Annotated in this window: 36 protein-coding genes and 1 pseudogene (1 of these 37 running past the window's edge); 25 read left to right on the top strand and 12 right to left on the bottom strand. The window is 70.8% G+C overall.

The window, feature by feature from the left end; genetic code table 11:
* Positions 1-767 carry the 5' portion of a hypothetical protein gene (locus tag FFT10_RS25250; RefSeq protein WP_137735656.1) on the bottom strand. 616 nt of this gene lie to the left of the window's left edge, so the window shows 767 of its 1383 coding nt (coding positions 1-767); it begins with the start codon at positions 765-767; the stop codon falls past the left edge of the window.
* Positions 768-865: 98 nt separating this feature from the next.
* Positions 866-1525, bottom strand: a complete 660-nt coding sequence (locus tag FFT10_RS28675; protein WP_137735655.1) for a response regulator — start codon at positions 1523-1525, stop codon at positions 866-868.
* 318 nt (positions 1526-1843) lie between these two features.
* Here FFT10_RS28675 and flhD point away from each other — a divergent pair, with 318 nt between their 5' ends.
* From flhD to FFT10_RS25145, 21 genes are all read left to right on the top strand, one after another.
* The gene (gene flhD, locus FFT10_RS25240) at positions 1844-2167 is read left to right on the top strand and encodes a flagellar transcriptional regulator FlhD (protein WP_137735654.1); all 324 of its coding nucleotides are present in this window, start codon (positions 1844-1846) and stop codon (positions 2165-2167) included.
* Between the two features lie 51 nt (positions 2168-2218).
* Complete coding sequence (flhC, locus tag FFT10_RS25235) at positions 2219-2782, top strand: flagellar transcriptional regulator FlhC (protein WP_137735653.1); 564 nt, start codon at positions 2219-2221, stop codon at positions 2780-2782.
* Between the two features lie 254 nt (positions 2783-3036).
* Entirely contained in the window at positions 3037-3855 is an 819-nt protein-coding gene (locus FFT10_RS25230) for a class I SAM-dependent methyltransferase (RefSeq protein ID WP_228027306.1), read from the top strand.
* Positions 3856-3918: 63 nt separating this feature from the next.
* On the top strand, positions 3919-4776 hold the full coding sequence (gene motA, locus FFT10_RS25225) for a flagellar motor stator protein MotA (protein ID WP_137735652.1): 858 nt from the start codon (positions 3919-3921) through the stop codon (positions 4774-4776).
* A 30-nt stretch (positions 4777-4806) separates the two neighbouring features.
* On the top strand, positions 4807-5775 hold the full coding sequence (motB, locus tag FFT10_RS25220; RefSeq protein ID WP_137735651.1) for a flagellar motor protein MotB: 969 nt from the start codon (positions 4807-4809) through the stop codon (positions 5773-5775).
* 64 nt (positions 5776-5839) lie between these two features.
* Positions 5840-6238 carry a chemotaxis response regulator CheY gene (gene cheY / locus FFT10_RS25215; protein ID WP_137735650.1) on the top strand — a complete coding sequence of 133 codons (399 nt, stop codon included), beginning with the start codon at positions 5840-5842 and terminating at the stop codon, positions 6236-6238.
* Positions 6239-6263: 25 nt separating this feature from the next.
* Positions 6264-6896 carry a protein phosphatase CheZ gene (locus tag FFT10_RS25210; RefSeq protein WP_137735649.1) on the top strand — a complete coding sequence of 211 codons (633 nt, stop codon included), beginning with the start codon at positions 6264-6266 and terminating at the stop codon, positions 6894-6896.
* Between the two features lie 184 nt (positions 6897-7080).
* The gene (locus tag FFT10_RS25205; RefSeq protein WP_137735648.1) at positions 7081-8634 is read left to right on the top strand and encodes a methyl-accepting chemotaxis protein; all 1554 of its coding nucleotides are present in this window, start codon (positions 7081-7083) and stop codon (positions 8632-8634) included.
* Between the two features lie 156 nt (positions 8635-8790).
* A complete protein-coding gene (locus tag FFT10_RS25200) occupies positions 8791-10581 on the top strand; it encodes an O-linked N-acetylglucosamine transferase, SPINDLY family protein (protein ID WP_137735647.1) in 1791 nt (596 codons plus the stop codon).
* Positions 10582-10634: 53 nt separating this feature from the next.
* Positions 10635-12950, top strand: a complete 2316-nt coding sequence (locus tag FFT10_RS25195) for a type I secretion system permease/ATPase (RefSeq protein ID WP_162520919.1) — start codon at positions 10635-10637, stop codon at positions 12948-12950.
* A gap of 9 nt (positions 12951-12959) precedes the next feature.
* Complete coding sequence (locus FFT10_RS25190; protein ID WP_137735645.1) at positions 12960-14177, top strand: HlyD family type I secretion periplasmic adaptor subunit; 1218 nt, start codon at positions 12960-12962, stop codon at positions 14175-14177.
* 194 nt (positions 14178-14371) lie between these two features.
* Positions 14372-15757: a TolC family protein gene (locus FFT10_RS25185; protein ID WP_137735644.1), complete on the top strand. Its 1386-nt coding sequence runs from the start codon at positions 14372-14374 to the stop codon at positions 15755-15757.
* 10 nt (positions 15758-15767) lie between these two features.
* Positions 15768-16958 (top strand): glycosyltransferase family 4 protein, encoded by a 1191-nt coding sequence (locus FFT10_RS25180; protein ID WP_137735643.1) that lies wholly within the window; start codon positions 15768-15770, stop codon positions 16956-16958.
* Positions 16959-16960: 2 nt separating this feature from the next.
* Entirely contained in the window at positions 16961-18025 is a 1065-nt protein-coding gene (locus FFT10_RS25175; RefSeq protein WP_137735642.1) for a glycosyltransferase family 2 protein, read from the top strand.
* A 10-nt stretch (positions 18026-18035) separates the two neighbouring features.
* Positions 18036-18725: a hypothetical protein gene (locus FFT10_RS25170; protein ID WP_137735641.1), complete on the top strand. Its 690-nt coding sequence runs from the start codon at positions 18036-18038 to the stop codon at positions 18723-18725.
* 190 nt (positions 18726-18915) lie between these two features.
* Complete coding sequence (locus FFT10_RS25165) at positions 18916-20268, top strand: class I adenylate-forming enzyme family protein (protein WP_137735640.1); 1353 nt, start codon at positions 18916-18918, stop codon at positions 20266-20268.
* A complete protein-coding gene (locus FFT10_RS25160) occupies positions 20265-21050 on the top strand; it encodes an AAC(3) family N-acetyltransferase (RefSeq protein WP_137735639.1) in 786 nt (261 codons plus the stop codon). Before FFT10_RS25165 ends, FFT10_RS25160 begins: the two co-directional genes overlap by 4 nt.
* Before the next feature lie 4 nt (positions 21051-21054).
* Positions 21055-21348 carry a hypothetical protein gene (locus FFT10_RS27865; protein ID WP_162520918.1) on the top strand — a complete coding sequence of 98 codons (294 nt, stop codon included), beginning with the start codon at positions 21055-21057 and terminating at the stop codon, positions 21346-21348.
* A gap of 4 nt (positions 21349-21352) precedes the next feature.
* A complete protein-coding gene (locus FFT10_RS25155) occupies positions 21353-22054 on the top strand; it encodes an SDR family NAD(P)-dependent oxidoreductase (protein ID WP_162520917.1) in 702 nt (233 codons plus the stop codon).
* A 2-nt stretch (positions 22055-22056) separates the two neighbouring features.
* Positions 22057-22728, top strand: coding sequence for an MBL fold metallo-hydrolase (locus tag FFT10_RS25150; protein WP_137735637.1), 672 nt, complete (start codon positions 22057-22059; stop codon positions 22726-22728).
* 23 nt (positions 22729-22751) lie between these two features.
* Complete coding sequence (locus FFT10_RS25145; protein ID WP_137735636.1) at positions 22752-24113, top strand: DUF4910 domain-containing protein; 1362 nt, start codon at positions 22752-22754, stop codon at positions 24111-24113.
* 16 nt (positions 24114-24129) lie between these two features.
* On the opposite strand, the gene FFT10_RS25140 is transcribed toward FFT10_RS25145, so the two are convergent.
* From FFT10_RS25140 to FFT10_RS25120, 5 genes are read right to left on the bottom strand one after another with little or no spacing between them, the layout of a single operon-like run.
* Positions 24130-24375 carry an acyl carrier protein gene (locus tag FFT10_RS25140; RefSeq protein WP_137735635.1) on the bottom strand — a complete coding sequence of 82 codons (246 nt, stop codon included), beginning with the start codon at positions 24373-24375 and terminating at the stop codon, positions 24130-24132.
* Positions 24372-26213 (bottom strand): HAD-IIIC family phosphatase, encoded by a 1842-nt coding sequence (locus FFT10_RS25135; RefSeq protein WP_137735634.1) that lies wholly within the window; start codon positions 26211-26213, stop codon positions 24372-24374. Before FFT10_RS25135 ends, FFT10_RS25140 begins: the two co-directional genes overlap by 4 nt.
* On the bottom strand, positions 26210-27403 hold the full coding sequence (locus FFT10_RS25130) for an SDR family oxidoreductase (protein ID WP_137735633.1): 1194 nt from the start codon (positions 27401-27403) through the stop codon (positions 26210-26212). Before FFT10_RS25130 ends, FFT10_RS25135 begins: the two co-directional genes overlap by 4 nt.
* Positions 27400-28425, bottom strand: coding sequence for a 3-oxoacyl-ACP synthase III family protein (locus FFT10_RS25125; RefSeq protein WP_137735632.1), 1026 nt, complete (start codon positions 28423-28425; stop codon positions 27400-27402). Before FFT10_RS25125 ends, FFT10_RS25130 begins: the two co-directional genes overlap by 4 nt.
* Entirely contained in the window at positions 28422-29354 is a 933-nt protein-coding gene (locus tag FFT10_RS25120; RefSeq protein WP_137735631.1) for a class I SAM-dependent methyltransferase, read from the bottom strand. The genes FFT10_RS25125 and FFT10_RS25120 overlap by 4 nt, the downstream gene beginning before the upstream one ends.
* 223 nt (positions 29355-29577) lie before the next feature.
* On the opposite strand from FFT10_RS25120, the gene FFT10_RS25115 reads away from it, so the two are divergent.
* Positions 29578-31287, top strand: a complete 1710-nt coding sequence (locus FFT10_RS25115; RefSeq protein ID WP_137735630.1) for a hypothetical protein — start codon at positions 29578-29580, stop codon at positions 31285-31287.
* A gap of 27 nt (positions 31288-31314) precedes the next feature.
* Here the strand turns inward: FFT10_RS25115 and hisF are convergent, their stop codons facing one another.
* The 5 genes from hisF to FFT10_RS25090 all read right to left on the bottom strand — a co-directional run bounded on the left by hisF (position 31315) and on the right by FFT10_RS25090 (position 53468).
* Positions 31315-32112 carry an imidazole glycerol phosphate synthase subunit HisF gene (gene hisF, locus FFT10_RS25110; RefSeq protein ID WP_137735629.1) on the bottom strand — a complete coding sequence of 266 codons (798 nt, stop codon included), beginning with the start codon at positions 32110-32112 and terminating at the stop codon, positions 31315-31317.
* Complete coding sequence (hisH, locus tag FFT10_RS25105; RefSeq protein WP_137735628.1) at positions 32106-32753, bottom strand: imidazole glycerol phosphate synthase subunit HisH; 648 nt, start codon at positions 32751-32753, stop codon at positions 32106-32108. The genes hisF and hisH overlap by 7 nt, the downstream gene beginning before the upstream one ends.
* A gap of 3 nt (positions 32754-32756) precedes the next feature.
* A complete protein-coding gene (locus FFT10_RS25100; protein WP_137735627.1) occupies positions 32757-33941 on the bottom strand; it encodes an N-acetyl sugar amidotransferase in 1185 nt (394 codons plus the stop codon).
* Between the two features lie 29 nt (positions 33942-33970).
* On the bottom strand, positions 33971-34981 hold the full coding sequence (pseB, locus tag FFT10_RS25095) for a UDP-N-acetylglucosamine 4,6-dehydratase (inverting) (RefSeq protein WP_137735670.1): 1011 nt from the start codon (positions 34979-34981) through the stop codon (positions 33971-33973).
* A gap of 172 nt (positions 34982-35153) precedes the next feature.
* Entirely contained in the window at positions 35154-53468 is an 18315-nt protein-coding gene (locus FFT10_RS25090; protein WP_137735626.1) for a beta strand repeat-containing protein, read from the bottom strand.
* Positions 53469-53801: 333 nt separating this feature from the next.
* Between FFT10_RS25090 and FFT10_RS25085 the strand changes: the two genes are divergently transcribed.
* From FFT10_RS25085 to FFT10_RS27720, 3 genes and pseudogenes are all read left to right on the top strand, one after another.
* Positions 53802-54947, top strand: coding sequence for an EscU/YscU/HrcU family type III secretion system export apparatus switch protein (locus FFT10_RS25085; RefSeq protein WP_137735625.1), 1146 nt, complete (start codon positions 53802-53804; stop codon positions 54945-54947).
* Between the two features lie 3 nt (positions 54948-54950).
* A complete protein-coding gene (flhA, locus tag FFT10_RS25080) occupies positions 54951-57086 on the top strand; it encodes a flagellar biosynthesis protein FlhA (RefSeq protein WP_137735624.1) in 2136 nt (711 codons plus the stop codon).
* Positions 57083-57671, top strand: a pseudogene (locus tag FFT10_RS27720) (flagellar biosynthesis protein FlhF); the annotation flags it as partial. The gene flhA and the pseudogene FFT10_RS27720, both read left to right, overlap by 4 nt.

Here is a 57671-nt window from a genome sequence, read left to right as displayed (position 1 = left end):
TGCATGCCTTGCGGATGCAGCAGGTCGCCGTCGAACAGCACGCCGGTGCTGCGGTTCAGGGTCTGCGCCAGCCGGTCGGTGCGGGTGTGGGGGGCGCCCAGCAGCAGGGCGGCGCGCTCGGGCAGCTCGGCCGGCACCATCTCCTCGGCGCTGTAGAGGCTGCAGAACGGGTCGACCAGCTCGGGATCGAGCAGGCTCAGGCGGGTGTAGGTGCAGCGCAGCTCCTGCAGCACGCAGGGCTGGCCGTCGGCGGTGCGCTCGCCCAGGTACAGGCGCAGGCCGTTGCGGTCGCCGCACAGCATGAAGCGGGCGCTGGCCTGGCCGCTGGCATCGCTCAGCTCCAGGTTGCCGTCGCGCAGCTGCCAGCGCTCGGCGCCGGCCGGCACGGTCAGGCCGATGCGGCCGTTGTCGCGCAGCCGGATCACGCCCTGGGCGTTGCCGTCGGCGCCGCGCACCAGGTACAGGCGGCGTTCCTCGGGCGGCACCATCAGCGCCGGCTGGGCTTGCGCCAGGGCCTGCAGCATGGCGGCGTGCGGCGAGTGCGGCTGTGCCAGCGTCAGGGCGATGCGGGCAGCGGCGCTCGCATCTTCCAGCTGGCCGCGGCGGCAGGCCAGGCGCAGCAGTTCGGCCGTCTGCTCGACGCAGGTGTCGGCCAGCAGGTTGAACCCGGCCACCGGTGCCATGGGCACCGCCATGGCCGGTGCGGGCTGGGCCGGCAGTGCGGCAGCGGGCAGGGGGGTGGGCATGGCCAGGGCAATGGCGTTCATCACGCAACTCCGTCAATCGGGGAAGCCCAGTCTAGGGAGCCCCGGTGGACGGTCAAACCTGGAAAAGCGCGGTGTTTGCCGGCCAGAGCGGGCCGGCGTCAGTCGTCGGCGGCGTGCGCCGGCACCATCGACGGCTGCACCAGGGCCTGCACATGGCCCAGCAGGTCGTCGTCGATCCAGGGCTTGCGGTAGATGCCGGCCACGGCCTGCAGCTGGTTCAGCTGGGCCTGGAGATCGTCGTGCCCGGTGATGGCCAGGATGGGCATCGCCGCCAGGCCGGGTTGCAGCTGCACCGCACGCACCAGGCCCACACCGTCGAGCCTGGGCATCTCCAGGTCGGTGACCAGCAGCGCATAGCGGCCCGCCTGCAGCAGGGCCAGGGCCTCTTCGCCATCGCGTGCCAGTGCCACCTGGTAGCCGGCGGGCTCGAACAGGCGGCGCAGCTTGGCCCGCACCACGGCCGAGTCGTCGACCAGCAGCAGGTCGGCCTGCAGGGCGGGCGGGGGGCTGGCCGCTGGCGCCGGCGCCGGGGTGGGTGCAGCTGGGGTCGGCGGGTGCGCGGCCGGCGGCGGGGCAGGGCGGGGCGCCGGGGCGGCGGCGATCGTGGGGGCGGGCTCTGGTTCGGGCTCGGGGGCCGCGGGCCGCCGCCGCGCCGGCCTGCGGCCGAGCAGCACGACGACCACAGCGCCCACCACCACGGCGCCCAGCACCCAGGGCAGCAGCAGGTGGAACAGCGTGTTCAGCAGGTCGATCAGCATGGGTGGGCCTTGCAGTGGGTGGCGCGCGGTGCCGCGTGCGGCCTTGCTGCAGTGTCGGCAGCGCCGGGCTGCACTTCAATGCGCCGGGCCCGGCTTCCGTGCGCTATGTGGCCCCGGTGCGGCGCGGTTTCCGCCCCGACACCGACCGCCTTGTAGGAATTTGCCTGACACGCCCCCCGGAAGAACGGGGACTCAAGATCACGAATTGGGCTGATGTTGCGGCCCTGTTGCGATCCCTACAGTTCGTTTCACGCCGGGTTCACACACCGGCAACACGCAGACAAGCCGCCCACACCCCACCACCACCGGATGCCCACCATGAACTCTGACCAGATCCTCGCCGAGATCCGCGAAGCCAACCTGTCGTACCTGATGCTGGCGCAGACCCTGATCCGCACCGACCGCGACCAGGCGCTGTTCCGTCTGGGCCTGAGCGAGGACTCGGCGGCGATGATCGCCGCGCTGACCCCGGCGCAGATGATGAAGATCGCCTCGGGCAGCACCCTGCTGTGCCGCATGCGCTGCGACGACGACCTGGTCTGGGGCCTGCTGACCAGCCACGGCAAGAGCGCGGCCAACGAGAGCGTCAGCCGCCTGCATGCGTCCATCCTGATGGCCGGCCGCCATCAAGAGGCCGCCTGACGCACGGCGCTGCCCAGCCAGAACAGACCAACAGAAGACGGAGAGAGCACCATGTCGCGCACCAAGAGCATCCTGACCGAAGCCAAGCAGATCGACACCGCCGTGGAGCTGATCAAGCTCGGCGCCCGCCTGCAGGTGCTGGAGAGCGAGACCGACCTCAGCTACGAGCGCCTGCTGCGCCTGTACAAGGAGGTCGCCGGCAAGAGCCCCAGCAAGGGCCAGCTGCCGTTCTCCACCGACTGGTTCATGACCTGGCAGCCCAACATCCATGCCAGCCTCTTCCTCAACATCCACGAGTACCTGAACAAGGTGGCCGAGCTCGACGAGATCGACACCGTGATCAAGGCCTACAAGCTCTACATGGAGCAGGTGTCGGCCCAGGGCCTGGAGCCGCAGCTGTCGGTCACCCGCGCCTGGCGCCTGGTGAAGTTCGTCGACAACGGCATGCTGACGATGACCAAGTGCAGCAAGTGCGGCGGCCACTACGTGACCCACCCCCATGAGATCGCCCGCCACTATGTGTGCGGCCTGTGCAACCCGCCGGCGCGCGCCGGCAAGGGCCGCAATGCCGGCGCCATCCGCCTGCCGAGTGCGCAGGATTGCATGGTCGACTGAGGTGCGCTTGTCGCAGACCTGCAGACCGCGCCCCGGCGGCCGATTTCTGCCAGGTCTGATTTGAATTGTTCCTGGCTGGCGTCAATGCCAGCCGCTTGATCCGGTTTCTTGCTTGTCTCCTCCTGGCACAGCTTCTGTGCTTTCCGGGCGGGATCCTTCGGGATCTCGCCCGTTTTTCTTGGCGGGCGCAACAGGCCGGAACTGTCCGCCTGTTCGGCCGACCGGCCGCCGCGCCGGCTGGCGACACTGCGCCCATGCCGGCCCGTCCCCTGACCGCTGCCCTGCCACGCCTGCGCCTGCCCTGGCCACTGCCGGCGCTGTGCACCTGGCTGATGGCCTGGGCGCTGCTGTGGCCGCTGGCGCCGCTGGCCGCCGCCCGAGCCTGGCCGCCGGCACTGCCCTGGCTGCTGGCCGCCCTGGCCGGCAGCGGGCTGGCGCTGTTGCCGCGGCAGGCCAGCGCCTGGCGGCGGCTGTTCATGGCCGCAGGATTTCCGGTCTCGGCCGCGCTCAGCGGTGCGGCGGCGCTGCCGGCCTGGGCCTGGCTGCTGCCGATGGGCCTGCTGCTGGCCGCCTATCCGCTGCGGGCCTGGCGCGATGCACCGCTGTTCCCCACGCCCGTCGATGCCCTGGACGGCCTGCCGGCCGCACTGCCGCTGGCGCCCGGCGCCCGTGTGCTGGATGCCGGCTGCGGCCTGGGCGACGGGCTGCGCGCGCTGCACCGCGCCTGGCCGCAGGCCCGCATCGAAGGGGTGGAGTGGAGCTGGCTGCTGCGCCTGGCCTGCGCGCTGCGCTGCCCCTGGGCCCACGTGCGGCGGGGCGACATGTGGGCGCTGCCCTGGCAGGGCTGCCAGGTGGTCTACCTGTTCCAGCGGCCCGAGAGCATGGCGCGCGCCTGGGACAAGGCCTGCGCCGAACTGGCGCCCGGTGCCTGGCTGGTGAGCCTGGACTTCGCCGTGCCCGGCCGCGAGGCCGATCTGGCACTGGGCCAGCCGGGCGCGCGCCGGGTGTGGGCCTACCGCGTGGGTGGAAGCGCGGCCGAAGCCGGCTCAACTCGGCCCCACCCCTGCCGATAAAACGCTGAGGCCTTGTCAGCTGCCGCACTCCGCGGCGCGGGCCGTCCTGCACAGCGAAACACCATGTTCGTCATCATCGGTTGGGTCGTGGTCCTGGGCTGCGTGTTCGGCGTGTTCGTCGCGCACGGCGGCAACATGGGGCCGATCCTGAAGGCGCTGCCCTGGGAAATGGCCATGATCGGCGGCGCCACCCTGGGCGCCTTCATCGTCAACAACCAGATGGTGGTGATCAAGTCCACCATGGCCGGCGTGGGCATGTGCTTCAAGGGCAGCAAGTACACCAAGGACCGGTACATGGAGCTGCTGGCCCTGATGTTCGACATCCTGCAGAAGGCCCGCAAGGAGGGCCTGATGTCGATCGAGAAGGACGTGGAAGACCCCCACAGCAGCCCGCTGTTCCAGAAGTATCCGACGGTGGGCAACGACCACCATGTCACCGAGTTCATCACCGACTACCTGCGCATGATGGTCTCGGGCAACCTCAATGCCCATGAGATCGAGTCGCTGATGGACAGCGAGATCGAGACCCACCACCAGGAAGCCCATGCCCCGGTGGGCGCCATCCAGCGCATCGCCGGCGGCCTGCCCGCCTTCGGCATCGTGGCCGCGGTGCTGGGCGTGGTGAAGACCATGGGCTCGGTGGGCCAGCCGCCGGCGGTGCTGGGCGCGATGATCGGCTCGGCCCTGGTCGGCACCTTCCTGGGGATTCTGCTGGCCTATGCCTTCGCCGAGCCGCTGGCCGGCCTGCTGGAGCAAAAGCTGGAAGAGAGTGCGAAGGAGCTGCAGTGCATCAAGACCACGCTGCTGGCCAGCATGCAGGGCTATGCCCCGCAGGTGGCCATCGAGTTCGGCCGCAAGGTGCTGCTGTCCACGGTGCGCCCGACCTTCGGCGAGCTCGAAGCCCACGTGAAGAAGAAGTGATGACACCCGCCACCCCGACCGGAGCGCGTGATGGCTGGTGACGCGAAGAAACTTCAGCCGATCATCGTCAAGAAGGTCAAGAAGGGCGGCCATGCGGCGCATGGCGGTGCCTGGAAGATCGCCTATGCCGACTTCGTGACCGCGATGATGGCCTTCTTCCTGCTGATGTGGCTGCTGGGCAGCACGTCCGAGGGCGACAAGAAGGGCATCGCCGACTATTTCCAGAGCCCGCTGAAGGTGGCGCTGCTCAATGGCGGCTCGGGCTCGGGCGATTCGTCGTCGATCCTCAAGGGCGGCGGCACCGATCTCACCCGCAGCCACGGCCAGGTCAAGCGCGGCGATGTCGAGGCGCCGCGCAACACCATCAACCTGCAGGCGCTGCGCCATGAACAGCGGGTGGCCGAGGCCACCCGGCTGCAGGAACTGAGCGAGCAGGTCGAGAGCGAGCTCAAGAACAACCCCAAGCTGGCGCAGTACGCCTCGCAGATCAAGCTGGACCTCACCCGGGACGGCTTGCGCATCCAGATCGTGGACGAGCTGAGCCGGCCGATGTTCGACAGCGGCAGCGCGGTGGTCAAACCCTACATGCGAGAACTGCTGCGCGCCATCGGCAGCGTGCTGCTGGAGGTGCCCAACCGGCTGACGCTGGAAGGCCACACCGATGCCCAGCCCTTCGGCGCCGGCGGCGCCGGCTACAGCAACTGGGAGCTCTCCGCCGACCGGGCCAATGCCTCGCGGCGGGAGCTGGTGGCGGGCGGCCTGACCGAGGAACGGGTGCTGCGGGTGCAGGGCCTGGCCAGCAGCCAGCCATTCAACCGGGACGACCCGCTCGACCCGCAGAACCGCCGCATCAGCATCATCGTGATGAACCGCGATGCCGAGGACCGCTTCTACCGGCCCACCGCCGACCGGGTGGAGCCGCAGCAACCCGAGACCGAGCCCAGCATCCGGCCGCAAAAGCCCACATTGGTGTCAAGTCCCGCGGAACCCGGCCGATAAGCCTCCATCGGCCGGCCCGACAACTCCCCCTCCACATCTCACAAGCCCCAGCCCGAGGACAGACATGAGCAATCCCTCCGACCTCAAGTTCCTGGTCGTCGACGACTTCTCCACCATGCGCCGCATCGTGCGCGGCCTGCTCAAGGAAATGGGCTGCAACAACGTGGAAGAGGCCGAGGACGGCGCCATCGCCCTGCAGATGCTGAAGACCAACCGCTACGACTTCGTCGTCAGCGACATCAACATGCCCAACATGAACGGCTTCGACCTGCTCAAGGCAGTGAAGGCCGAGGAGAGCCTGAAGCACATTCCGGTGCTGATGGTGACCGCCGAGGCCCGCAAGGAAGACATCCTGCTGGCCGCCCAGAGTGGTGCCGCCGGCTATGTGGTGAAGCCTTTCACCAAGGCCACGCTGGAGGAGAAGGTCACCAAGATCATGCAGAAGCTGGCCACCACCGCCTGACGGCGTCACTCCCAGGAGTACCCCCATGAAGATGGAAGACATCGCGGCCATGGTGCCCGAACAAGGTGTGGTGGCCTCGCCCGAGGTGTTCCAGCAGATCGGCACCATCACCCGCCTGCTGCACGACACGATGCAGCAGCTGGGTGTGATGCCCAAGCTGCAGGTGGCGGCCGACGGCATCCCCGACGCCCGCAGCCGGCTCAGCTACATCGCCACCAAGACGGCCGCCGCGGCCGAGAAGGTGCTGAACTCGGTCGACCAGGCCAAGGCGGAGCACGCCGCCATCGCCGACCAGACCCGCAGCCTGGCCGCCGCGCTGCAGGCCGATCCGGTCAAGGCCGTGGCCTCGGGCGCGGTGTTCAACTTCGTCAACGATGTCGAGGCCCGCACCAAGGTGATCGACAGCCACCTGACCGACATCATGATGGCGCAGGACTTCCACGACCTGACCGGCCAGGTGGTGGCCAAGGTGGTGGGCCTGGCCAACGAGCTGGAAGACAGCCTGGTCAAGCTGCTGGTGCAGGTGGTGCCGCCCGAGCAGCGCGAGAAGGTCGACCCCAATGTGCTGGCCGGCCCCGTGGTCAACCCCGAGGGCCGCACCGACGTCGTCACCAACCAAGGCGAGGTCGACGACCTGCTGGCCAGCCTGGGCTTCTAGCCCGGCCCCCGCCCCACCGATCCGATCCAGGCGGCCCGCGGGCCGCCTGGCTGCGTTTCGGCGGCGCGGAGCTGGCGCCCTCAAGAAATCCCCTCGGCGGCCGAAGAACCGGGAAGAAGCGCGTCACAGCGCCGCCCCGCTGGTCCTGTTCCGTTGTCCCGCCCGCCGCCAAGAGGTAGTCGCCATGCAATTTGGAAATCTCACGCTCGCCCGCCGTCTGGGCCTGAGCTTCGCAGCCCTGGTGCTGCTGTCCCTGCTGGGCAGCGGGCTCAGCCTCTACCAGATGACCCGCATCCATGCCGCGCTGGAAGAGGTGGTGCTGGTCAACGGCAAGAAGGTGGAACTGCTCAACGACATGTCGGGCGCGGTGCATGTGGTCTCGCGCGTGTCGCGCACGCTGGCGCTGCTGACCGACGATGCCGAGCAGCAGGCCGAGATGACGAAGATCGCCGCGGCCCGCGACCGTTACAACAAGGCCGAGGCGGAGCTCTACAAGTTCCCGGCGACGCCCGAGGCCCAGGTCCAGCGCGATGCCATCACCGCCGCCCGCGACAAGGCGCGCCTCCTCAATGACCAGGCCATCAAGGCCGGCGTGGAGAACGAGTTCGAACTCGCCACCAAGCTGCTGCTGACCAGCGCCGGCCCGGCGGTGGGCGCCTGGCAGGCCGCCCTGGAGCAGAACATCAACTACCAGGAAGAGAGCAACCGCAAGGCCTTCGACGTGGCCCAGGCCAGTTACGCCACCGCCCGCAACCTGCTGGTCGGCCTGGCCCTGGTGTCCCTGGTGGGTGCGGCGCTGCTGGCCACGGTGGTGGTGCGGTCGGTGGTGACCGACCTCGGCGGCGAGCCCGCCGACGCCCGCCGGGTGGCGGTGGCGATTGCCGAGGGCAACCTGGGCGTGGCCGTGCCGGTGAGCTCCGGTGACACCCGCAGCGTGATGGCGGCCATGCACAGCATGCGCGACCGCCTGGCTGCGATGGTGGGCGAGGTGCGCCGCAGCAGCGACAGCATCGCCACCGGCTCGTCGCAGATCGCCACCGGCAATGCCGACCTGAGCCAGCGCACCGAGGAGCAGGCCAGCAACCTGCAGCAGACCGCCGCGTCGATGGAAGAGCTGACCGGCACGGTGAAGAACAACGCCGAGACGGCCCAGCAGGCCAACCAGCTGGCCACCGGCGCCGCCGCGGCCGCCGCCCGCGGTGGCGAGGTGGTGGGCCAGGTGGTGGCCACGATGCAGGACATCGCCACCGCCTCGCGCAAGATCTCCGACATCATCGGCGTGATCGACGGCATCGCCTTCCAGACCAACATCCTGGCGCTGAACGCGGCGGTGGAAGCCGCCCGCGCCGGCGAACAGGGGCGCGGCTTCGCCGTGGTCGCCAGCGAGGTGCGCAGCCTGGCCCAGCGCAGCGCCCAGGCCGCCAAGGAGATCAAGAGCCTGATCGGCAGCAGCGGCGAGAAGGTGGAGCTGGGCGCCCGCCAGGTCAACGACGCCGGCACCTCGATGGCCGAGATCGTGCGCCAGGTGCAGCAGGTCAGCCAGCTGATCGGCGAGATCTCCCACGCCACGGCCGAGCAGTCGCGCGGCATCAGCCAGGTGGGCGACGCGGTGGGCCAGCTCGACCAGGTGACGCAGCAGAACGCCGCCCTGGTGGAAGAGAGTGCCGCCGCCGCCGAGAGCCTGCGCCAGCAGGCTGGCCGGCTGGTGGAGGTGGTGGGTGGCTTCCGCCTGGCCTGACGCCGGCCCGCTTCCCGCTGTCGACAAGCCGGGCCCTGCCCGGCTTTTGCCATTCCGGGCCGGGATAAGGCGGGCCGCGGCCGGCCTTTTCCAGGCGATCGCGCGGGGCCCCCGCTCCTACGATGAAGGCCACCTGTGCCGTGCCCTGGAGCCCGCATGCCTGATGCTGTCCTGAATGTTTCCAAGCCCACCCTGACGCTGGCCGAACTGGTCAACGAGGCCCAGCGCCTGCAGTCCCAGGGCCGCGCCGATGCCGCCGTGGCGCTGTACCAGCAGTGGCTGGTCGACGGACCGCCGGCCATGCGCCATGTGGCCTGGTTCAACCTGGGCACGCTGCTGAGCCCGCTGCAGCGGGCCGCCGAGGCCGAGGCGGCCTACCGCGCCGCCACCGCGCTGCAGCCCGACTTCCCGCATGCCCGGTTGAACCTGGGCCACCTGCTGGAGCGCAGCGGCCAGCACGATGCGGCGATGGCCGAGTGGCAGGCGGTGGTGGACGCCAAGCCGGCGGCCGACCTGCAGGTGCATGCCTGGAACAACATCGGCCGCCTGCTGGAACAGCTGCGCCGCTACCCCGAGGCCGAGGCGGCGCTGCGCGAGAGCCTGCAGCTCGACCCCAACCAGCCCAGCGTGGTGCAGCACTATGTGCACCTGCGCCAGAAGCAGTGCGCCTGGCCGGTCTACCAGCCGGTGGGCGAGGTGGGGCCCAACCGCCTGCTGCAGGGCACCTCGCTGCTGGCGATGATGGGCCTCTCCGACGACCCGGCGCTGCAGCTGCTGTCGGCCACCCGCTTCGCGCTGGAGCGGGTACCGAAGCCGGCGCCGGTGCCGCTGTACAAGAGCATGCCGCCGCGCACCGGCAAGATCCGCATCGGCTACCTGTCGGGCGACCTGCACATGCATGCGGTGGGCCTGCTGTCGCCCGAGCTGTTCGAGCTGCACGACCGCAGCAAGTTCGAGGTCTGGGCCTTCTGCTGGACGCCCGAGAGCGACCAGCCGCAGCGCCAGCGGATCCTCAAGGCCATGGACCACCATGTGCGCCTGGGCGGGGTGGACGACAACACCGCCGCACGGCTGATCGCCGAGGCCGGCATCGACGTGCTGGTGGACCTGCAGGCGCTGACCAACGGCGCCCGCCCGGCCATCCTGGGCCACCGCGCCGCGCCGGTGCAGGTCAGCTACCTGGGCCTGCCGGGCACCAGCGGCCTGCCGGGCGTGGACTGGCTGCTGGCGGACGACTATGTGCTGCCGCCCGAGGCCGAGCCCTATTACACCGAGCGGCCGCTGCGCCTGCCGAACTGCTACCAGGTCAGCGACCGCCAGCGCGCCGTGGCGCCGCGGCCGGCGCGCAGCACCTACGGCCTGCCCGAGGACCAGGTGGTGTACTGCTCGTTCAACAACAACCACAAGTTCACCGCCGAGGTGTTCGGCGCCTGGATGCGCATCCTGCAGCAGGTGCCGGGCAGCGTGCTGTGGCTGCTGGCCGACAACGACACCGCCCGCGAGAACATGCTGCGCGAGGCCGAGCGCCAGGGCGTGGCCCGCGAACGGCTGATCTTCGCGCCCCGGGTGGCGCCGCCGGAGTACCTGGCCCGCTTCCAGTGTGCCGACCTGGTGCTCGACACCTTCCCGTTCAACGCCGGCACCACCGCCAGCGACGCGCTGTGGATGGGCACGCCCATCGTCACCCTCAGCGGGCGCAGCTACATCTCGCGCATGGCCGGCAGCCTGCTCACCGCGGTGGGCCTGCCCGAGCTGGCCACCACCAGCCTGGCCGACTACGAGACACTGGCCGTTTTGCTGGGCCGCCAGCCGGCGCGCATCGCCTCCTACAAGCGCTACCTGGCCGAGCATGGCCGCAGCTCGCCGCTGTTCGACCTGCCGCAGATCGTGCGCGACATCGAGGCCCACTTCGAGCGCCTGGCGCTGCAGCACCGCGCACAGGCTTGAGGCCAGTTCCCGCCGCATCCCGCCACTGAGCCTGCTCCCCGCACCTGCGCCCCGTGTCCGCCCGCGACGATCCCTCCCTGGATGCGGCTGCCGAGCCCGCGCCGCCGCATCCCGGCCTGGCGCAGGACCCGCTGGCCCAGGCCCTGGAGTGGCTGACGCGCCACCACGGCCATGCGCGCTCGATCGCCTCGCTGCTGGAAGGCCAGCAGATCGATGGCCAGCTGGGCCCGGACCAGGCGGTGCGTGCGCTGCGCGAGGCCGGCTGGAACGCCGCCCTGGTGCAGCGGCCGATCAGCGAATTCAGCGACCTGCTGCTGCCGGTGGTGCTGCTGCTGAAGACCGGCGACGCGGTGGTGCTGCTGGCCCGCCGCCAGCAGGCGGCCGGCCCGCCGTTGTGCACCGTGCTGATGCCCGGCGACGACGGCCTGCACAGCGCCCAGGAGCTGGCTGCCACCGAGCCCGAGCTGGCCGCCGAGTACGCCGGCATCGCCCTGGTGGCCACGCCGCGGGCGTCGCAGGGCCCGCGCACCGGCATCGCCAGCGCCGATGTGGAGGCCGCCCTGCGCGACCCCGACAGCCACTGGCTGTGGGGCACGGTGCGGCGCTTCGTGCCGCTGTACCGCTCGGCCCTGCTGGCCGCGCTGCTGAGCAACACCCTGATGCTGGTGATCGGCACCGTCACCTCGGTCATCTACGACAAGGTGATCCCGCACAAGGCCTTCGTCACGCTGTGGGCGCTGGCCGCTGCCGGCGGCATCGCGCTGCTGTTCGACCTGGCGGCGCGCCAGCTGCGCGCCTACCTGATCGACCTGGCCGGCAAGAAGACCGACCTGCTGGTCGGCACCCAGCTGTTCCGCCAGAGCCTGGGGGTGCGCATGGAGCACCGCCCCGAATCGGCCGGCGCCTACAGCCACATCGTCGGCCAGATCGAGCTGGTGCGCGAGTTCTTCTCGTCGGCCACGCTGTCGGCGATCAGCGATCTGCCGTTCATCTTCATCTTCATCGCCATGGCCTTCGTCATCGGCGGGCCGCTGGGCTTCGTGCTGGTGATCGGCGTGCCGCTGATCCTGCTGGCCACGGCGCTGATCCAGGGCGCGATGCGCCGCGCCAGCACCGCCAACATGCAGCAGCAGGCCGACCTGCACGGCCTGCTGGTGGAGGCGGTGGAAGGGCTGGAGGACATCAAGGCCACCGGCGCCCAGGGCCGCTTCCTGCACCAGTACGAGCAGTCGTCGGCGGCGGCGGTGAACAGCCAGATCCGCTCGCGCCGGCTGACCAGCCTGACCACCAACCTGTCGATGATCAGCCAGCAGGCGATCACCCTGGTGATGCTGGTGTGGGGCGTGTACCTGATCGACGCCAAGATCATCACCGGCGGCGCGCTCATGGGCGCGGTGATGTTCGGCACCCGGGCGGTGGCGCCGCTGTCGTCCATCGTGATGCTGGCCACCCGCTGGCAGGGCGCCCGTGCGGCCATGCTGGCGCTGAACAAGGTGATGGCCCAGCCCACCGAGCGCGAGCCGGGGCGCGACTACATCCCGGTGCGGGAGATGAGCGGCCGCATCGCCCTCAACGATGTCAGCTTCGCCTACCCGGCCAAGGACGGCCAGGAGGCGCCCAAGGTGCTCAAGGGCGTCACGCTGCGTTTCGAGCCGGGGGAGCGGGTGGCCATCCTGGGCCGCATCGGCAGCGGCAAGAGCACCATCCTGCGGGTCATCGGCGGGCTGTACCGGCCGGGCGACGGCCTGGTGGACGTGGACGGCGTCGACCTGCGCCAGCTCGACCCTGGCGATTTCCGCCTGAAGGTGGGCTATGTGCCGCAGGATTCACGCCTGTTCAACGGCACGCTGCGCGACAACGTGCTGCTGGGCCGGCCCGGTGCCGACGCGGTGCGCCTGGCCTCGGTGGCCAAGCTCACCGGCCTGTCCCGCGTGGCCGAGAGCCACCCGCTGGGCTGGGACCTGCCGGTGGGCGAATCCGGCTCGCTGCTGTCGGGCGGCCAGCGCCAGCTGGTGGCGCTGACCCGCAGCCTGATCACCGAGCCGAAGATCCTGCTGATGGACGAGCCCACCAGCTCGATGGATGCGCAGAGCGAGCTGGCCTTCCTGCGCCAGCTGCATGAATCGGCCCGCGGCTGCACCCTGATCATGGTGACCCACCGCCCGGCGGTGCTGGAGCTGGTGCAGCGCATCATCGTCGTCGATGCCGGCAAGGTGGTGATGGACGGGCCGAAGGCCCAGGTGCTGGCGGCGCTGTCGGGCGCCCGCCCGGTGCCGCAAGGCACGCCGGGGCAGGGCGCCGCGCCGCTGCCCAACAACGTGCACCGGCACCCCAGCACCCAGCCGGCGGAGTCCAAGGCCGCGGTATGACGGGCTGCCATGGCTGAAACCAAGCCGCTGCGCCGCGGCGACATGGAGTTCCTGAGCCCGCTGCAGGCGGCGCAGCAGGACGAGCCCGCCCATGTGGCCACCTGGTCGGTCTACCTGATGCTGGTGGCCCTGGTGGTGGCGGTGGCCTGGGCGGCGCTGGCCAAGGTGGACATGGTCACCCGGGCCGAGAGCCGGGTGATCCCGGTGGGGCGCGAGCAGGTCATCGCCAGCCTGGAAGGCGGCATCCTGCGCGAGCTGAAGGTGCGCGAGGGCGAGGCGGTGACCGCCGGCCAGCCGCTGGCCCTGCTCGACCCGACGCGGGTGGAGGCCCAGCAGAACGAAGGCCGGCTCAAGCGCCTGGCCCTGCAGGCCACCGTGGTGCGCCTGCAGGCCGAGGCCGGTGGCCGGCCGCTGGCCTTCCCGAAGCACTTGCAGGAAGTGCCCGAGGTGGTGCAGGGCGAGACCGCCTCCTACGAGGCCCGCCGCCGGGCGCTGAACGAGGCCGTGGCCTCCAACCAGCGCAACCAGGCGCTGCTGGAGCGCGAGGTGGCCATGGCGCAGACCATGTCGGCCAAGGGCCTGATGAGCGAGGTGGAGGTGATGCGCCTGCGCCGCCAGGCCAACGACCTGGCCCTGGTCACCCAGGAGCGCATCAACCGCTTCCGCCAGGACGCCAGCGCCGAGCTGGTGAAGGCCCAGACCGAGCTGACCATGCTGGGCGAGCAGCAGGTGGTGCGCGACGACATCCTCAAGCGCACCACGCTGACCTCGCCGGTGCGCGGCCTGGTGAAGAACATCCGCATGAACACCGTGGGCGGCGTGGTCAGCGCCGGCGCGCCGGTGATGGAGATCGTGCCGGTGGACGAGCAGGTGCTGGTGGAGCTGCGCATCAAGCCCAGCGACATCGGCTGGGTGCGGGTGGGCCATCCGGTCGAGATCAAGCTGTCGGCCTATGACTTCACCATCTACGGCAGCCTGCACGGCACGGTGGACACCGTCAGCCCCGATGCGCTGAGCGACAGCGGCGGGCCGGCGGCCAATGCCGAGGCCACCTGGTACCGCGCCCTGGTGCGCGCCGACGCCAGCAAGCTCAAGGCCGGCGGCAAGCCGCTGACGGTGCTGCCCGGCATGGTGGGCACGGCCGAGATCCGCACCGGCCAGCGCTCGGTGCTGAGCTTCCTGCTGCGGCCGATGATGAAGGCCACCGAGGCATTCACCGAACGGTAGACGGGGCACCCCGCTGCGGGATACCGCAGCGACCCGCCGGGCGGGTGGGCCGGCCGGCTTGGGAGCGGCCCGGCGCTCGGCCGGCTGCAGGCTGACTGCCTGAATAGCCGGCAAAACCGGCCGACTTTCCAGGGATCGCGGTTGGGGGCGTCAGCGTCTACTTGGTGCTGCACTGCCTGCCCCACCGCCGACCCGTGACTGCTCCCACCATCCCGTTCGTCCGCACGCTGTCCCTGCTGGGCCTGGCCTTGCTGACCTGCGCCGGCACCGCCCGCGCCAACTGCCTGGACGAGGAGAAGCTGGAGGCGCTGCCGGCGATGTCTGCGCCAGGCACTGCGCCAGCCGCGGCGTCGCCCACGCCACCGCGCGCCACGCTGCAGCGGATGGTGCAGGACGCACTGGCCCGCAGCCATGGCATCGGCGCCGCCCGCCTGCTGGCCGAGGCGGCCGAGCAGGATGTGGGCGAGGCCGAGGCCAGCCGCAAGCCGCAGGCCTTCCTCACCGGCAGCGTCGGCCCGTCGATCGATCAGGACCGCCTGGGCAACACCTCCGGCCTGCAGGCCCGCGCCGGCGTCACCTGGAACCAGGTGCTGTACGACGGTGGCCGCAGCGCCCGGCTGATCGACTGGCGCCGCCAGCAGGCCGAGGCGGCCCGGCTGGGCATGTTGTCCACCCAGGAGCAGATCACCCTGGCCACCACCTCGATGGCGCTGGAGCGCAGCCGCTTCCGCATGCAGGCGGTGATCTATGGCCAGAACGTGCGCAAGATGGGCTGCCTGGTGCAGGCGCTGGAGTCCATCGTGGCAGCCGACAAGGGCCGCACCAGCGAGCTGGTGCAGGCCCGCAAGCAGCTGCAGCAGGCCGAGCTGCAGCAGGTGCAGGCGCAGAGCCAGGCCCGCCAGGTCGAGGCCAAGCTGCGCCGCATGGTCGGCGACGGTCTGCCGGGCACCGAGGGCATGTCCACGCTGATGCTGGCCGTGCCCGAGCTGCCGGCCGTGCTGAGCGCGGCCGAGCGCTCGGTCGACATCCACCAGCTGGCCGCCAATGCCCGCGCGCTGACCGAGATCGCCCGCGTGGTGGAGGCCGGCAACAAGCCGCAGCTGAGCTGGAACCTGGGCGGCAATGCGCTGCTGTCGGCCAGCAGCGGCGCGGCCAGCGTGGCCGGTGGCCAGCGCAACCTGGCATTGACCGGCGGCGTGACGCTGAGCGTGCCCATCCTGAACCCGGCCATCGAATACAGCAGCCAGGCCGCCCGCAAGCGTGCCGAGGCCGCCAACCTGCAGCGCGCCGAGGCGCTGGAGCAACGCCGCCAGCGCATCGTCGATGTGCACGAGCAGGCCCAGTCGGCCTTCGACCGGCTGCAGCGCGTGGGCCTGGTGCTGCGCGACAGCGACCGGCTGCGCAACTTCACCCTGCAGCAGTGGCAGCAGATGGGCCGCCGCTCGCTGTTCGACGTGATCGGCGCCGAGACCGACCACTACAACCTGCGCGTGCAGTACATCAACGCGCTGCACGACGGGCAGCAGATGAACGCCACGCTCACCTCGCTGGGCACCGGCCTCAGCGCCTGGCTCCAATGAAGGGCACCGCATGAATTCCCTGTGCATCGAAGGCTGGCGTGGCGTCAGCCACTCCATCGCGCTGGTCAACCAGTACCAGATGCTGGTGCTGCTGAACGATCCGGCCTGGCGTGCCGACTGGCAGCTCTACCACCGCGACCTGCCGTTCTTCCTGAAGCACTGGAACACGCGGCAGATGCCCGCCGGCTTCAGCGCCGCCGAGCAGGCCGCCATCGACGCCGTGCCGGCGCCACCCGAGGGCCTGCGCCCCGACTGCCTGCTGCGCATCAGCTCGCCGTTCAAGTCAGTCATCGACCCGGCGGTGCGCACGCTGACCTTCATGGTCACCGAATGCGGCCTGGTCGACGACTGCTTCGACGCGCCGCCCACCGATCCGCTGGCCTTCACCCGTGGCGACAACTGCATCATCACGCCCTCGGCCTGGTCGCGCGACCGGCTGGTCGACGGCGGCATGGACCCGGCCGGCATCGCCATCGTGCCGCATGGCGTCAAGACCGACACCTTCGCGCCGCTGCAGCCGGCCGACCGCCAGGCCGGCCGCGCCGCGCTGGGCGTGGCCGACGACGAGGTGCTGTTCCTCAACGTCGGCGTGGCCACCTGGAACAAGGGCCTGGACCTGCTGGTCAAGGCCTTCGCCCGGGTGCGCAAGCAGCACCCGCGCACCCGCCTGCTGCTGAAGGACCACAAGGCGCTGTACGGCATCGGCGCCGACCGCACCCTGGCCCAGGTGGCCCGCGCCAACCCGGGGCTGATCGACAACCAGGTGCTGGCCGGCATCTCGGTGGTGTCGGGCAGCCTGGACCAGACCCAGCTGCGGGCGCTGTACGGCGTGGCCGATGCCTATGTCTCGCCCTACCGGGCCGAAGGTTTCAACATGCCGGTGCTGGAGGCCATGGCCTGCGGCACGCCGGTGATCGTGACCGGCGGCGGCGCCACCGACGACTTCTGCCCGCCGGCGCTGTCGGTCAAGCTGCCCGCGCGCGAGGGCACCAAGGCCGACGAGCCGGCGATGTTCGGCCGCTTCCTGGTGCCGGACGAGGACGCGCTGCTCGACGCCATGGCGCGGGTGGCCGAAGGCCGCCTGCCGCGCGACACGCCCACGGCCCAGGCCGCCCGCGCCGACTTGGTGGCCCGCTACAGCTGGACCGCCGTCACCCGCCAGCTGCAGGACCTGATCGCCCAGCAGACGGTCGCTGCCTGACCATGCGCCACCGTCTGCACAACGACAGCCACGCCTTCGTGCGGGCCATCCACCTGCGCACGCCGGGCGTGCCGATCCGCGATGTGCGCATCGGCGTGGCCCGGGTGGCCCAGCCGCTGGCCTGGGACACGCCGCCCTGCCGGCTGCGCATCGATGGAGACAGCGCCGAGCTGGTGTTCCACCGGCCCGACAACTGGGCCCGCTTCGGTTTCGACATCGTGCCGGCCGGGGAGGGCGACGCCGCCGAGGTGGTGCCGCTGGGCCGCATCGAGCCGCTGCCCGAGCCCGACCTGGACAGCATCCGCCAGGTGCTGCGCGGCAAGCGCATCGCCTTCCTGGGCACGGCGCGCAGCTGCGCGCAGGCGCTGCCGGCCACCATCACCAGGCTGCACGAGCTGGGCGCGCTGTTCGCCCACCATGAGATCCACGTCTACGAGAACGACTCCAGCGACGACACCGGTGCGCTGCTGGACCAGGGGGCCCGCGACGGCCTGCTGCACGCCATCCGCGAGCAGGGCGTGGCCGCCCGCATGCCGCTGCGCACCGAGCGCCTGGCCTACGGCCGCAACCGCCTGCTCGACCATGTGCTGGCGCAGGGTGCCGACCGCTTCGACTACATCTGCTGGGCCGACATGGACGGCCTGGTGGGCGCCCGGTTCGCGGTTGACGGCTTCCTGTCGTGCTTCCGCCACGAGGCGGCCTGGGATGCGGTGTTTCCACTGAGCTGGCCGCTGTACTACGACCTGTGGGCCCTGCGCGAGCCCACGATCTGCCCGGACGACTACGTGGCCAGCGGCCTGCACACGCTGAACGCCGCACTGTTTGCCGGCCGCGAGATCCATGCTGCCACCCAGCAGCTGCAGCCCGGCCGGGTGGCCGGCTGGCTGCCGGTGCAGTCGGCCTTCGGCGGCTTCGGCCTGTACAAGGCGGCGGTGGTGGGCCACGGCCGCTACAGCGGCCTGGTCGATGGCCGCGAGGTCTGCGAGCACGTGCCGTACCACGCCCAGCTGGTGGCCGCCGGCGCGCGGCTGTACCTGAACCCCCAGTGCATCACCCACATCGCCTAGAGGTGCCACGATGGCCGACCTGACGCTGATCACCCATGTCTACAACGCCCAGGGTCCGGTGGACCGGCAGCTGGCGCTGTGGCGGCAGTTCAGCCCGGCGCTGCGCGCGCGTCTGCAGTTCCTGGTCATCGACGACCACAGCGATGTGCCGCTGCAGGTGGACAAGGGCGACCTGGACCTGCGCCTGGTGCGGGTGGACGACGACATCGACTGGAACATGCCCGGCTGCCGCAACCTGGCGGCCACGCTGTGCGAGACGCCGTGGATGCTGTTCTTCGACATCGACAACGTGGCCAGCGAGGCCAGCCTGGTGAAGCTGGTGAACGCGCTGCCGAACCTGGACCGGAACCGGCTGCATGTGTTCCGCCGCACCGAGAACGGGGTGGACGTGGAGCCGCACATCAACAGCTTCCTGATCACCCGCCAGGGCTTCTTCAAGGCCGGCGGCTACGACGAGGACTTCAGCGGCCACTACGGCTTCGAGGACGTGGCCTTCCGCATGATGTGGCGCAAGCATGTGGGCACCGAGGTGCTGCTGACCGACATCGCCTTCGAACAGATCGCCTTCCGCACCAGCGGGCTGGACCGCGACTTGAGCCGCAACCAGGCGCTGATCGCCCAGCGGGCGGCGGCCGGGCTGCCCAAGCCGCGCGGCATGCTGCGCTTCAACTGGTCGGACCAGGTGGCTGCGGCGGCCTGAGCGGCCGTCAGCGCCGCATCGGCGGCGTGCTGCCGACTTAGCGGAACTGGCGGCGAAACCCGGCCATTTGCGGCCGCAGCCTGCGTCGCCTGGGCATTAAAGTGGCTGCCAGTGGCGGTCTGCAGCCCAGCCGGGCAACCGGCTGATCGCCTGCAAGCGCCCCGATCACTCCACCAGCCCCCCAGCCGCCATGAGCTTCGAGACCCTGCGATCGCGCCTGACCGAGCATGGCCCGCGCCCGGCCATCGTCTCCGACGGGCAGTGCCACAGCCACGCGGAACTGGCGGCCGAGGTCGACCGGCGGGAGCAGGCCTGCCGCGCCGCCGGCATCGGGGCCGGCGATGTGGTGGTGCTGCTGGGCGATTTCTCCTTCGCCGCGCTGGCCGAGCTGCTGGCGCTGTTGCTGTGCCGCGCCACCGTGGTGCCGCTGACGCCGCAGGCCCATGCCAAGCTGGCCGACCAGGTGGCGGCACTGCAGCCCGATGTGCTGGTCGACAGCCGCCAGCCGGCGCCCGAGCGCCTGCGCCAGTCGCGCGACGGCAGCGCGGCCTGGCGCAGCGTGCTGCCGGTGGACGCCGGCGGGCTGGTGGTGTTCACCTCGGGCAGCACCGGCCAGCCCAAGGCCATCGTGCACGACATCGACAGCCTGTGCTACCGCTACCTGGCACGCAAGCCGCCGGTCAGCGCCATCTGCTTCCTGCTGTTCGACCACATGGGCGGCATCAACACCGTGCTGCACCTGCTGTTCCAGGGCGGGCTGGCGGTGAACCCGGGCACGCGCCAGGTCGACGTGGTGTGCGAGGCCATTGCCCGCCACCAGGTGCAGCTGCTGCCGGCCACGCCCAGCTTCCTGTCCCAGCTGCTGCTGTCGCGGGCGCATGAGCGCCACGACCTGTCGTCGCTCAAGGTGATCAGCTACGGCACCGAGGTGATGAGCGAGACGGTGCTGCAGAAACTCAATGCGGTGCTGCCGGGCTGTGTCTTCAAGCAGACCTACGGCCTGTCCGAGACCGGCGTGCTGCAGATCAAGTCGCGCAGCAACGACAGCCTGTGGTTCCGCTTCATCGACCCCGGCGTGCGCTGGAAGGTCGAGAACGACGTGCTGTGGATCAGCACCCGGTCCAACCTGCGCGGCAAGCTCCTGTTCAGCCCCGAGGGCCCGGTGCTGGAGACCAGCGACAGCGAGTGGTTCTGCACCCAGGACCTGGTGGCCCGCGATGGCGACGAGCTGATGGTGCTGGGCCGGCAGACCGACATCGTCAACGTGGGCGGCCTGAAGGTCTATCCCAGCGAGGTGGAGAACTGCATCCAGGCGCTGCCCTTCGTCGACGAGGTGCTGGTCAAGGGCAAGAAGAACCCGCTGCTCGGCCAGATCGTCGTGGCCCATGTGCAGCTGCACGACGGCCAGGCAAGGCCCGAGGCCGAGCGCCTGATCCGCCAGCACTGCGCCAGCCGGCTGGAGCGCTACAAGGTGCCGTCGCAGTTCATCTTCGGCACGCAGAGCTTCGTCAATGACCGGTTCAAGAAGGTGCGCACGCCGTGAAGCGCACCCGCCTGGCCGACCTGGGCGCTGCCCTGCAGCAGCTGCGGCTGCCGCGCGACGGCGTGGCCATCGTGCACAGCTCGATGCTGCGTTTCGGCCAGATCGAGGACGGGCTGCCCGGTGTGCTGTGGATGCTGCGCCAGGTGCTGGGCGAGGGCTGCACGCTGCTGATGCCGGCCTTCACGCTGTCGTATGGACGCACCCGACAGTGGGACTGGCAGGCCAGCAAGGCCGAGACCGGTGCGCTGTGCGAGCACTTCCGGCGCCTGCCGGGCACGCTGCGCACCTTGCATCCCTTCCACTCGCTGGCGGTGGCCGGGCCGCTGGCCGAGCGCTTCGCCGCCTGCCGCAACCTGTCGTCCTTCGGCCCCGGCTCGCCGTGGGAGCTGCTGGTCGGGCTGGATGCGGTGAACCTGGCGCTGGGCACCGACTTCGAAGGTGGCGCCACCTTCCTGCACCATGCCGAGCAGACGGCGCAGGTGCCCTACCGCCACCACAAGGACTTTCCCGGCGCGGTGCGCGGCCCCGATGGCCAGCTGCAGGCCGCCACCTACGGCATGTACGTGCGCGAGATCGGCCCCGGCCACCAGGCGGTCAACCGCTGGCAGCCGGTGTGGGACGACCTGGTGGCCGCCGGCCTGGTGCGCCAGGCCGCCGTGCAGGGCACGCCGCTGTTCGCGATGGACATCGCGCCGGTGCATGCCTGGCTGCACCAGCGCCTGTGCGCCCAGCCGATGTACTGCGCCGAACGCATCGAGACCGAGACCGCCACTGGAGGATGACGCGATGAACGAGACCGACCTGATCACCCTGATCCTGGACGAACTGCGCCAGGTCTGCGCCGAACTGGGCGTGGACACCGCCGGCCTGGATGCCGACAGCGTGCTGTTCGGCGATGGCAGCCTGATCGATTCGATGGCCCTGGTGGGCCTGATCATCAAGGTGGAGGAGCATGTGCTCGAGACCACCGGGCAGGAGATCCAGGTCATCGACGACGCGGCCATCATCGCCGACGGCCAGACGCCGTTCCGCAGCCCGCGCACGCTGGCAGCGCATGTGCTGGCCAAGACCACGGCCTAGGGCGATGCAGGGCAAGACCATCCTGATCACCGGCGCCTCGCGCGGGCTGGGCCTGGCCCTGGCCCGGCACTGGGCCGCCGGCAACACCGTGATCAACCTGTCGCGCACGCCGGCCGCCGACGACGGTGGCGGCCCGAGGGTGGAGCACCAGCCCTGCGACCTGGCCGACATGGTCCACACCGACGCCGCGCTGAAGGACCTGCTGCGCCGCCATCCCCGCATCGACCTGCTGGTCAACAACGCAGCGGTGCTGTCGACGGTGCCGCTGGGCGTGATGGCCGCCGCCGACATCGACCGCATGCTGGCCATCAACCTGCGCGCGCCCATTCTGGTCAGCAAGGCGGTGTTCCGCAAGATGGTGGGCCGGCGCAGCGGCCAGATCGTCAACATCCTGTCGATGGCGCCACGGCTGAGCGTGGTGGGCGATTCGGTCTACGCCGCCAGCAAGGCCGGCCTGGAAGCCTTCAGCCGGGTGCTGAACAAGGAGGGCCATCCCTTCGGCGTGCATGTCAACAACATCGGCTTGTCGGCCTTCCCGAGCGGCATGCTCGACAAGGTGATCGGCGACCAGCCCGGCAAGGTGCTGGACCTGATCCCGCACCACGGCTTCGCGCCGCTGCAGGAGATCGCCAACGCCATCGCCTTCTTCGAGGCCAACCGGCTGGACATCGGTGGCCAGACCCTCTACTTCGGCGGGGTGTCCTGACCATGCTGGTGCACCAAGACGGCGACCGCTGCATCCACCAGCTGGTGCACAACGAGATCCGCACCAACTGCTTCATCGTGCAGCGCGGGCAGCAGGCGCTGCTGATCGATCCGTCCGACCGCGCCGACCTGCTGCTGGCCTACCTGCAGGCGCAGGGCCTGCAGCTGGCCGCCATGCTGGCCACCCATGCCCACTTCGACCATGTGGCAGCCGCCGGCGGCATCGTGGCGGCCGGCGCGGCGCCCGCGCTGTACCTGCATCCGCTGGACCTGCCGGAGTACAAGCGCGCCAACAGCTATTCGCTGATGCTGTTCAAGCGCCCGATCCAGGTGGCGCCTGCGCAACCCTTCGATGCGGCGCTGGATGCCGTGCTGCGCCAGTTCGGCCTGGGCCTGCGCCATGCCGGTGGCCACACCCGCGGCAGCTGCTGGCTGCATGACCTGGACGGCGGCTTCCTGATCACCGGCGATCTGGTGCTGCACCATGCGCTGAAGGTCAACCTGGCCGACAGCCGCGAGAACCTGGCCGAGTTCGGCGCGTTCGTCGACACGGTGCAGCGCGAGTTCGCCCCCGCTGCCGTGCTGCTGCCGGGCCACGGCGCGGCCACCACGGTCGGCCAGGAGGCCGCCCTCAACCGCAAATGGGCCCATGTGCGCGAGCGCCTGGCCGCCTGACCCACCCTGCGAAAGTGACCACCATGCACACTGCCGCCGACCATGCCACTGCCGCCGCCGCCGTGGCCGCCAACCCGGCCACCGCTGCCACGCCGCTGGCCACGCTGCAGGACGGCCAGGCCATGCATGCCCTGGCGCGCCGGCTGTGGCCGATCCCGCGCAGCATCACCGGCGACGGCGTGCGCGCCACCCTGGCCGTGCTGCGCGAGACCTGCATGCCGGGCCTGCAGGTGCACGAGATCCCCAGCGGCACGGCGGTGTTCGACTGGAACATCCCGCGCGAATGGCGGGTGCGTGAGGCCTACATCCTCACCCCCGACGGCCAGCGCATCTGCGACCACGCGGTGAACAACCTGCACCTGCTGGGCTACAGCGTGCCGGTGCGCACCACCCTCAGCCGCGCGGCGCTGGACGCCCACCTGCACTCGCTGCCCGACCAGCCCGACGCCATCCCCTTCGTCACCAGCTACTACAAGGAGCGCTGGGGCTTCTGCCTGCGCCACGACCAGCGCGAGGCCCTGCCCGACGGCGACTACCAGGTGGTCATCGACACCGAGCTGTTCGACGGCAGCCTGAGCTACGGCGAGCTGCTGATCCCGGGCGAGACCACGCAGGAGGTGCTGCTGTCGACCTATGTGTGCCATCCGTCGATGGCCAACAACGAGCTGTCGGGCCCGGTGGTGACCAGCTTCCTGGCGGCCTGGCTGGCGGCACTGCCGCGCCGCCGCTACAGCTACCGCATCGTCTTCCTGCCCGAGACCATCGGCTCCATCGCCTACCTGAGCCGCCACATGGAGTCTTTGCGCCGCAACGTGGTGGCCGGCTACATCGTCAACTGCATCGGCGACGACCGGGCCTACTCCTTCCTGCCGTCGCGCCGCGGCGACACCCTCAGCGACACCGTGGCCCGCCATGTGCTGCAGGCCACCGACCCGGCCTACAAGTCGTACAGCTGGCTGCTGCGCGGCAGTGACGAGCGGCAGTACTGCGCCCCGGGCGTCGACCTGCCGATCGCATCCATCATGCGCAGCAAGTACGCCGAGTACCCGGAGTACCACACCTCGCTGGACGACCTGGAGCGGGTGGTCACGCCAGCCGGCCTGGCGGGCGGGCTGCGGGTGTTCCAGCGCACGCTGATGGCCATCGAGCGGCAGTGCCGGCCGCGTGTCACCGTGCTGTGCGAGCCGCAGCTGGGCAAGCGCGGGCTGTACCCCACGCTGTCGGGCCGCGGTCCGGGCCAGGCTGCGCAGCTGTACCTGGACGTGCTGAGCTACGCCGACGGCGGGCACACGCTGATCGAGATTGCCGAGCTGTGCGGCGTGCCGGTGTGGGAACTCTATCCGCTGGTCGACCGCCTGGCCGAGCACGGGCTGCTGGCGCTGTAGGCGCCGGCGGCGCCCTTCAGCCGCCGCGCGCGGCCAGCTGCTCGGCCACCACCAGGCGGATCAGGGCGAAGGAGGTGATGTTGGCCGCGTCCTCGTCGGGGATGCTGATGCCGAATTCCTCCTCGATCGCCAGCACCAGGTTCATGTGCTGGATCGAGTCCCAGGCCTCCACCGTGTCCATGCTGGTGGCGTCGGTGATGCCGGCGGCGTCGATGCCGAACAGGGTGGCCAGCACGCTCTTGAGGGTGTCGTCGGTGGTCATGGGCTCAGGGTGATCCAGGGAATGCTGCGGAGTTGGACGCTGTCGAGCGGCGCTGCGTAGTGTCGCGTGTCGGCCTGCGCCGCCACCAGGGGCAGGCCCAGGCGGTCGTAGAAGTCCTCGACCTGGGCGTTCTTGGCGCTGCGTTGCCAGTGGGCGGCGATGGCGGTGCAGCCCTGGGCGCGGGCATCGGCCAGCAGCTGCGGCCAGATGGCGAACTCGATGCCGCGGCCGATCACGCGGCAGCTCATCAGGAAGGCATCGACCACCAGGATCGGGCCGTCCCGGCGCACCAGCACCACGCCGGTCAGGCCGGCGTCGCCGAAGCGGTCGGTCACATGGAGCGAATACACCGCGCCGGTGCCATCCTGCATGCGCTGCTGGATCTCGGCGGGCGTCTGCCGCAGCGTCGTCAGGTTGAACTGGTTGGACTTCAGGCTCAGCTCGCTGATGCGGGCGATGCTGGCGCTGTCGTTGCGGGTCAGCCGCACCCGCAGGTCCAGCGAGGCCAGGTAGTCCTCGTGCGTGGCGAAGCCGGCGCTGGCCTCGGCCGCGGCCTGGCGCTGGCGGTACTGGGCGGTCTTGGCGCGGCTGTCGGCCGTCACGCCGCCGGCCAGGAACAGCGCCTGCACCTGCTGCAGCAGCTGCGGGTAGTCGCTCAGCGTGGCCGGCACCTGCAGCACCGTCACCTCGGGCAGGGCCTGGCGCACGGCCTCGCATTCGAAGGGCGAGTCGTCGACGAAGACCAGGCTGTCCAGGCCGATGCCCAGGTTGGTGGCGATGGCGCGCAGGTTGCGCACCTTGTCGTCCCAGTTGACCTGCGACTGGGTGATCAGCGCCGGCCGCAGCACCGCATGCGGATGCCGGGCCAGCACCTCTTCGACGTCGGCCGGGTTGTTCTTGCTGCACAGGCACAGCAGCACGCCTTGCTGCTCCAGCGCCGCAAACGCCAGCTGGGCGCGCCAGTACACCCGGCCGGGGTGGCTGTGCGGATCGAGCTGGATGCCTTGCGGTCCGTCCTCGCCGACGATGCCGCCCCACAGCGTGTTGTCGCAATCCAGCACCAGCGCCTTGTGGAAGCGGCTGTGGAAGCCGCGGGTGGCCAGGCTGATGCGCTCGGCCAGGCCTTCGGCAAAGCGCGCGGTATACGGTGCGGTGTGGCGCAGGTAGAAGCGCATGTCCAGGCAGGCGCCGGCACCCAGCTGCCGCAGGATGGCGCTGCTGTCGACCAGGCGCACATGGGCATGGCCGGCGGCCTCGTCGCGCAGCGCGGCATTGAAGCGCGCCAGCACCGTGTCCACCAAATCGGGGCTGCCGCCATCCACCCCCTCGCCCAGCCGGTGCAGGGTGGTCACATGCAGGTGGCGCAGGGCCGCCGTGCGGCTGAACACCAGGCGCCAGCGGGCGCGCAGGTCGGCCTCCAGCGCATCGACCTGGGCGGCTGGCAGCAGCGGCAGCTGCAGTTCGAGCGCGGGCAGCAGGTTGTCGAACAGCTGCACCCAGACCATGCCGTGCAGGCCGGCGGCCAGGAAGCGTTCGGCATCGCCCACCGGGTCGTCATGCTGGCCGGTCTGCACCACCACGCGGGTGCCGCACAGCACGCCCTGGCGGCGCAGCTGGGTGCCCAGCAGGTCGATGCTGACATTGGCCGAGAGGCCCAGGCGCAGCAGCCGGTCCGCGGGCAGCTGCGGCTCCAGCGCCTGCAGCGCGGCCAGGGTGCGGGCCAGCGGCGTGCCGGGGCTGCGCAGCAGGGCCAGCCAGTCGGGGGCAGCCGGGGTGCTGGCCAGGGTGTCGGCCGGGGTGTCGGTGGCCGGGCGTTGCGCCTGCAGGGTGTCGCTCATGCCATCACCATGCCGCCGTTGACCCGCAGCGTCTGGCCGGTGACGAAGGCCGCCGCGGGCGAGACCAGGTAGGCCACGGCATCGGCCACGTCGGCCGGCCGTGCCAGACGGCGCAGCGGGGTCTGCCGCGCCACGATCAGCTGCTGCTTCTCGGGGATGTCGCCGATCAGGCCGGTGTCGGTCATGCCCGGCGCCACGCAGTTGACGGTGACGCCGCCCGGCCCCAGTTCGGCGGCAATGCTGCGCGCGAACATCGCCAGCCCGGCCTTGGCCGTGGCGTAGCCGGTCCAGTGCGGCGTGGGCTGGCCTTCGGTGGCTTGCGAGGTGATGTGGACGATGCGGCCTGCCCCACGCGCCAGCATGCCCGGCGCACACAGCTGGCTGAGCAGGAAGGCGCTCTTGAGCTGCACGTCCAGCTGCTGCTGCAGGTCGGCCCAGCGGGCATCGGCCAGGCTGCAGGGTGCGATGCGCGGCGAGGCGGCATGCACCAGCACGCCCACCGCGCCGAAGCGGCGCTGGGCCTGCGCCACCAGGCTGGCGGCGCCGGCCTCGGTGGCCACGTCGGCCTGCACCGCGATGGCCTGCGCACCGTCGGCCTGCAGCTGGTCGACGATCTGCTGGGCCCGCGCCTGGCTGCTGTGGTAGCTCAGCACCACCCGCAGGCCGTCCTGCGCCAGGCGGCGGCAGACCGCTTCGCCGATGCCACCGGCGCCGCCGGTGACGATGGCCACCGGACTCAGGCCCGGTGGCGGCGGCGCCGCCGCCACCGACGGCGCCAGCAGCTTCACCTTGCCCTGGCCCTGCAGCACCACCTGGCGGTGCTGGTTGACGATGCGGGTGTCCAGCTCCAGCAGGCGGTCGCGCTCGTGCTTCTTCAGCACGGTGCAGGTGATGGTGAGGCTGTCGCCCAGGCGCACCGGCAGCAGAAACTCCATCGCCTGGCTGACCCACAGCGCGCCCGGCCCGGGCAGCTGCGTGCCGATCACCGTGCTGATGAACGAGGCGCCCAGCATGCCGTGCACCACCACCTGCTTGAACGGCGTCTCGCTGGCGAAGGCCGGGTCGACATGCAGCGGGTTGTCGTCGCCGGTCATCTCGACGAAGCGGCGGATGTCGGCCTCGGTGATGGTTTTCTGCAGGGCCTGGCTGTCGCCGACCTGCAGGCGGTCGAAGTCGGCAAAGGCGGTCATGCCCGCGCCTCCACGGCCTGGCCGGCGGGCGCCCAGCGCCACAGGCTGGCACCGAAGTTGAAGCCGGCCCCCACCGCCGCCAGCATCACCAGCATGCCGGGCCGCAGATGCCCCTTCTGCACCGCCTCGCTCAGCGCGATGGCGATCGAGGCCGAGCCGGTGTTGCCGATGTCCTGCACATTGGTGTAGGTGCGCTCGGTGCTGGCGCCCACTTTGCGCACGATGTACTCGAGCAGGCGCAGGTTGGCCTGGTGGAAGATGAAGAAGTCCACCGCCGGCAGGCTGGTGCCGGCCTTCTCGCAGGCGCGCCGCATCACCTTGGGCAGGTGGGTGATGGCCTGCTTCCAGGTGGCGATGCCGTTCATCTCCATCGCGTCCACGGCGGCATCGCTGCTGCGGCCCAGGATCGGGTGGCTGGAGCCGCCGCCGCGCAGGCGCACCGCCTCGTAGTTGCTGCTGTCGGTGTGGAAGGCCGACGACTGGATGCCCTGGCCGGCCGCACAGCGGCCCAGCACCACGGCGCCGGCGCCGTCGCTCAGGTAGATGGCGGTGTTCACATCGGCCCGGTCGACATAGCGTGAGCACAGCTCCACCCCCACCACCAGCGCATGGCGCAGGGTGTCGTCGCGGAACAGGCGGTCGGAGGCGGCGGTGAGCCCGGCCACCACGCCGGCACAGTTGGCCTGCAGGTCGTAGATCTGCGCGTCGCGCGCGCCCAGGTCGCGGTGCAGGCGGGCCGACAGCGGCGGGAACACATAGTCGCCCGAGAAGGTGCAGACGATGATGATGTCCAGCTGCGCCGGCTGGATGCCGGCCGCATCGAGCGCCTGGCGCGCGGCGCGCAGCGCGAAGTCGCCGGCGCTGTCGTCGGGGCCGGCCAGGTGGCGGCGCTGGATGCCGGTCTTCTCGACGATCCATTCGGGCGACACGTCCAGCCGCTGGCACAGACTGGCGTTGTCTTCCACCTGGGCCGGCAGGTCGTGGCCGGTGCCGAGGATGGCGATGCCGAAGTCGCTGCTCATGCGGCCCCCTTGCCCACGACGAAGGCCGCGGCCAGCGGCACCGGCACGCCCGGGCGCGGCGGCGCATAGGCTGCACCGGCCCACGACTGCTCCAGCACGAAGCCCGCTGCCTGCAGGTGCTGCCAGACCTCGTCGGGCTGGCGGTAGAGGTGGATGTGGTCGGCATGCGCGGCGTTCAGGGCCGCCGTGATGAAGGCCTTGCCGCCGGGCTGCAGCGCCGCATGCAGGGCGCGCAGGAAGCGCACCGGATCGTCCAGGTGCTCCAGCACCTCGACGCAGACCAGCCAGGGCACCGGCGGCATCGGCTCGGCCACCACGTCCTGGCGGTGCAGGGTGTAGCGGCTGTCGCAGCCGAAGCGCTGCATCTGCAGGGCGGCGAACTCGCAGGACGACGGGCTGATGTCGTAGCCGGCGCCGCTGGCCGCCGGCAGCGATTGCAGCAGCAGCCGCGAATACAGGCCGGTGCCCACGCCCACCTCGGCAAACTGGCCGGTGCCGGCCAGCCGCATCGGCGCGATGAAGGCCTGCTCGAAGAACTGCAGCTGACGGTAGTGGTGCGGCCACAGGTAGTGCGACAGCAGCAGGCCGGGCAGGTACTCGTCGGCCATGTGGCGGCTGTTGAAGTAGACCTCGGCGGCGGCCTCGGCATGGCTCTTGTCGGGGTAGGTGCCGCTGGCCTCGAAGGCCTTCTGCCGGCGCATCGCGTCCAGCGCGAAGCTGCTGTAGCCGCGGGCCGCGGCGGCCAGGGCGTCGTCGCCGGGCAGGAAGCGCTGCAGCAGGTCCTCGAAGGCCAGCAGCCAGGGCGTGCCAAACGCCGCCTGGGCGCGGCCGATCAGCCCGGCCGACAGGCGGTGGTGCGCCTGGAACAGCGCCTGCAGCCGTGCCGTGCAGGGCGGCAGCGGGGTGGTGTGGACGGAGGAAGCGTGCATACCGCCAACGTTGCCACGGTGGGGCGCCGGCAAAACCATGTGATGGGGCGATTTCGCAGCCAATTTGCAGGGCAGGGTGGCGCGGCGTGTGCGGCTGTTGCCGCAGCGAACTGACGTCCAAAGCACGCGGATTTTGCACCAATGCGACGCGGCCAGCCGGCATCCAATGCGGGCTTGTCCCGTCCCCATCCTGCCCGGCGTCCCGCGCCGGCCTGCACCTGACATGGTCGACCGCATCCTCGTTCTGCACCGGCTGGACATCGCGCCTGCCGAACAGCTGGCCAAGCAGCTCGCCGCCCAGGGCGGCGAACCGCCGGTGCTGACCGTGCTGGACCCGTCGCTGCACACCTACGCGGTGAGCACCGGCCTGCGCGGCGCCCAGCTGCTGAACCTGCGCGGCGGCGATGTCGATTCGGCCGAAGCGGCCGCCCGCGCGCTGTCGGCCGCCCGCATCATCAGCGGCGAGGCCGACACCCTGATGAGCGCGCTGATCCCGGCCGCCCGTGGTGCAGCCTGGCTGAGCTTCTGGTTCCGCACGCTGCACACCACGGTCTACGGCTGCCGCAGCATCGCCCGCACGCTGGCGCCGCACGTGGCGCGCGACCAGCTGCACCTGCTGCTGCCCGATGTGCCGCACCGCTACGGCTACCACTCCTATGTGCCCGGGCAGGTGATGCACCGGGTGCTGCGCGAGGCCGGCCAGGCGCCGCGGCTGTGGACCAACCCGGTGCCGCCGCAGGATCCGGTGCAGCTGCCCGACCCCTGGTCGGCGCCCGACGGCATGGCGCCCGAGCTGCTGTGCTGCGTGCCCACCTGCTTCCAGGACAGTGCGCTGTTCACCGCCGAGCTGCAGGCCAGCGGCAAGTCGGTGCTGGTGCTGCCATCCCCGGTGTACGACGTGCCCACCGACGGCCTGCCGCGCTGCAGCCTGGCGCTGCCCGAGCAGCTGGCCGGGCGGCTGGACAGCGCCGACCTGCAGGCGCTGGAGGCGCTGCTGCCCCGGCTGGCGGCACTGCTGATGACGCACATCGAGCCGCTGCTGGGCCATGCCGGCATGGCCCAGCGCCAGGTGGATGTGATCGTCGAGGGCTACCGGCAGAACGTGCTGCTGTACCTGGCGCTGCAGGCCCGCTTCGGCCGGCAGGCGCCGAAGACGCTGCTGATCAGCAACCACGATGTGGGGCTGCATGGCGCGATGGTCAGCTTTGCGCGCCAGCACGGCCTGCGCATCGTGATGGTGCCGCATGCCAAGATCTTCAACAGCGTGGTGCCCAGCTACGACCAGGACGTGCTGTGCCTGACCCACCCGATGCAGGGTGGCGAGGTGATCGACGTCGACGGCTGCCGCATGGCCACCGGCCTGCTGGACTTCGGCCGCAGCCTGCAGCTGCCCAGCCAGCCGCCAAAGCCCCTGGCCACGCTGGGCATCGTGCTCAATGCGGTCTCGGCCAACACCATCATGCTGCTGGACATGCACATCTACATGCACGGCCTGCAGCAGCTGCTGGCCTGGTGCGGCGCGCATGGGGTGCACTGCCGCGTCCGGTGCCGGCCCAACGGCAGCATCCTGCCGATGGTCAGCGCCCGCCTGGGGATAGACGCCGAGGAACTGGCCCGGCAGCAGCAGGGCAGCCTGGTGGACTTTGCCCAGGGCTGCGACCTGGTGCTGGGCTACGACGTGCCGACCAGCGGTGCCTTCGACCTGCTGGAGCAGGGCCTGCCGGTCTTGCAGACGCTGTGCCGCCGGCTGGAGCCCGAGCAGCTGCGCATGGCCGACGAACGCATCGTGCCGCGCCTGTCGGTGGCCGACACGCTGCAGCAGCTGGACCGCTTCGTCGGCGAACCGCTGGCGCTGTGGCGCTACCGCCGCAGCCAGCACGCCAGGCTGGTGGCCGCCTCGGCCGAGGCCCAGCCGCTGCGCGCCTGGCTGTGAACCGCGGGCGGTGTGCCCGGCGGAGGATCAGGCGGGCAGGGCGTGCACCGCGGGCGCCGGCACGAAGCCGCTGCGCACCGGGATGCCGGCGGCGGCCATCGCTGCCTTGGCGCCGGCCGGTGTCTGTTCGGTGTAGTGGAAGATGCTGGCCGCGGCCACGGCCGAGGCGCCGGCTTGCAGCACCGCGTCGACCATGTGCCGGTAGTTGCCGGCCCCGCCCGATGCGATGACCGGAATGCGCACCGCCTGGGCCACCTGGGCGATCAGGTCGAGGTCATAGCCCTGCATGGTGCCGTCGCGCTCGACCGAGGTCAGCAGGATCTCGCCGGCACCGCGGTCTTCCAGCTCGCGGGCCCAGTCGCGCACCGCGCGTCCGGTGGCGTGCTGACCGGCGTGGCTGAAGCATTGCCACTGGCCCGGGCCAGTGTTCCGCACGTCGATGCTGGCCACCACGCACTGGCTGCCGTGGCGCTGGGCGATGGCGTCGATCAGCCCCGGGTCGGCATAGGCCGCGGTGTTGACCGCCACCTTGTCGGCACCGGCGCGCAGCAGGCGCTGCACCTGCGCGATGCCGGTGATGCCGCCGCCCACGGTCAGCGGCACGAAGCAGTCGGCCGCGAAGTCGTCCACCGATTCGGTGTCGGGCTCGTCGCCCGTGGCGTGCGCGACGATGTCGAGCAGCACCAGTTCGTCGACCTCCCGCTGGTTGTAGACCTTGATGGCCGGCAGCACCGGACCGACCCGGCGCCAGCTGTCGAAGCCCACGCCCTTGACGAGGCCGACCTGCTTCCACAGCAGGGTGGGGATCACGCGCACCTTCAGCATGGCACCGGCTCCGTCACCAGGGCGAGGAAGTTGCGCAGCAGCCGGAAGCCGGCGCGGCCGCTCTTTTCCGGATGGAACTGGGTGCCGCAGACAGGGCCGTGGCGCACCACGGCGGCCACCGGCAAGCCGTAGTCGGTGGTGGCCAGCAGGTGGGCGGAGTCGTCCGGCACCATGCCGTAGCTGTGCACGAAGTAGAAATCGGTGCCCGTGGGGATGCCGCCCAGCAGCGCATCGTCCTGCGCCGGCTGCACGCCGTTCCAGCCCACATGCGGCAGGCGCTGGATGCAGCCCAGGCTGGCCAGGCTGACCACCCGGCCCGGCACCAGGCCCAGACCCGGCGTGCCACCGGGCCGGTGGGCGCCCTCCAGGCCGCTGCTGGCCAGCAGCTGCATGCCCAGGCAGATGCCGAGCAGGGGCGTGCCGTGGTCCTGCACCTGGCGCTGCAGCGCTGTGGTCCAGCCGCCGTCGTCCAGCAGGCCCATGCAGGTGGTGAAGCTGCCGACGCCCGGCAGCACCAGGCGGTCGACCTCTGCCAGCTCGGCCGGCTGGCGCAACGCGGTGGCCTCGGCACCCAGCGACGCCAGCGCGCGCAGCACCGAGCCCAGGTTGCCCACGCCGTAGTCGACGACGCCCACGCGCATGGCTCAGGCCGCCTCGCGCAGGGCCACGGCCGGGCGCACCGGGTTGTCGTGGTTCAGCTTGAAGAGGTTGCCGTGCCGGTCCTTGCGCAGGGCGCCGTTGGCTTCGCGCTGGAAGATCTTCTTGTTGGTGAAGCGGTCGCACAGGCGGATGAACTCGTCGACGCCCATCTCCAGCGGCGCCAGGATCTCGGCCAGCGGCTTGCCCAGGTAGGACCAGGGGAACTTGCCGTCCAGCCGCTGCACGATGTCCAGCCCGTCCTCCCGGGTCAGCCGGCCGCGGCGGATGTGCAGGCAGGCATGGTCGGTGGCGCGGCCGAAGCCGAACTTCAGGAACTTGAAGTAGTCGTGGATGCCGTGCTGGTGGTTGTCGAGGTTCTCGTAGTTCACCATCGAGCCTTCCACCGCCGTCGGGTGGCTGGCAAAGCCGTGGCCCTGGGCAATCAGCGCGTTCGACAGCCCGTCCCAGGGCAGGTAATGGCCGAGGAACAGGCCGGTCACGCCGACGCGGGCCAGCTCTTCGTCGCTGGGGTAGGTGTAGTGGATCAGGTGCTTGGCCTCGATGCCGTCCTGGCCCACCAGGTCGGTGACCCGCATGCCCAGCAGGCCACCGAACTCCTCCAGCCAGCGGCGGTTGAGCACGTTGTTCTGTGCCGCCGCGGCGGGGCCGCCGTACTCGTCCTGCGAGTTCTCGCCCCAGACGATCAGCGGCACGTTGAACTGCACCGCCGCCCGCACCGGGATGGTGAAGATGCCCACATGCTCGGGCCAGGCGATGTCGCCCACCTGGGTCAGGCCGATGCGGTTGAGCCGGGCCCGCACCAGCGGGTTGGGCGACACCTCGACATGGTCGACGCCCAGGCGCTTGAGGTTCTCGATGTTCTGGCGGCCCAGGGGCGACAGGTCGCAGGTGCTGCTGGTCACGCACAGCGGGTTCAGGCCCAGCTGCAGCATGCGCACCACCTGGTAGGTGCTGTCCTTGCCGCCGCTGACCGGCACGATGCAGTCCCAGTGGCTGCCGTCGCGCCGACGGTGCTTCTCCACCAGGGTCAGCAGCTCCTGGCGGCGCAGGTCCCAGTCGACCTGTGCGCGGTTGCGGTAGCTGCGGCAGGCATTGCACTCGCCGGTTTCGTCGAGCTGCAGGTCCGGCTTGGTGTCGGGCATCACGCAGCTGCGGCAGTAGGTCAGCATGTCGGGGCTCCTCGGGGGTCTGGGTGGTGTCAGTGCTGGGCGACGCCGTCCACCTGGGTGGCGATCAGGTCGCGCAGTTGCGGCACGGTCAGGAAGTCGGGGTTGCTGCCGCTGTCGTAGCTGAAGCCCGGGCGCACCCGGCGTGCACCCTGGCGGGCGCAGTAGTCGTCCAGGCTGTAGTCGGCGCCGCTGGGCAGGATGGCGTAGTAGTCGCCCAGGTCCACGGTGTTGGGGCTGTCGCTGGCGGTGATCATTTCCTCGTGGATCTTCTCGCCGGGGCGGATGCCCACCACCTGCTGGCGGCAGCCGGGCGCCACGGCCTCGGCCACGTCGGTGATGCGGTAGCTGGGCAGCTTGGGCACCAGGATCTCGCCGCCCCAGGCATGCTCGATGGCCCACAGCACCATCTCCACGCCCTCGTGCAGGCTGATGTTGAAGCGGGTCATCTCGGGTGCGGTGATCGGCAGCACGCCGGTCTGGCGCCGCGCCTTGAAGAACGGGATCACCGAGCCGCGGCTGCCCATCACGTTGCCGTAGCGCACCACCGAGAAGCGCAGGTCGCGCGAGCCCTTGATGTTGTTGGCCGCCACGAACAGTTTGTCCGAGCACAGCTTGGTGGCACCGTACAGGTTCACCGGCGCGGCCGCCTTGTCGGTGGACAGCGCCACCACCCGCTTGACGCCGGCGTCTAGGCAGGCCTCGATCAGGTTCTGCGCACCCAGCACATTGGTCTTGATGCACTCGAACGGGTTGTACTCGGCCGCCGGCACCTGCTTCAGCGCCGCGGCATGCACCACCACGTCGATGCCCTCCAGTGCGCGCAGCAGGCGCTGCGGGTCGCGCACGTCGCCGATGAAGTAGCGGATCTGCGGGTAGTCCCGCTCGCCGTAGGTCTGCGCCATCTCGAACTGCTTGAGCTCGTCGCGCGAGAACACCACCACCCGGCGCACGCCGGGATAGCGCTGCAGCAGGGTGCCGACGAACTGGCGGCCGAAGGAGCCGGTGCCGCCGGTGATGAGGACAGATTTTCCGTTGAGCATGTGCTGACCCGCCTTGTGCATGGATGGCCGCCCGCCACGGGGCCGGACGGCATGCATCCACTGTGGCGCAGCCCGGTCCGGCGGGATCGCCAAAGAAGCCAGCCCCGGGGGGCGCTTTTCGGCGCCGCCCGGGGCTGGCAGTGGGGTCGGACCGGCCGGTGGCCGGCGCCGGTCAGATCAGCGGCTGGTTCTTCAGCAGCTCTTCCTCGAACGGGTTGAGCTTGTGGTGGACCACGGCCGGTGTCACGCTGGCGGTCTGCACCACGCTGCTGCTGCCACCATCGGCGCTGCCGGTCAGGTGGTCTGGCGCGTCGGCCAGCAGATCGGTGATCTGAGGCGGCGGCGCCTCGCTGCGGGCCTTGGCGAACCACACGTCGGCCATCTCGTGGGTGTTGCCGTCGTCGGTGGTGTAGCTGCCGACCAGGGCCACGGCATTGCCGTTGTCCAGGCGGTCCGACGTGACATGGTCCAGGCTCAGCGCATTGATGCCCAGGTCGATCAGGCCGCGCAGTTCGCCGACGTCGGTGTAGCCGTCGCGGTTGCCGTCCACCCACACCTGCAGCTCGCCGAAGGCCTGGTCGGCGGCGGTCAGCTGGCCGTCACCGTTGCTGTCGAGCGCAGCCATGGCGGCGTAGCCGTGGCCGGCACGGTTGCCGTTGGCGAGGCGGGTGCCCACGCCGAACAGCTCGCTGCCGTCGTTGATGCTGCCGTCGCGGTTGATGTCCCGCACCAGCAGGCCGTCGCCCTCGCCGACCCAGCCGTACTGGCCGGTGGTGCCGGTGGCCGCCAGGTCGAACTGCACGCCTTCCTCCGCCGACAGGGTCTTCACCCCGTTGCCGTCCAGGTCCAGGATGATCGGCGACAGCGCATTGAACGCCGTGAGCTGCGCGCCGCTCATCAGCGCCTGGTCTTCGGTGGAGAAGGCCAGTGCCTGGGTCATCGACATCGACTGGATCGCGCTCACCTGCAGCGCCGCGATGTGGTCGTTGGTCAGCGCCACGATCTGGTTGGTCAGCAGCGCTGCGGCCTGGGCGTTGGTCAGCGACGAGATCTGCTCGTTGGTCAGCGCCGCGATGTCGGCCGTCTCCAGCCAGCGGATCTGCTGCGTGGTCAGCGCCGCGAACTGCGTGGCCGTCAGGGCCTGCAGGTCGTCGCTGCCCAGGGCATTGATCTGCTGCTGGGTGAAGGCCTTCACCTGGCTGGCGGTGAACTCCTGCAGGTCGCCGGCGGACAGGGCACCGATGTCGGCCGATTCGATGGCCCGCACCTGGATGGTGCTCAGGGCGGCCACCTGCTCGGCATTGAGCACGGCGATGTCGTTGGCGCTCAGGATCGCGATGTCGTCGGTGCCCAGGGCGCGCAGCTGGCTGTTGCTCAGCAGGGCGATGTCGGTGCTGTCCAGCGCGCCGACCTGGGTGACGGTCAGCGCATTGATCTGCACTGTGCTCAGGGCCTGGATCTGGCTGTCGGTCAACAGCAGCAGGTCGGCGCTGGCCAGGGTGGAGACCTGCAGCGTGGTCAGGCCGCCGATCTGGCTCTCCGACAGCGACTGCAGCTGCGCATCGCTCAGGCCGGCGATCTGCAGCGAGGTCAGCGCACCCACCTGGCCGGCGGTGAGGTAGCTCAGCGCCTCCTCGCTCAGGCCCTTGATGTCGGCCGACTCGATGGCCAGGCGCTGGCTGGCGCTCATGCCGGTGAGCTGGTCGCCGGTGAGGGCGGCCAGGTCATCGGTGCCCCAGGCGGCGATGGCCGCGGTGCCGAAGGCCCGCACCTGGGACACGCCGAGGCCGTTCAGGTCCTCGGCCTGCAGGTTGGCCGCCTGGTTGGTGGTCAGCGCCGCGATCTGCGCCGTGCTCAGCTGCTGGAACTGCGTCACGCTGAAGGCGTTCAGGTCGTCGGTGGCCAGCTGCGTGATCTGCAGCGTGCTCAGGCCCGACAGCTGGGTCTCGCTCAGCGCCTGCAGTTGCTCGCTCGACAGCGCCCCCAGCTGGCTGGAGGTGAGCATGCCGATCTGCAGTGCGCTCAGGCTGGACAGGGCATCGAGGCCGATGGCGCCGATGTCCGCCGTCTCGATGGCCCGCAGCTGGGCGCTGGTCAGCACCGCCAATTGCTCACCGGTGAGGGTGGCGATGTCGGCGGAATCCATGGCGGCCAGCTGGCCGGTGCGCAGTGCCGCCACCTGGGTGATGCTCAGCGCGGCCAGGTCGCTGGCCTGCAGGTTGGCCACCTGGCTGTTGGTCAGCCCGGTGATCTGGGCCGCCGACAGGGCGCGGAACTGGTCCTCGCTGAACTGGTTCAGGTCATCGGTGGCCAGCGAGGCCAGCTGGGCGGTGCTCAGGCCCGACAGCTGCTCGTTGGTGAAGGCCTGCAGTTGCTCGGAACCCAGCGCACCGAGCTGCGGCGTGGTCAGCGCAGCCACCTGGGCGGTGGTCAGCGCACCGAAGGCGCCGGCGCTGATGCCGCCGATGTCGGCCGTCTCGATGGCCCGCACCTGGGCGGTCGACAGCGCCGCCAGCTGCTCGCCGTTGAACACCACCAGGTCGGCGCTGTCCAGCGCAGCGATCTGGCCGGTGCGCAGGGCCGCCATCTGGTTGACGGTCAGCGCGCCGAGGTCGTCGGTCTCCAGATTGGCCACCTGGTTGTTCAGCAGGCCGGCGATCTGTGCCGTGCCCAACGCCTGGAACTGCGTGGCGGTGAGCAGGTTCAGGTCGTCGGTGGCCAGGGCCGCCAGCTGGGTGGTGCTGAGGCCGGCCAGCTGCTGGTCGGTGAAGGACTGCAGCTGCTCGCTGGTCAGTGCGGCCAGCTGGGCATTGGTCAGCGCAGCCATCTGCGCGGCTGTGAGGCTGCCCAGGGCGGCGACTCCGATGTCGTCGATGTCGCCGATCTCGATGGCCCGGATCTGGTTGGTGGTCAGGCTGGCCAGCTGGTCGCCGGTGAGCAGGAACAGCTCCTCGGTGCCCAGGGCGGCCACCTGGGCCGTGGTCAGCGCAGCGATCTGCGTGCCGGTGAGGGCCTGCAGGTCGTTGCTGGCCAGGTTCAGCAGCTGGTCGGTGCCCAGCGCGGCGATCTGCCGCGTGGTCAGGCCCTGCAGCTGGCTGGCCACCAGGGTGTTGAGATCGTCGCTGCTCAGCGAGTTCAGCTGGGCGATCGTCAGGCCGGCGATCTGGGTGTCGCTCAGGCCCTGCAGCTGGTCGGACGACAGCGCTGCCAGCTGCTCGGTCGTCAGCGTCGCCACCTGGGCCGCGGTCAGGCCGCCCAGGGCTGCCACCGTCAGGCCGGTGATGTCTGCCGTCTCGATGGCGCGCAGCTGCGTGCTGCTCATCGCGCCCAGTTGCTCGCCGCTGAGCTGGCCCAGGTCGACGCTGTCCAGCCAGCCGATCTGGGTGGCGCTGAGGCCGGACACCAGGGTGCCGCTCATCGCCGCCAGCGTGTCGGTGGCCAGGCCATCGATCTGGCTCTGGCTGAGCGCGCGGATCTGCGCGGTGCCGAACTCGTTGAAGTCGGTCGCCGACAGGGCGTTCAGGTCGTCGGTCTCGATGGCCTGCACCTGGGCATCGGTCAGGGCGCCCAACTGCTCGGCACCCATGGCACCGAAGTCGGCGCTGTCCAGGACCACCATGTCCTCGGTGCCCAGCGCACGGATCTGTGCGGTGGTCAGCGCGGCCAGGTCGTCGGTCTCCAGGTTGCCGATCTGTTCGCTGCTCAGGCCGGCCATCTGCGCGGTGCTGAAGCTGCGGAACTGCGCGGCGGTGAAGGCGTTGAGGTCCGCGCTGGCGATGGCCGACAGCTGCGCCGCGGTGAGGCCGCGCATCTGCACGTCGTTCAGGGCCATCAGCTGCTCGGAGCCCAGTGCGCCCACCTGCTCGGAGCTCAGCGCGCCGATCTGCAGCGAGGTCAGCCCGGTCAGCGCAGCCAGGGAGATGCCGCCGATGTCGGCGGTCTCGATGGCACGGAGCTGGTTGGTGCCCAGGCCGGAGATCTGGTCGGCCGACAGCAGGCCCAGGTCTTCCGAGCTCAGGCCCACGATGGCGTCGGTGGCCAGGGCGCGCACCTGGGCGGCGCTCAGCGCCTGCAGGTCCGTGCTCTCCATCTTCATCACCTGCTCGCTGGCGAGCGCGGCAATCTGGCGGGTGCTCAGGTTCTGGATCTGGGCGGCCTGCAGCGCGTTCAGGTCTTCGCTGACCAGGCTGCGCATCTGCGCCGTGGTCAGACCCGACAGCTGGTCGGCGCTGAGGGCGCGCAGCTGGTCGCTGCCCAGGGCACCAAGCTGTTCAGTGCTCAGCGCGGCAATCTGGGCCGATGTCAGCGCCCCCAGGGTGCCGCCGGTCAGCACGCCGAGGTCGGCCGTGTCGATGGCCCGCACCTGGGCGGTCGTCAGCGCGGCGATCTGGGTCGCGGTGAAGTAGCCGATGTCGCTGGAATCCATCGCCGCGATGTTGGCGGTCGACAGGGCCGCCACCTGACGCTCGCTGAGCGCCTGCACGTCCGTGCTCTCCAGCTTGACCACCTGGGCCGTCTCCAGCGCGGCGATCTGGGCCGTCGACAGGTTGCTGAACTGGCTGGCGAGCAGCATGTTCAGGTCCTCCGTCTGCAGCCCGGCGATCTGGGCCGTGCTCAGGCCGGCCAGCTGGTCGCCGGTCAGGCGCTGCAGCTGCTCGCTGCCCAGCGCGGCCAGCTGCTCATCGCTGAGCGCGCGGATCTGCGCCGAGCTGAAGCCGCCCACGGCAGCCGCGCTCAGCGCGGCCACGTCGGCCGTCTCCATCGACCGCACCTGGGCGGTGGTCATGGCGCTGATGAAGTTGGCGTTCAGCGCGGCGGCGTCGGCGGTGTCCAGGCCGGCGATGGCGCGGGTCTGCAGTGCCGCCACCTGGTTGGCGCTCAGCGCCAGCAGGTCGGCCGACTCCATCGTGCTGACCTGGCTGCTGGTCAGCCCGGCGATCTGGGCCGTGCTGAAGCCGCTGAACTGGTCGGCCTTGAAGGCGTTCAGGTCGTCCGATGCCAGGCTGGACAGCTGGGCCGTGCTCAGGCCTGCCAGCTGGGATTGGCTGAAGGCCTGGAGCTGCTCGCTGCCCAGGGCCGCCAGCTGGGCCGTGGACAGTGCACCCAGCTGGCCGGAGCTCAGGCTGCCCAGGCTGCTGACGGTGAGGTTGTCGATGTCGGCCGTCTCGATGGCGCGCACCTGGTCGGTGCTCAGCGCGGCCACCTGGCTGCCGTCCAGCGCGGCCAGGTGGCTGCTCTCCAGCGCGGCGATGTCGCGGGTCTCGATGGCCCGGATCTGCGCCGTGCTGAAGCCGGCCAGGTCGGCGGTGTCCATCTTGTTGAACTGCAGCGTGGTCAGGCCGGCCACCTGGGCGGTGCTGAGCCAGGACATCTGGGTCTGGGTCAGCGCGTTCAGGTCGTCGGTGTCCAGCGCGGCAAGCTGGGCGGTGCCCATGCCGGCCACCTGGATCTCGGTCAGGCTGCCGAGCTGGTCGGTGCCCATGGCGCCCAGCTGCACCGAGGTGAGCGCGGCCACCTGGGCGGCGCTGAGGCTGCCGATGGCGCTGGCCAGGATGCCCTTGATGTCCTCGCTCTCGATGGCGCGCACCTGGGTCGTGCTCAGTGCGGCCAGCTGGTCGGCGCTGAGCTTGGCCAGGTCGGCCGAGTCCAGGGCCGCCAGATCGCGGGTCTCGATGGCGCGGATCTGTTGGGTGTCCAGGGCCTGCAGGTCATCGCTGGCCAGGTTGGCGAACTGCAGCGTCGTCAGGCCGGCGATCTGTGCCGTGCTCAGGCCCGCGAACTGCTCGGCGGTGAACTGGTTCAGGTCGTCGGTGGACAGGCTGGCCAGCTGGGTGGTGCTCAGGCCGGCCAGCTGGGCGGTGCTCAGCACCTGCAGCTGTTCCGAGGCCATCGCGGCGAGCTGCTGCGTGGCCAGGGCGGCCACCTGCTGGGTCGTCAGGCCCATCAGCGCCTCGGTGCCGATCCTGACCAGGTCGGCCGTCTCGATGGCACGGATCTGGGCCGTGCTCAGCAGGGCCATCTGCGCGGAGGTGATCGCAGGCATGTCGGCCGTGTCGAGGGCGAAGATGCCGCGGGTGGTCAGCGCGGCCAGCTGGGCGGGCGTCAGTGCGGCCAGGTCCACGCTCTCCAGCATGGACACCTGGGCGGTGGTCAGCGCGGACATCTGCTCGGTGGTGAGTGCCACGAACTGGTCGGAGGTCAGCGCATTCAGGTCTTCACTGGCCAGGCTGGCCAGCTGGGCGGTGGTCAGGCCGCGCACCTGGTCGGTGGTCAGGGCGGTCCACTGCTCGCTCGCCAGGGCGGCGAGCTGCCGGCTGCCCAGGGCCGCCACGTTGCCGGCCGAGAGGGCCGCCAGGGCCTGCGTGCTGACCGCGGCGAAGTCGGCGCTCTCGATGGCGCGCAGCTGGGTGCTGGTCAGCGCGGTGATCTGGCCGCTGCTCAGGGCCTGGATGTCCAGGCTGTCCAGGGCGGCGATGTCGCGCGTCTCCATCCAGCTGAGCTGTTCGGAGCCCAGGGACGCGATGTCCTCGCTGGTCAGCGAGGCCACCTGCGCGGTGGTCAGCGCCACCACCTGTTCGGCATTCAGCGCACCGAGCTGGTCGGTGGTCAAGGCGCCGAGGTCGTCCGTCTGCAGCGTGGCGATCTGGGCCGTGGTCAGGCCGCGGATCTGGTCGGTGGTCAGCGCCCGCAGCTGCTCGCTGGCCATCGCGGCCAGTTGCGTGCTGCTCAGCGACGTGAGGTTGGCCAGGCCGATGGCGGCGATGGCATCGGTGCTGATGGCGGCCAGGTCCTCGGTCTCCAGGGCGCGCAGCTGGTCGCCGCTGAGCACCGCCACCTGCGTGGTGTTCAGCGCGGCCAGGTCGGCGCTGTCCAGCGCCGCGAGGTCGCGGGTTTCCATCGCACGCAGCTGGTCGGTGCCCAGGGCGGCGATGTCCTCGCTGCCCAGGGCGGCCCACTGGCGGGTGGTCAGGGCCACGATCTGGTCGTTGCTCAGGCTGTTGATCTGGCTGGTGGTCAGCGCATTCAGCTCCTCGGTGCCGAGGGTGGCCATCTGGGTCGTGGTCAGCGCGCGCAGCTGGTCGCTGGTCAGCGCCTGCAGCTGGTCGCTGCCCATGGCCGCGAACTGCACGCTGGTCAGCGCGGTGATGGCCGTCAGGCCCATCGCGGCGATGGCCTGGGTGCTGACGGCAGCAAGGTCATTGGTCTCGATGGCGCGCAGCTGGTCGCCGCTGAGGATGGCCATCTGGGCCGTGGTCAGGGCAGCCAGGTCCACGCTGTCGAGGGCGGCGATGTCGCGCGTCTCCATGGCACGCACCTGCTCGGTGCCCAGCGAGGCGATGTCGTCGCTGTCCAGCGCCGCAAACTGGCGGGTGGTCAGCGCGACGATCTGCTCGGTCGACAGCGATGCCAGCTGGGTGGTGGTCAGCGCCACCATGTCCTCGGTCGTGATGTTGGCGACCTGGGTCGTGGTCAGGCTCTGCAGCTGCTCGGTCGTCAGGGCGGCCCACTGGTCGCTGCCCAAGGCGGACAGCTGGCTGGTGGAGAAGCCGTTGATCGAGCTGGCGGAGATGGTCACCAGGCCGGCGGTGGTCATCGCGGCCAGGTCGGCGGTCTCGATGGCGCGCAGCTGGGAGGCGGTCAGCGCCGCCACCTGCTTCGACGACATCACCGCAAAGTCGGCGCTGTCCAGGGCCGCGATGTGGGCGGTGGTCAGCACCACGATCTGCTCGGTGCTCAGTGCACCCAGGTCCTCGCTCTCCAGCGCGCTGATCTGCTTGGTCGTCAGCGACACCAGCTGCTCGGTGCTCAGCGAGACGATCTGCGTGCTGCTCAGGCCGTTCAGGTCGTCGGTGGCCAGGCCGGCCAGCTGGGCGGTGCTCAGCGCCCGGATCTGGGCGGTGGTCAGCGCCTGCAGCTGGTCGCTGGCCAGGGCGCCGATCTGGCGGGTGGTCAGCGCGGCGACGTTTTCGCTGCTCAGTGCCACGATGCCGTTGGTGGAGATGGCGATCAGGTCGACCGTCTCCAGCGCAGCCAGCTGCTCGGAGCTGAGCGCGGCCACCTGGCGGGAATCCAGGATCACCAGGTCGGCCGAGTCCAGCGCCGCGATCTGGGCGGTGGTCAGGCGGCGCAGCTGGTCGGTGCCCAGGGCGCCCACGTCCTCGCTGCCCATGGCGGCGATCTGGCGGGTGCTCAGGCTGGCGAGCTGCTCGGTCTGCAGGCTGGCGAACTGGCTGCTGGTCAGGGTGCCGATGTCCTCGGTGGACAGGCCGGTCAGCTGGTGGGTGGTCAGGGCGCGCAGCTGGCCGCTGGTCAGCGCCTGCAGCTGGTCGGTGCCCAGGGCGCCGAGCTGGCGCGAGGTGAGGCCGTCGATGTCGGCGCTCTCCAGGCCCACCATCGCGTCGGTGGTCATGGCCAGCAGGTCCTGGGTCTCCAGGGCGGCGAGCTGTTCGGTGCCGAAGGCGGCCACCTGGGTGCTGGTCAGGGCCAGCACATCGGCCGAGTCCAGTGCCACGATCTGGGCGGTGGTCAGGCGGCGCAGCTGGTCGGTGCCCAGGGCACCCACGTCCTCGCTGCCCATGGCGGCGATCTGGCGGGTGCTCAGGCTGGCCAGCTGTTCGGTCATCAGGCTGGCGAACTGGGTGCTGGTCAGGGTGCCGATGTCCTCGGTGGACAGGCCGGTCAGCTGGTGGGTGGTCAGGGCCCGCAGCTGGCCGCTGGTCAGCGCCTGCAGCTGGTCGGTGCCCAGGGCGCCGAGCTGGCGCGAGGTGAGGCCGTCGATGTCGGCGCTCTCCAGGCCCGCCATGGCATCGGTGGTCATGGCCAGCAGGTCCTGCGTCTCCAGGGCGGCGAGCTGGTCGGTGCCGAAGGCGGCCACCTGGGTGCTGGTCAGGGCCAGCACGTCGGCCGAGTCCAGCGCCACGATCTGGGCGGTGGTCAGGCGGCGCAGCTGGTCGGTGCCCAGGGCGGCCACGTCCTCGCTGCCCATGGCGGCGATCTGTCGGGTGCCCAGGCCGGCGAGCTGGTCGGTGGCCAGGCCGGTGAACTGGTCGCTGGTCAGGGCGACGATGTCGTCGGTGCCCAGGCCCAGCAGCTGGGCCACGCTCAGGCCACGCAGCTGGCGGGTGGTCAGTGCCTCGATCTGCTCGCTGGCCAGGTTGCTCAGCTGGTTGGTGCTGAAGCCGTCCATGTCGGCGCTGGCGATGGCGGCCAGCGTCTCGGTGGTAAGGGCGCGCAGGTCCTGGGTCTCGATGGCCATCAGCTGGTCGGTCGACAGCGCGCGGATCTGCAGGCTGGAGAGGGCGACGAAGTCGGCCGTCTCCAAGGCTGCCAGGTCGCGGGTCTCCATGGCCCGCAGCTGGTCGGTCTCGAGGGCGGCGATGTCGGTGCTGTCCAGGGCCGTCCACTGGCGGGTGGTCAGCGCGATGACCTGCTCGGTGCCCAGCGCAGCGATCTGCGTGGTGGTCAGCGCGGTCAGGTCGTCGGTGGCGATGTTGGCCACCTGGTGGGTGGTCAGCGCGGTCAGCTGCTCGGTGCTCAGCGACGACCATTGCTCGCTGCTCAGCGCGGCCAGCTGGCCGGTGGAGAAGCCATTGATGGCGGCAGCGAACACCGTGCCCAGGGCGGCGGTGCTCAGCGCGGCCAGGTCGGCCGTCTCGATGGCCCGCAGCTGGTCGGCATCGAACGAGGCCACCTGGCGCGAGGTCATCACCGCGAAGTCGGCGCTGTCCAGCGCCACGACCTGGGCGGTGGTCAGCACGCGGATCTGCTCGGTGCCCAGGGCGCCGAGGTCCTCGCTCTCCAGGGCGCTGATCTGCTTGGTGGTCAGCGCCACCAGCTGCTCGGTGCTCAGCGCCTTGATCTGGGTGCTGGACAGGCCATTCAGGTCGTCGGTGGCCAGGCCGGCCAGCTGGCTGGGGGCCAGGGCGCGGATCTGGGCCGTGGTCAGGGCCTGCAGCTGGTCACTGGCCAGCGCGGCGATCTGCCGGGTGTCGAACACGCCGATGTTGGCGGTGGTGATCGCGGCGATGCCCGCGGTGGTGATGGCCACCAGGTCCACCGTCTCCAGCGCGGCCAGCTGGTCGGAGCTGAGGGCAGCCACCTGGCGGCTGTCCATGATGACCATGTCCTCGGTGTCCAGCGCGCGGATCTGGGCCGTGGTCAGGTTGCGCAGCTGGGCCGTCGACAGCGCAGCCACGTCCTCGCTGCCCATGGCGGCGATCTGGCGGGTGCTCAGGCTGGCCAGCTGCTCGGTCTGCAGCGCGGCCAGCTGGTTGCTGGTGAGTGCGCCGATGTCCTCGGAGGCCAGGCCGGTGAGCTGGGCGGTGGTCAGGGCACGCAGCTGGACGGTGGTCAGCGCCTGCAGCTGGTCGGAGCTCAGCGCGCCGATCTGGCGCGAGGTCAGGCCGTCGATGCTGGCGGTGGTGATGGCGGCCAGGGACTGTGTGCCCATGGCCAGCAGGTCCTGCGTTTCCAGGCCCTGCAGCTGCTCGGTGCCCAGCGCAGCGACCTGGGTGGCGCTCAGGGCGGCCACGTCGACCGAGTCGAGGGCGGCGATCTGGGCGGTGCTCAGGCTGCGCAGCTGGCCGGTGGTCAGCGCGGCGATGTCCTCGCTGCCCAGCGCGGCGATGCGCGCGGTGTTCAGCGCGCCCCACTGGGCGTTGGTCAGGCTGGACAGCTGGCTGCTGGTGAGGTTGGCCAGGTCATCGGTGGCCATGCCGGCCACCTGGTCGGTGGACAGGCCGCGCAGCTGGGTGCTGCTCAGCGACTGCCACTGCTCGGTGCCGATGGCGCCGAGCTGGCGGGTGCTCAGCGCGCTGATGTTGGCCGCGCTGATGCCGGCCAGGCCGTCGGTGGTGAGGGCTGCGAGGTCCACCGTCTCCAGGGCCTGCAGCTGGTTGCTGGTGAAGGCAGCCACCTGGACGCTGCTGAGCGCGGCCAGGTCGACCGAGTCGAGCGCGGCCACGTCGCGGGTTTCCATCGCACGCAGCTGCACCGAGGTCAGCGCGGCCACGTCGTCGGAGGCCAGGTTGGCCACCTGCTGCGTGCTCAGCGCGGCGATCTGGGCGGTGGTGAAGGCGCGCAGCTGGTCGGTGGTCAGCGCGTTGATGTCGTCGCTGGTCAGCCGGCCCATCTGGTCGGTGGTCAGGCCTTGCAGCAGGCGGGTGGACAGACTCCCCCACTGCTCGCTGCCCAGCGCCGCCAGCTGGGCGGTGCCCAGCGCGCCGATCTGCACCGTGCCCAACCCATTGAGGGCGTCGGTGGTCAGGCCGGGCAGGTCGGCGCTGTCGAGCGCGCGCAGCTGGGCCGTGGTCATCGCCGCCATCTGCAGCGAGGTCAGGTGACCCAGGTCGACGCTGTCCAGCGCACCCAGGTTGCGCGTCTCGATGGCGCGGATCTGGGCCGAGGTGAGGGCGGCCAGGTCGTCCGACACCAGGCCGGCGATCTGGTTGCTGGTCAGCGCGGCGATCTGCGCGGTCAGCAGCATCTTGAACTGGTCGCTGGTCAGCGTGTTCAGGTCGTCGGTGGACAGGGCGGCGATCTGGGTGGTCGTCAGGCTGCGCAGCTCCTCGCTGCCCAGGGCCTGCAGGGTGTCGCTGGACAGGGCGCCGAGCTGGGTGCTGCCCAGCACGGCCAGCTGGGCCGCCGACAGGGCGTTCAGCGCCTCGGTGGTCAGGCCCACCAGGTCGTCGGACGCCAGGGCCCGCAGCTGGTCGGTGGTGAAGGCCACCAGCTGGGCCGAGCCCAGGGCGCGCAGGTCGGCGCTGTCGAAGCCGGCGAAGTCGCGGGTCTCCATGGCGCGGATCTGCAGCGAGGTCAGGGCGCCCAGGTCCTCGCTCCCCAGCTTGCCCAGCTGGTTGCTGTCGAGCGCGGCGATCTGCGCCGTGGTCAGCGCCCGGAACTGGTCGCTGGTCAGCGCATTGAGGTCATCGGTGGCCAGGCTGGCCACCTGGGCGGTCGTCAGGCCGGCCAGCTGGGCGCTGCCCAGGGCCTGCAGCTGGTCGCTGCCCAGGTTGGCCAGCTGCCTGGAGGTCAGGCCGGCGATCTGCAGCGCGTTGATGCCGGGGATGGCATCGGTGGCCAGGCCGGCCACCGCGTCGGTGGCCAGACCGGCCAGCTGCACGCTGGTCAGCGCACCGAGCTGGGCCGAGTTCAGCACCGCCAGGTCGGTGGAGTCGAGCTGCGCCAGGTCGCGGCTTTCCAGCGCCCGCACCTGCAGCGTGGTCAGCGCGGCCAGGTCGTCGGAGGCCATGGCACGCAGCTGCTCGGTGCCCAGCGCGGCGATCTGCGCCGTCGTCAGTGCAGCGATCTGGTTGCTCGTCAGGGCATTGAGGTCGTCGGTCGCCAGGCTGGCGATCTGGGTCGAGGTCAGGCCGCGCAGCTGGTTGCCGCTGAGCGCCTGCAGGTCATCGCTGCCCAGGTTGCCCAGCTGGGCCGTGGTCAGCGCCGCGATCTGGGTGCTGGACAGGCCGGCCAGCGCGGAACTGCCCAGGCCGGGCAGGTCGTCGGTGCCGATGGCACGCAGCTGGTCGGTGGTCAGCGCGGCCAGCTGGGCCGAGTTCAGGGCCGCCATGTCGGCGGTGTCGAGCAGGGCCAGGGCGCGGGTGTCCAGCGCACGCAGCTGCGCCGTGCTCAGCACCGACAGGTCGTCGGTGTTCAGGCCGCCCACCTGGGTGCTGGTCAGGCCGGCCACCTGCTGGGTGGTGAGCGCGGCGAACTGGTTGGTGGTGAGGTGGTTCAGGGCATCGGTGGCCAGGCCGGCGAGCTGGCTGCTGGCCAGGGCGCGCAGCTGGGTGCTGCTCAGGGCCTGCAGCTGGTCGCTGGATAGGGCGCTGAGCTGGCCCGAGGTGAGGCCGGCCACCTGGCCGACGGTCAGGCCCGCCAGGGCCGCGGTGGACAGGCCGTCGATGGTGTCGGTGCCGATGGCCGCCAGCTGCACCGAGGTCAGTGCACCCAGCTGGGCCGAGGTGAGGGCGCCGAGGTCGGCGGTGTCGAAGGTGGCGACGCCGCGGGTGTCGATGGCCCGCACCTGGGCTGCCGACAGGGCGGCCAGGTCGTCGGTGGAGAAGTTGGCGATCTGGCCGGCCGACAGGGCGGCGATCTGCGCCGTGGTGAAGCCGGCCAGCTGGTTGGTCGTCAGGGCCACTAGGTCGTCGGTGCCCAGCGCCGCCATCTGGGCGGTGGTCAGTTCACGCAGCTGGGCGGTGCCCAGGGCCTGCACCTGGTCGGTGGACAGCGCCAGCACCTGGGCGGTGGTCAGCGCAGCCACCTGGCCGCCGCTGAGCGCGGCGATGCCGGCGGTGCTGATGCCACCGATGTCGGTGGTGTCCAGCGCCCGCAGCTGGGTGCTGGACAGCGCGGCCACCTGGGCGGCGCTCATCGCCGCCATGTCGGTGGAATCGATGTTGGCAAGGTCACGCGTCTCGATGGCGCGGATCTGTGCCGTCGTCAGCGCGGCCAGGTCCTCGGTGGTGAGCTTGCCGATCTGGTTGGCGCTCAGCGCCGCGATCTGGCTGGTCGCCAGGCTGGCCAGCTGGTCGCCGGTCAGCATGTTCAGGTCATCGGTGTCCAGCGCCGCCAGCTGGGTGCTGGTCAGGCCGCGCAGCTGCACGCTGGTCAGCGATTGCAGCTGGTCGCTGCTGAGCGCGCCGAGCTGGCTGCTGGTGAACGCACCCATCTGGCTGGCGTTCAGTGCGCGCAGCGCATCGCTGGTCAGGCCGACCACGTCGTCCGAGCCCAGGGCCCGCAGCTGGGCGGTGGTGAAACCGGACATCTGGCCGGCCTGCAGGGCGCGCAGGTCGGCGGAGTCCAGGCCGGCCAGGTCGGTGACCTGGATGGCGCGGATCTGGGCGCTGGTCAGCGCTGCCAGGTCCTCGCTGGTCAGGTTGCCGATCTGGTCGCTGCCCAGCGCCGCGATCTGGCTGGAGGTGAGCAGTCGGAACTGGGCGCTGGTCAGCGCGTTCAGGTCGTCGGTGTTCAGCGTGCTCAGCTGCAGCGTGGTCAGGCCGCGCAGCTGGGTGGAGGTCAGCAGCTGCAGCTGGTCGCTGCCGAGGCTGTCGAGCTGGGCCGACGTCAGCGCGGCCAGGCGGGCGGTGGACAGCGACTGGAACTGCTCGGTGGTGAGGCTGCGGATGTCGTCCGAGCCCATGGTCGACAGCTGTGCCGTCGTCAGGCCGGCCAGCTGGCGGCTGCTCAGCGACTGCAGCTGGTCCGACGACAGGGCGGCCAGCTGGGACGAGGTGAACATGCCGATCTGTGCCGAGCTCATCGTCGACAGCACCGCGGTGCTCAGGCCGGCCAGGTCATCGGTGCCGATGGCCTTGATCTGGTTCGAGGTCAGGGCGCCGATCTGCGCGGCGCGCAGGGCGGCGATGTCCTCCGAGCCCATGGCCGCGATGTCGCGGGTCTCCAGGGCGCGCATCTGCAGCGTGGTCAGGGCCGCCAGGTCCTCGGTCTCGAGGTTGGCCACGTGCTCGGTGGCCAGGGCAGCGATCTGCTGGGTGCTCAGGGCCTGGAACTGGCTGCTGGTCAGCGCGTTCAGGTCGTCGGTGGCCAGGCCGGCGATCTGGCCGGCGGTGAGTGCACGGATCTGCCCCGAGGTGAAGGCCTGCAGCTGCTCGCTGGTCAGCGCGGCGAGCTGCGGCGTGCTGAGCGCGGCCACCTGGGCCGTGGTCAGGCCCTGCACCGCGGTGGAGGTGAGGCCGTCGATCTCGGCGGTGGCGATCTGGCGCACCTGGGCGGTGGTCAGCACCGACAGCTGCGACGAGGTCAGGGCGGCCAGGTCGGCGCTGTTGAAGCCCGCCACGGCCGCCGCGCCGATGGCCTTGAACTGGGCGGTGTTCAGCGCGTTCAGGTCGGCCGATTCCAGCGCACCGATCTGGGTGGCGGTCAACGAGCCGATCTGGGCGCTGGTGAAGGCGCGGAACTGATCGGGCGTGAGGCTGTTGAGGATGTCGGTGGCCAGCGATGCCAGCTGGGCGGTGGTCAGCCCGGTGATCTGGCTGCTGGTCAGCGACTGCAGCTGGTCGGTGCCCAGCGCGGCCAGCTGGGCATTGGTCAGCGCGCCCAGCTGGGCGCCGCTGAGCGCGGCCAGGCCGGCGGTGCCCAGGCCGCCGAGGTCGGCGCTGTCGAGGGCGCGCAGCTGCACGCTGGTGAAGGCTGCCACCTGGGTGGAGGTCAGGCGGCCCAGGTCGGTCGCGTCCAGCGCGCCGAGGTCGCGCGCCTCGATGCCGCGCAGCTGCGCGGTGGTCAGCGCCATCAGGTCGTCGCTGGCCAAGTTGTCCAGCTGGTGGCTGGTCAGGGCGGCGATCTGGGTGCTGCTGAGCGCGCGGATCTGGTCGGTGGTCAGCGCGTTGAGGTTCGCGGTGTCCAGCGACGCCAGCTGTGCCGTGGTCAGGCCACGCAGCTGGCCCGAGCTCAGCGCCTGCAGCTGGGCATCGGTCAGGCCGGCCAGCTGGTGGGTGTTGAGCAGGCCCAGCTGGGCCGAGCTCAGCGCCGCCAGCGCCGTGGTGGTGATGCCGACGATCTCGGCGGTGTCGATGGCCCGCAGCTGGGTGCTGGTCAGCGAACGCAGCTGCGCCGTGCTCAGCACGGCCAGGTCGTCCGCGCCCATCGCGGCCACGGCGTTGGCGCCCAGGCCGCGCAGCTGGCCGGTGCTCAGCGCCGCCAGATCGGCGGATTCCAGGTTGGCCACCTGGTTGGGCTGCAGCGCCGAGATCTGGGTGCTGCTGAGCGCGGCGAACTGCGCCGTGTTCAGCACGTTCAGCACCGCGGTGTCCAGCGCCGCCAGCTGGCCGGTGGTCAGGCCCCGCACCTGGGCGGTGGTCAGCGCCAGCAGGTCGTCCGAACCCATGGCGTTGAGCTGGCTGGTGGTCAGCGCGGCCAGGCGGCTGGTGCTCAGCGCGCCCAGCTGCTCGGCCGACAGGGTGTTCAGGTCGTCGCTGGTCAGGCTGGCCAGCTGCTCGCCGCTGAGGGCACGCAGCTGGGCGGTGGTCAACGCCTGCAGCTGGTCGCTGCCCAGGGCGTTGATCTGCGCCGAGGTCAGCGCCGCCACCTGGGCCGTGCCCAGGGTGGCCAGGGTGGTCGGCGTCAGGCCGACCAGGTCGGCCGTCTCCAGCGCGCGGATCTGGGCCGAGGTCAGTGCCATCACCTGCGTGCTGCTGAGCACGCGGATGTCGGCCGAATCCATGGCCGCGAGGTCGCGGGTCTCCAGCGCGCGCACCTGGGCCGTGCCCAGCGCGGCCAGGTCGGCGCTCTCCAGGTTGGCCACCTGGTTGGCGCTCAGCTCGGCAATCTGGCGGGTGGTCAGTGCCGCGAACTGGGCGGTGGACAGGGCGTTCAGGTCGGCGGTCGACAGCGAGGCAATCTGCGCCGAGGTCAGCGCCGCCACCTGGGCGGTGCTCATGGCCTGCAGCTGGTCGCTGCTCAGCGCCGCCAGCTGGGCGGTGCTCAGGTTGGCCACCTGGGTGCCGCCGAGGGCGGCCACGGCGTTCTGGCCCAGGGCGGCCAGGTCGGCCGAGTCCAGCGCGGCGATCTGCGCGCTGGTCAGCGATGCCACGTCGGCCGAGCTCAGCTGCGACAGCAGCTCGGTGCTGAGCGCGGCCAGGCTGGCCGGGGCGATGCCGCGCAGCTGGGTGGTCGACAGGGCGCCGAAGTCGGCCGCCTCCAGGCTGGCCACCTGGGTGCTGGTGAGGCCGGCCAGCTGGCTGCTGGTCAGTGCGGCGAACTGGTCGGTGCTCAGGCTGTTGAGCTCCTCGGTCGACAGTGCGGCCAGCTGGGCCGAGCCCAGGGCCTGCAGCTGCCGGCTGGTCAGGGCCAGGAACTGGTCGGAGCCCAGCGCCGCCAGCTGGGCGGTGGTGAGCTGGCCGATCTGGGCCGTGCCCAGGCTGGCCACGGTGGCCGTGCTCAGGCCGGCCAGGGCGTCGGTGGCCAGGGCGCGCAGCTGCAGCGAGCTCAGTGCGGCCAGCTGGTTCGAGCCCATGGCAGCCACGTCGGCGCTGTCGAGCACCGCGATGTCACGCGTCTCCAGGCCGCGCAGCTGCGCCGCGCTCAGCGCGCCCAGGTCGTCGGACTCCAGGTTGGCGATCTGCTGGCTGGTCAGCGCGGTGATCTGGGCGCTGCCCAGCAGCTGGAACTGCGCGCTGGTCAGGGTGTTCAGGTCGTCGGTGGCCAGGCTGGCGATCTGGGCGGTGCTCAGCCCGCGCAGCTGGGTGGCGCCCAGGGCCTGCCATTGCTCGCTGGACAGGCCGGCGAGCTGGGCGGTGGTGAGCGCGGTGACCTGGGCGCTGCTCAGCGCCTGCAGCGCCGCCGTGGCCAGGTAGGCCATGTCGGCCGCTTCCAGCGCGCGCAGCTGGGTGGTGGTCAGTGCGGCCAGCTGGGTGGGCGTGAGCAGGCCGATGTCGGCGCTGTCCAGCGCGGCCAGGCCGGCGGTGGTGATGCCGCGCACCTGCGTCTCGGTCAGCGCCTGCAGATCCTCGGACTCGAGGTTGCTGAGCTGGTTGTTCGACAGGCTGCCGATCTGCCTGCTGCTGAGCGCCTGGAACTGGGCGCTGCTCAGGCTGTTGAGGACGGCGGTGTCCAGCGCGGTCAGCTGGTGGCTGGCCAGTGCGGCCAGCTGGCCATTGCCCAGCGCGGTGAGCTGCTCGGTCGACAGCGCGGCCATCTGGTCGGTGGACAGGGCCGCCATCTGGACGGCACTGAGCTGGGCCACGGTGGCAGCGGCCACCTCGGTCAGCACGCCGGCACCGATGGCGCGCACCTGGGCCGTGCTCAGCGCGGCCAGCTGGGCGGCGCTGAAGCCCTCGAAGTCCACGTCGGCCATGGCTGCCACGGCAGCGGTGCTCAGGCTGCGCAGCTGCTGGGTGTTCAGCTGGGCCAGGTAGCTGGCATCCAGCGCCGCCACCTGGGCGCCGCTGAGCATGGTCATCTGCCGGCTGGTGAAGGCGGCGAACTGGTCCTGCGACAGCGCGGTCAGGTCCTCGGTGGACAGGCTGGCCACCTGCTGGGTGTTCAGCGCCCGCACCTGGGCCGTGGTCAGCGCCTGCAGCTGGCTCTGGCTCAGGTTGTCGATCTGCTGCGTGCTCAGCGCCGCCACCTGGGCGGTGCCGAGGGCCGACACCGTCTGCGCCGACAGGCCGGCCAGCTCGGCGGTGACGATGGCCCGCACCTGGGCCGTCGTCAGTGCATTGAGCTGCTGGGTGTTGAGCGCATCGAAGTCGCTGCTGGTCATCACCGCGACGCCCGCGGTGCTGATGGCGCGCAGCTGTGTCGAGCTCAGCGCCGCGAAGTCCGCTGGATCCAGGGCTGCGATCTGCACACCGGTCAGCGCGCTGACCCGCTGCGCTGGAATGACCGGCAACTGCTCGGCCGTCAGTGCCGCCATCTGGTCCACGCTGAACGCTGCCCAGTCGGCGGCAGTGAGCGCGGCAATCTGGGCCGTGGTCATCGCGGCGATTTCGGCAGGGGTCAGGCTGGTGATGTTCGAGGCCATGGTCTCAAATCCTTCGGCGCAAGTGTTTGCAGCAATCTTTGGTGCGAGTCGCCGGGCTCACCGTCCACCCGTGCAGGGCATGGACGGCACCTTCGGCGCGTTCCTCGTCGGCATATCGGGCCCCCCACGGGGCAACTTGAGTGCGAAACCGATCAGGCAGACGAAGGCCCGGTTAATTCACGCTGCCCGCCAGCTTGAGGCTTCAGGTTTGCCGCAAGGGGCCGATAACGGGGTGTTCCGCGATGCTTATCCGGTCCCCGCACGGGCGACCGGGCGGCACCATGGCTGTGCGCTGACGATCCCGCCAGTGCCTCCACCCGTGCCCGCATCGCCATGGCTGACGCCCAGGAACGCAACCTCCCAGCTTCAGAGAAGAAGATCCGCAAGGCCCGCCGCGAGGGCCAGGTGGCGCGTTCGCGCGACCTGGCTCACCTGCTGGTGGTGGGCGGTGGCGGCGCGCTGCTGGTGGTGGCCTTGCCGCAGCTGGCTGACTGGTCGGCCCGCCTGCTGGCCAGCGGTCTGCGTTTCGATCTGCAAGCCTTGTCACAGGCCGATGCCATGACCCGCCACCTGGGCATGCTGACCTGGGCCTGGATGGTCGTGCTGCTGCCGCTGGGCGCGCTGGGCATCCTGCTGGTGGTGGGCGCGGCGCTGGCTTCGGGCGGCTGGAACTTCACCTGGCAGCCGCTGGCCCCCAACTTCGGCAAGCTCAATCCGCTGACCGGCCTGGGCCGCATGGTCTCGGGCCAGCACCTGGGGGATCTGGCCAAGGCCTGCCTGCTGGCGCTGCTGCTGGGCGTGGCCGGCGGCCTGTGGCTGTGGCTGCACCTGGGCCAGTTCCATGATGCGCTGGCCATGCCGTTGCCCACCGCCCTGGCCCACACCGGCGGCGCCCTGCTGGATGGGCTGATGCTGCTGGTCATCGTGCTGGCGGTGTTCGCCGCCATCGACGTGCCGCTGCAGCGCCGCATGCTGGCCAACCGGCTGAAGATGAGCCACCAGGAGGCCAAGCAGGAGCACAAGGAGGCCGAGGGCAACGTCGAGATGAAGGGCCGCATCAAGTCCCGCATGCGCGAGATGTCGCGCAAGCGCATGCTGGCTGCCGTGCCCAAGGCCGACCTGGTGGTGATGAACCCCACCCACTACGCGGTGGCGCTGAAGTACGACGAGGGCCGCATGGCCGCGCCCAAGGTGGTGGCCAAGGGTGCCGACCTGCTGGCCCTGAAGATCCGCGACCTGGCGCGCGAGCACAAGGTGCCGGTGCTGCAGGCCGCGCCGCTGGCCCGTGCGCTCTACGCCCACAGCGAGGTCGACCACGAGATCCCGGCGCGGCTGTTCTCGGCCGTGGCCCAGGTGCTGGCCTATGTCTACCAGCTGCGCGCCGCCATGGCCGGCCGTGCCGCCATGCCCCACGACCTGCCACCCATCGTGGTGCCGCCCGATCTTGATCCGCACACCGCCGAGCCGGCGCCCGTCTAAGCCATGAACCCGTTGCTTCAGCAATTGCAAGCGTTCTGGGATGGCCTCACCGGCCACCCCACCGCGCAGAAGGCTGCCGCCGGGGCGAGCCTGAGCCTGCCCATCCTGCGCAGCCTGGGCGCCCCGATCTTCATCGTCATGGTGCTGGCGATGATGGTGCTGCCGCTGCCGCCCTGGATGCTGGACCTGCTGTTCACCTTCAACATCGCGATGGCGCTGATGGTGATGATGGTGGCCTCGCAGATGGTGCGGCCGCTGGACTTCGCCGCCTTCCCGGCGGTGCTGCTGGTCACCACGCTGCTGCGGCTCTCCCTGAACGTGGCCTCCACCCGGGTGGTGCTGCTGGAAGGCCACACCGGCCCCGGCGCGGCGGGCAAGGTGATCGAGAGCTTCGGCCACTTCCTGGTGGGGGGCAACTTCGCCGTCGGCCTGATCGTCTTCGCGGTGCTGGTGGTGATCAACTTCATCGTGGTCACCAAGGGTGCGGAGCGCATCGCCGAGGTCGGCGCCCGCTTCACCCTGGATGCCATGCCCGGCAAGCAGATGGCCATCGACGCCGACCTGAACGCCGGCCTCATCGACGAGAAGGAGGCCAAGCGCCGCCGCATCGAGGTGGGCGAGGAGGCCGACTTCTTCGGCTCCATGGACGGTGCCAGCAAGTTCGTGCGCGGCGACGCCATCGCCGGCATGCTGATCCTGGTGATCAACATCGTCGGCGGCTTCCTGATCGGCGTGATCAGCCATGCGATGAGCGCCGGCGATGCCGCCCGCACCTATGTGCTGCTGGCCGTGGGCGACGCCCTGGTGGCCCAGATCCCCGGCCTGCTGATCTCGGTGGCGGCGGCGATGGTGGTCTCGCGGGTGGGCAAGGAGCAGAACATCGGCAGCCAGATCGGCAGCCAGGTGTTCGGCAGCAGCAAGGCGCTGGGCATCACCGCGGGCATCGTGGGGGCGCTGGGCCTGATCCCGGGCATGCCCAACCTGGTGTTCTTGGTCATCGCCGGTGCGCTGGGCGCCCTGGCCTGGGGCCTGCACCGGCGCGACAAGCTGGCCGCCGAGGCACCGCCGCCGCCGCCACCCGATGCCCAGCCCGCCAACGCCGAGGCCAGCTGGGACGACCTGCAGCCGGTCGACACCCTGGGCCTGGAGGTGGGCTACCGCCTGATCGCGCTGGTCGACAAGACCCGCCAGGGCGATCTGCTCAGCCGCATCAAGGGCGTGCGCAAGAAGTTCGCGCAGGAGGTCGGCTTCCTGCCGCCGGCGGTGCACATCCGCGACAACCTGGAGCTCAAGCCCAGCGCCTACCGTGTGCTGCTGCGCGGCGCCGTGGTGGGCGAGGGCGAGGCCTTCCCCGGCATGCTGCTGGCCATCAATCCGGGCGGTGCCACCGTCAAGCTGCCGGGCACGCCCACCACCGATCCGGCCTTCGGCCTGCCCGCCACCTGGATTGAGGAGCGCCAGCGGGAAATGGCGCAAATGAATGGGTTCACGGTGGTTGATTGCGCGACCGTCGTGGCGACCCATCTTTCACACTTGATGCAAGTGAACGCAGCTCGCCTGCTGGGCCGGGTGGAAACCCAGCAGCTCGTGGAGCACGTCACCAAGCAGGCCCCCAAGCTCATCGAGGATGTGATTCCCAAAATGGTCGGCATCGCCACATTGCAGAAAGTGCTGCAGCTGCTGCTCGACGAGGGCGTGCACATCCGCGACATGCGCTCCATCGTCGAGTGCGTGGCCGAGCACGGCGCCCAGGCCGGTGACCCCGGCGAACTGGCCCGTCGCGTCCGGGTGCACCTGGCGCCGGTGATCGTGCAGCAGATCTACGGCCCCACCAAGGAGCTGGACGTGATCGCGCTGGAGCCCGACCTGGAGCGCCTGGTCACCCAGGCCCTGACCAGCCCGCACGGCGCCGCACTCGACCCCGGCGTGGCCGACACCCTGACCCGCGAGGCCGCCAGCACCGCCAAGAAGCAGGAAGACCTGGGCCAGCCCGCCTGCCTGCTGGTGCCCGACGTGATCCGCGTGCCGATGGCCCGGCTGCTCAAGCGCGCTGCCCCGCGGCTGAAGGTGCTGGGCCACAGCGAGATTCCTGAGACGCATTCCATCCGCATCGGCAACATCATCGGGAGCGCTGCATGAACGTGAAGCGATTCACAGCCCGCACGGCACGCGAGGCGCTGGCGCAGGTGCGCGAGGTGCTGGGCGACGATGCCGTCGTGCTGTCGACCAAGCCCGCCGCCGACGGCGTGGAAGTGCTGGCCATGGCGCCTGACGGCCTGGCCCGCATCGAGCAGGCCGCCGCCCAGGCCCCCGCCGCGACGCCGACCCCGCGCGCCGCGGCCTCCCAGCCCACGGTGGTGCCGGCGCCGCCTGCGCCGCCGCGGTCCATGACCCTGGCCGAACGCATCGCCGCCCGCGGCGAACGGCTGGACGCCCGCAGCGAACCGCGCCGGCAGGAACGCATCGAGCCCGGCCTGTTCAGCGATGCCGCCGCTGCCGGTCAGGCCGACACCGCGGCCGACGGCACCGTGGCCCGCGATGTCGAGACCCTGGGCATGAGCACGCTGACCTTCCAGGACTATGTGCGCGAGCGCATGCTCAAGCGCCGCCAGGCCGAGCTGGCCCAGCAGCCGGCCACCCTGCCGCAGCGCCTGGCCGCGCAGGCGCCGCAGCCGGCTGTCGCTGCACCCGCCGCGCCCGCCGTGCCGGTGGCCGCCGCAGCGG

It is taken from the genome of Pseudaquabacterium pictum, from assembly GCF_005403045.1.
GTDB classification, from domain to species: domain Bacteria; phylum Pseudomonadota; class Gammaproteobacteria; order Burkholderiales; family Burkholderiaceae_C; genus Pseudaquabacterium; species Pseudaquabacterium pictum.
The sequence above is the reverse complement of the archived record's forward strand: the minus strand, read 5'-3'. Positions and strand labels throughout refer to the sequence as shown.

Bases quoted from the DNA above. Each gene is read 5' to 3' on its own strand.
- FFT10_RS28675 (WP_137735655.1), bottom strand. From the start codon at position 1,525: ATGCTGATCGACCTGCTGAACACGCTGTTCCACCTGCTGCTGCCCTGG.
- flhD (WP_137735654.1), top strand. From the start codon at position 1,844: ATGAACTCTGACCAGATCCTCGCCGAGATCCGCGAAGCCAACCTGTCG.
- flhC (WP_137735653.1), top strand. From the start codon at position 2,219: ATGTCGCGCACCAAGAGCATCCTGACCGAAGCCAAGCAGATCGACACC.
- FFT10_RS25230 (WP_228027306.1), top strand. From the start codon at position 3,037: ATGCCGGCCCGTCCCCTGACCGCTGCCCTGCCACGCCTGCGCCTGCCC.
- motA (WP_137735652.1), top strand. From the start codon at position 3,919: ATGTTCGTCATCATCGGTTGGGTCGTGGTCCTGGGCTGCGTGTTCGGC.
- motB (WP_137735651.1), top strand. From the start codon at position 4,807: ATGGCTGGTGACGCGAAGAAACTTCAGCCGATCATCGTCAAGAAGGTC.
- cheY (WP_137735650.1), top strand. From the start codon at position 5,840: ATGAGCAATCCCTCCGACCTCAAGTTCCTGGTCGTCGACGACTTCTCC.
- FFT10_RS25210 (WP_137735649.1), top strand. From the start codon at position 6,264: ATGAAGATGGAAGACATCGCGGCCATGGTGCCCGAACAAGGTGTGGTG.
- FFT10_RS25205 (WP_137735648.1), top strand. From the start codon at position 7,081: ATGCAATTTGGAAATCTCACGCTCGCCCGCCGTCTGGGCCTGAGCTTC.
- FFT10_RS25200 (WP_137735647.1), top strand. From the start codon at position 8,791: ATGCCTGATGCTGTCCTGAATGTTTCCAAGCCCACCCTGACGCTGGCC.
- FFT10_RS25190 (WP_137735645.1), top strand. From the start codon at position 12,960: ATGGCTGAAACCAAGCCGCTGCGCCGCGGCGACATGGAGTTCCTGAGC.
- FFT10_RS25180 (WP_137735643.1), top strand. From the start codon at position 15,768: ATGAATTCCCTGTGCATCGAAGGCTGGCGTGGCGTCAGCCACTCCATC.
- FFT10_RS25175 (WP_137735642.1), top strand. From the start codon at position 16,961: ATGCGCCACCGTCTGCACAACGACAGCCACGCCTTCGTGCGGGCCATC.
- FFT10_RS25170 (WP_137735641.1), top strand. From the start codon at position 18,036: ATGGCCGACCTGACGCTGATCACCCATGTCTACAACGCCCAGGGTCCG.
- FFT10_RS25165 (WP_137735640.1), top strand. From the start codon at position 18,916: ATGAGCTTCGAGACCCTGCGATCGCGCCTGACCGAGCATGGCCCGCGC.
- FFT10_RS27865 (WP_162520918.1), top strand. From the start codon at position 21,055: ATGAACGAGACCGACCTGATCACCCTGATCCTGGACGAACTGCGCCAG.
- FFT10_RS25155 (WP_162520917.1), top strand. From the start codon at position 21,353: ATGCAGGGCAAGACCATCCTGATCACCGGCGCCTCGCGCGGGCTGGGC.
- FFT10_RS25150 (WP_137735637.1), top strand. From the start codon at position 22,057: ATGCTGGTGCACCAAGACGGCGACCGCTGCATCCACCAGCTGGTGCAC.
- FFT10_RS25145 (WP_137735636.1), top strand. From the start codon at position 22,752: ATGCACACTGCCGCCGACCATGCCACTGCCGCCGCCGCCGTGGCCGCC.
- FFT10_RS25140 (WP_137735635.1), bottom strand. From the start codon at position 24,375: ATGACCACCGACGACACCCTCAAGAGCGTGCTGGCCACCCTGTTCGGC.
- FFT10_RS25135 (WP_137735634.1), bottom strand. From the start codon at position 26,213: ATGAGCGACACCCTGCAGGCGCAACGCCCGGCCACCGACACCCCGGCC.
- FFT10_RS25130 (WP_137735633.1), bottom strand. From the start codon at position 27,403: ATGACCGCCTTTGCCGACTTCGACCGCCTGCAGGTCGGCGACAGCCAG.
- FFT10_RS25125 (WP_137735632.1), bottom strand. From the start codon at position 28,425: ATGAGCAGCGACTTCGGCATCGCCATCCTCGGCACCGGCCACGACCTG.
- FFT10_RS25120 (WP_137735631.1), bottom strand. From the start codon at position 29,354: ATGCACGCTTCCTCCGTCCACACCACCCCGCTGCCGCCCTGCACGGCA.
- FFT10_RS25115 (WP_137735630.1), top strand. From the start codon at position 29,578: ATGGTCGACCGCATCCTCGTTCTGCACCGGCTGGACATCGCGCCTGCC.
- hisF (WP_137735629.1), bottom strand. From the start codon at position 32,112: ATGCTGAAGGTGCGCGTGATCCCCACCCTGCTGTGGAAGCAGGTCGGC.
- hisH (WP_137735628.1), bottom strand. From the start codon at position 32,753: ATGCGCGTGGGCGTCGTCGACTACGGCGTGGGCAACCTGGGCTCGGTG.
- FFT10_RS25100 (WP_137735627.1), bottom strand. From the start codon at position 33,941: ATGCTGACCTACTGCCGCAGCTGCGTGATGCCCGACACCAAGCCGGAC.
- pseB (WP_137735670.1), bottom strand. From the start codon at position 34,981: ATGCTCAACGGAAAATCTGTCCTCATCACCGGCGGCACCGGCTCCTTC.
- FFT10_RS25090 (WP_137735626.1), bottom strand. From the start codon at position 53,468: ATGGCCTCGAACATCACCAGCCTGACCCCTGCCGAAATCGCCGCGATG.
- FFT10_RS25085 (WP_137735625.1), top strand. From the start codon at position 53,802: ATGGCTGACGCCCAGGAACGCAACCTCCCAGCTTCAGAGAAGAAGATC.
- flhA (WP_137735624.1), top strand. From the start codon at position 54,951: ATGAACCCGTTGCTTCAGCAATTGCAAGCGTTCTGGGATGGCCTCACC.